This window comes from Sphingobacterium sp. 18053 (assembly GCF_902706145.1).
Lineage (GTDB): Bacteria > Bacteroidota > Bacteroidia > Sphingobacteriales > Sphingobacteriaceae > Sphingobacterium > Sphingobacterium paramultivorum.
Map to the genome: position 1 here is coordinate 1 of NZ_CACSJW010000011.1, position 57,671 is coordinate 57,671.

Genomic DNA, 57,671 nt, shown 5'->3' on the forward strand with positions numbered 1-57,671 from the left:
ACCAACCAACCAACCAACCAACCAACCAACCAACCAACCAACCAACCAACCAACCAACCAACCAACCAACCAACCAACCAACCAACCAACCAACCAACCAACCAACCAACCAACCAACCAACCAACCAACCAACCAACCAACCAACCCCAATATCGAAAGATCCACTAGTAACATTTCGTTTATAATTCACTAAATCATTTTAGTATACTTATATTCATATTCTGAAAAACCAAGAAGTATACCATGATAAAAACCAAAACCTCAATTTTTGTGCTGGCACTATCGCTCTTCGGTTGGCTTAATGCTTTGGCACAACAGCCACAGCTTTCAACCCCATGGACAGCAATAGCCAAGCAAACAGAAATTCCACTTTCCGAATATCCACGTCCCCAAATGGAAAGGAATGAATGGCTATGTCTCAACGGTAAATGGGATTATATAGGTGGAAAGGATGCTCCGAATGCGCTGAATCCTGCTGCCCCCATTTCCTTTGACCGCAGCCGAGAAAGCATTCTTGTCCCCTATTGTCCAGAGTCCTATTTATCCGGAATACAACGCAAACAAGAAATTAATCTGTGGTATCGTAAAAATTTCGAGCTACCTAATCATTGGAAAGGGAAAGATATTATACTCCATTTTGGTGCAGTGGATCACGATGCGACCATATTTGTAAATGGAAGAAAAGCCGGTACTCATTCAGGTGGCTACGACTCCTTTTGGATCAACATCACTGAGTTTTTAAAGGCCGGTCCAAATAAAATTGTCGTTGCAGCGCATGACAAGAACGACGGCAAGTATCCTTCGGGCAAAAATGGACCTCGAGGCGACTATACATTTTCTTCTGGCATATGGCAAACTGTGTGGATGGAACCAGTAAGCAAAAACCATATACAGGGAATCAAATTGCTGCCTCAAGTAGCAGAAAAACAACTAAAAATACAGGTCACTAGCACAGCGAAGGCAAAAGTTACGGCCATCGTTTCTTCAGAGGGAAAAGAAATTTCAAAAACGGTAATTCAGTCGGGCATGGAATTTAATATCCCGGTAGAAAATCCAAAACTTTGGTCTCCTGACTCCCCTTTTTTATACGATTTAAAATTAAGTATACATGGGAAGAATGGAGAAATCATCGACGAGGTTAAGAGCTATTTTGGTATGCGTGATATTAAACTTGGTAAGGTAAACGGAATTGTAAGGCCGCTATTGAATGACAAATGTGTGATGCAGCTCGGTCTCCTGGATCAGGGATACTGGCCCGATGGTATTCTAACAGCACCTACGGAAGAAGCTCTCAAATATGACATCGCGTTTACCAAAAAAGCTGGTTATAACCTCATTCGTAAGCATATGAAAACCGAACCCCAACGGTTCTATTATTGGGCAGATAAAATGGGACTGCTCGTGTGGCAAGATATGCCCTGCCTTTGGTATCCCGATGAAGATACTACGATTTATCGAAAAGCATTTCGTGATGAATACAAAGCCATCATTGACGACCACTACAACTCGCCATCCATTATCGCCTGGGTTCCTTTTAACGAAAACTGGGGCGCTTTCGATGTACGCAATATTACCGACTGGACCAAACAATATGACCCTTCACGTTTAGTGAACGGTAATTCGGGATTTAACAACAATCCATCTTACCAAAAAGCTTATGGTGATCCCGGAAATGGAGATTTTGTTGACACCCATATCTATGTTGGCCCCAAGGGTGCCTCAGAGCCTGATTCGAAACGGGCAGCTTCCCTTGGAGAGTTTGGTGGCGTAGGCTTATTTCTCCGCGGTCACATGTGGCCTGTCGAAAACAATGCCTATGCCTACGAACCCACTATAGAGGCACTCACAGACCGTTATATATTCCTAATGGATAATGTCGAGCAATTGCTCCGATACAAAGGACTCAGTGTTGCTATTTATACGCAAACTACAGACGTGGAACACGAAGTCAATGGACTATTGACTTACGACCGTAAAATACAAAAAATGGTTCTTGAAAGAATAAAAGCCGCTAACCAAGCCGTGATTAAAGCTGGAAATGAATTGAATTAGTGGATAAAGATGTTCGCTATTTCGCTCTCAAAGAATTTTCAAACGATTCAACTGAAACAGCTGTTCTTTTTGCAGAAGTGTTTAATAACAGATCAAGGTGTAACACTATTATGGCAAAATATTCAGAAAAAGCATCTGAGAAAGTTGAAAAGACGATGCACGAAATGAAAGAGGGAAAATTAAAATCTGGTAGCGGAAAAAAGGTAACATCAAGAAAACAGGCGATTGCCATTGGCCTCTCCGAAGCCAAAAAAGAAGGTGCCAAAGTACCCAAAAAAAAATCCTAGCAAGTAAACTTGCTAGGATTTTCTCTTTAGCCCAAATTATGCTTTTTCATGCGGCAATCTACAGTAGGGATTTTTTCTTGTCTGTACCATCATAAGGATCTGACAAAACATTTTGACTATCCTCTACATCTATAAAATTTTGATTTACATCTACAGGTGTATAAATATGAACACTGCTTCCATTTCTCTTTTTGAGATAATATTGAATCTTTGTTGTATCAATATTGGTCACATCTGAAGCTGTCCATAACATTTTATGACCTGCACCATCAATCGTTATTACTGTATCATTGCCACGAGCGATGATACGCTGCAGTCCCAATTCTCCTTTTCGATCACCTTCTCTTGTCAACAAATGTGTGTTCCCATCTTTATCAATCATCCTGATCTGTTGATTATTGTTGCATCCAACTAAAAGGATGAAACTAAACAGAAGAAATGGAAGGGTCGTTCGTATTATTTTCATATCGTTCGTGGTATAACTCAATATAGTTTAACGGAGATACAAAGATGCTGCCAAAATACAGATAATACTAATTTTTCAAACAGGATATGGGAATAGTTCATGTTATTAAGCTAAAATATGAATTTAATCGAACCTATTCATCCGGTCTTAAGCTTCGCTTCAAATGATAAAACTTAAGTAGAATATGGTCATACCATAAAGCAAACAAAAGCATAGTAGCGGGTAACAATAATGTTTTCAATTTAAAATATTGAAACATAAAACCACCAATAATTCCCCCGATAAAAAAACCACCAATAATCATCAACTTAAGAAAAATACTTTTGTGTAATTTCACTTTCTCAGCAATTTCTCTATAAAAAAGCAACTGTGAAAGTTCAATACCAAGATCAGTAAACAATCCGGTCAAATGCGTCGTTCTGACAACTGATTGTGACACCTTCGTTACCAGGGCATTCTGAAGTCCCATAGCAAAAAGAAGGGCAAATGAAATTATTGCTGGAAACGTTGGTCCTGCTTTAACGAAAGCAGGGAGCAGTCCTACATTAATTAAGATAATAGACTCGATACAAATTGGAATGATATAGGCATTATGTGATTTCTTTTTTGAGGCTAATTCTACGATAAAACCTGAAACGGATGCTCCCATTAAAAAGAAAGCAATGTATAACAGAAAAATCAAAGCCATCTTGTAATTCATTAAAATCAACTGTTCTGAAAAAAATGCAAAGTGACCTGTGACATTCGTTGTTAAAGTGCCAACGGCAAGAACACCTGTAATATTAACCAGGCCTGCAACACAAGACAAAATAGAGGCTAACTTCAAATTATGAGTATAATTCCTTCCTCTCCCTTGATGCCTAAACATTTGAATTAATCTTTATAAATTAGAGAAAATAAGATTCATTTAAGGTTTCAGTAAATCATATACCCTGACATAATCCACTTCCATCTCTGCAGGAAATGCGCTGGCATCGACGCCTTGCACACCACCCCAATCTCCACCAACAGCCAGATTCAATAGTAAATGAAATCTTTTATCAAATGGCCACACGCCATTGCCTTTTCCTTCATTCGGAAAACTATAGATCTGTACATCATCCACGAAACCCCGGATATACTCAGGGGTCCAGTCTATCCGATAATCATGAAACTCCGATGTTGCCTGATCAATTCGCTTCATCACTCCTTTTTGAGTTCCAATGGAATGATTATAGTCCTTTGTATGAACGGTAATATGTATTGCATTCTCGGCATAACCGACATGCTCCATGATATCTATTTCTCCCGAATGTGGCCATCCTCCGTAAACCCAATCTGTCGGCAACATCCAAGCGGCTGCCCACGTACCTTTCCCTTTCGGTACCTTGGCTCGGACTATAAATCGACCATACAGAAAATCGCCCTTGTTCTTACTGACCAGCCTAGCAGAAGTATAGTCCAACCCTTCATATTGTTCTTTTATTGCAGTAATACGTAAAACACCATTTGCCACACTTGCATTTTTCCTGTTTGCATCTGTATAGTATTGAAGTTCATGATTTCCCCAACCATTATGCAAGGAGCCTACATCATATCCCCATTTTTTTGCGTCTGGCAGACCATTGTAATCAAACTCATCACTCCAACTGGGCGTTTCAGCAAACTTATATTCTCCTGCATGCGTACTATCGGGACTTGCGGAAAGTATTGTGATCAAAGGAAGTATCCAAAGGCTCATTATGTTTATATTTTATACAACTATGTATAAAGCTAATGAAAAATACGAATACATTACTTCATATCGGAGAGGCGATTTAAATTTCAGTTAGCAATCATAAAATCACGGCTATTAACTTTAGTGCAATCATTTTCTACTTACTAAACCGTGTACAATTAACCAATGGATAGTAATAAAAAGGAGGAGATTACCGACAATTAATATAAATTACGCTTAAAAAAAGTAGGAACCGTCAGATTACGATAAATTGCTTTCGTAAGATTTCTGGAAAATATACTTTTGAAAAAACTTTTAGGACTGTACGACACAAGTAAAAGATCAATAGCTTCGATTTCTACCATGTAGTCGATGCAACGCGGTATAGGCATATTGTAATCTAAGCGATTGACCGCATTTTTTTCCACATAATCAATTTTATTAAACGAAAATTGGACAGATAGCTTTTGTTTCCAGTCTTCAATATCTTCTTGTTTTGGAGAGATATACTTTTGTGTTACGTGCAACAGGCTGAGATTAAATTTCTCCGGTACACGTAAGATGAAACTGTCGAGTAGATCATATTCGGACGCTTTAAAATTGCTCAGTAATCCGATATTTTGTAACCTAAATTTTTGGAAAGTGATCGGTACTGCCAAGACACCAATTGGACTCTTTTTTATCAGGGCGAAGGTATTGCTTCCCAAGACCGCTTTTTGTATCATACCTTTACCCTTAGCTCCCATAACGATAAAGCGATATTCCTTTTCTTGTAGTAAGTTTAGTACCGTTTTTTCCAAGTCGCCGGGCAAACTTACGGTTTTACAGCTGAGATCAGGAAATTCATCGTCGATACGTATCTGCCAGTCCTTGAGCATGCCTTCAGCCTCTTCCTTCTGAGGCGTCAAAAACATATTCTCCATTTTCGCATGGACACTGTCTTTTATTGGGATAGTATAAGTATGCAGAAGCTCTACTGTCCAATTAAATTTTTTAGCCAGATTCGCCGCATATCGAATAGCAGTCCATGAGTTTTCAGAAAAATCGGTGAGTACGAGAATTGTTTTGTCCATAAATATTTTGCAGATAAATCAGCGCGGATTATTAGTATTACAACAGTAAAGAAGGCAGAAGGTTTTTAATAAAAAATCAAAAGAGAGACTTTAAAAAAAAGGTTTTCAAACGGGGAGAATGAAAACCTTAAATAACCAATTATAAACCTAAATTATGATACAACAAAGATAAGCATCAAAAAGATAAAAACCAAAATAAACTACTAAAAAGATAGACTTTTTTTTACTAAGGAATCAGTACAGCCCTTCCTTTGATCTTACCGTTGCGCATTCGATCATAAACTTCGTTAGCCTGATCAAGCTTAAACTGCTCAATTTCAATATGAATCTTCCTTTGCCTAGCCAAACCTACAACTTCCATAAGCTCAACCCGCGAGCCCCAATATGGGTTTGTCATACTCACACCAAAAGGAAGCCCCGACATATTGTACTGGTAGTGTCCCCCACCTAATCCAACAATTGTCAGGTCACCATCCAAACCAACAACCTTTGTTCCTAGATCTATAGTCGATGTTGCGCCGACAAAATCAATCACAACTTTAGCTTTTTTAATTCCAGTAATCTTATTGATTTGTTCGGCTGCATTTGCATCTTTCGAATTAACCGCATAGGCTGCGCCCAGTTCTTTAGCAAAGGCTAGTTTTTCTTCGGTGACATCACAGGCGATAATTGAACTCGCGCTTACTTCATTTAGTATTTGCAAGGCAACATGGCCCAAACCTCCAACTCCGATCACAACCACATACTCATCTGCTGTCAATTTGCCTATCGAACGCTTTATCGCCGAATAAGGAGTAAGTGCCGCATCCGTTAATGGCGCAGCAATGACTGGATCTAAGTCATAAATTGGGACCAGTAAACGGGAAGAAGGGACAAGCATATATTCCGCCATCCCACCATCAAGGCCTAGCCCACCACCATAAGCCATTTCAGACTGGTGATCACAATAATTTTCCTTTGATTGCTGACAGGGTTTACAGTGCCCACAACCCCAAGGGCCATAGACCAGTACCGCGTCTCCTTTTTTATAGTCTTTTACATCCGATCCAACTTCTTCAATCCAGCCCGCATTTTCGTGTCCCAAGGTAAATACCGTACCTACAACGGTCCCCTCATCTATAATGTGGAGATCAGAATGACAAACACCTGCGCCACCAATTTTTAGTAACACTTCATCACCCTTAGGAACGGGCTTGACCATATCATTTACAACGCGGACATCTTTATGCCCAAAAAAACGTACTGCTTTCATATTGAAAAATTTTTGTTGACTAATAGAAAAACAAATAAGAACGATATATGTTTCAACGCATATGAAGACAGCGGCAACTTGTAAGTCTTATTTCAAGAAAAAGTACTGCAATCCCCTGATCGTATTACCTAACGGGCAAGTCAAAAGTATTCATGCAATAAAGGCCGGCAACCCGAGGATATTTATGTATTTTTATCGGGAATCAAATGATAAAATACATGCTAAAAAAAGGTGAACATATTGAAGGCGTCCCTATGGAACTCCAACAATTGTTGGATATGGACGAAAAAGCCAATGCTTTTTTTGAAACACTTTCCAAATCATACAAACAAGGCTATTGTGATTGGGTTGGATCAGCAAAACAGGAACAAACCCGAAAGACAAGAGCTGAAAAAGCAATACAAATGCTACGAAATAATCAGAAAACCCTTAAAACGGTCTAGAACAAGCCAATTGGGCATTACGCTTGCTACCTACTTATCAAAAAGTACCGTAAGCCATTTTTGCCCAATTGTAAGAATAGATCAGGGCCGCCTCAATAAACTAGATCAAGCGATAGCAAAGTACCCTATAAAAGAACAAGTCACTTTTCAATCAAGCAAACTTTTTTTAAAAAACTCATTCACAACAGCATAAAAGTAGGACAAACGCTTTCACCTATTAGAGAATAAAAAAAAGTGTAATTTCCACTTCCCCAGCTCATTCGAAAGAACATCAAACTAAAAAACAACGAAAATAAATTCGAAAAACACCTAAAAACATAACCCATTGAAGAAAACTAAAGCTATTTAGGTCATATTTTTTAAAAATATCACCTAAACACAATTTCAAAAACGGAATTTGAGCAATTTTTACACAATTAATCACTAAAACACCGTCAGTTTAAACACTTTGTAACAATATTACATAAACTTTAAAATTTCCATACCTAAATCACTTGTATCATTTTTAAAGTTTAATTACATTTGCTTTCAAGGATGCAAGGAAAATTCCATCAATATCTGTTCGGCGTGGTTTGCGCAATACTTATCAGTTTTGGCTGGTATCATGTGGCAACACCAAATAATATCCCCTCCTGCAATCTTCATGCTGTCAATCACTTCAACAAGCAAGTAAAAAGCGAAGGTTATGAGACCAAAGTTATTCGCAAAACTAAACGTCATCGGCATGAAAAACTAAGGGCTTATTTTTCAGAAAATGATAATGAAAACGACGACACGGGAAGTGATTCCAATAGCCCGAATTTATTCGCACTTACAGGAGATGGTTTTGGAAATCTAGCCGCCTATATCCATCCTCAATTTCACAATACACGCACAGCAGTTTCGCTTGCAAATTCCAACCAGCTTACTTCACGAAAAAACGCCCTATACATCCATTACAGTGTATTCAGGCTGTGATTTTTTAATAATTTCTTAAAAAAACATCAAAATAGCTTTCAAAATCACCTGGAAGCATGTCACACTATTGTTCAATTTTTCGAAAATTATTAAAAAACTATTATCATGGTCATGAGAAGCTTTATGTATATAAGCCTGTGCCTTATTATTCTATCTACAAGCTGTCAGTCAGAAAAAAAAGACAAAAAAGAAGCTGCAGTTTTCAACGTCACTACTCCTTTGGTCAAAGATACAATTGTCAATAAAGATTATGTCGCCCAAATCCGTTCGATCAACCATATTGAATTGCGTGCGCAAGAAAAAGGCTACATTCAATCGATATTTGTCGATGAAGGTCAATTTGTACAAAAAGGACAACCCCTCTTTAAAATCATGCCCAACCTCTATGAGTCCGATGTTAATCGTGCTAAAGCAGAGGTAAAATATGCTGAAATCGAATATCAGAACACCAAAAATCTGTCCGAAAAAGAGATTGTCGCTCCGCAGGAAACTGAAATGGCAAAAGCAAAATATGAAAAAGCCAAAGCTGAGCTAGCCGCTATGAATACGCATCTCAAATTTACTGACATCGTAGCACCGTTTTCCGGCATCGTTGGTAAGCTTCATGTCCGTAAAGGAAGTCTTGTCGATGAAGGCGAGTTGATCACAGAATTGTCCGATAACAGTAAAATGTGGGTTTACTTCAATGTCCCCGAAGTCGAATACCTCAATCAAATGGACGCAAAAAAAGACAATAGCCCGCTGCATGTACGGTTAAACATGGCCAATGGAAAAGAATTCGGTCATGAGGGTATTGTTGAAACAATTGAATCAGACTTCAATAATGAAACTGGAAATATTGCCTACAGAGCGACTTTTCCAAATCCAAAGGGATTATTGCGTTATGGCGAGACAGGTAATATCGTCATTACATCGCCCTATAATAATGCGCTTATGATACCGCAGAAAGCTACATTCGAGGAGCTTGAAAAAAAATATGTTTACGTTATTACAAAAGATAATAAAGTAAAAGCAAGAGAAATAAAAGTTGCTGCCGAACTGCCGCATATCTATGTTGTTTCTTCCGGATTGGGCAAGGACGAAAAGATTCTACTGAATGGACTTCGCATGGTACAGGAAAACCAGACTATTGAATCCAAATATCAGACTCCGGAGAAAGTCATGTCAAACTTAGATTTATATGCAGAGTAATTAAAAAAGCAGCATTATGTTTAAAAAAGTAATACACCGACCGGTATTTGCTATTGTTATATCGGTTGTAATCCTATTTATCGGAGGTTTGGCCATAAAGCAACTTCCTACAGAGCAATTTCCAAAAATCGCACCGACTACAGTTGCGGTCTCCATTGCCTATCCTGGTGCAAGTGCTGATGTACTTGTAAAATCCTCCCTGATTACACTGGAGAATGCAATCAATGGTGTACAGGGAATGCGCTATATCGCAACCGATGCGACCAGTGCCGGTGAAGCGACCGTAAACGTCGTATTTGACCCTGGAACAGACCCCAACGATGCCGTAGTACTGGTGAAAACCCGGGTGGATCAAGTTATGCCACTATTGCCTGAACTTGTTCAAAAGGAAGGAGTCGTCGTCAATCCAATTCAGCCCAGTATGCTGATGTACGTGAATCTTTACAGTACGAATAAAAGCATGGATGAAAAGTTCTTGTACAACTACGCAACTGTAAACATCATTCCTGAAATCAATCGTATTCATGGTATCGCCAAATCGCAAATCTTAGGTAGCCGTAGATATGCCATGCGCGTCTGGTTAAATCCCGACCGTATGCGCGCTTACAGCTTGTCAGTTGACGAAGTGATGAAAGCGATAGGAGAACAAAGTATCATCGGCCGTCCCGGTCGACTGGGGCAAAGCTCGGGTATTGCAGCGCAATCCCTCGAATATGTCCTAACCTATAAAGGGCAATACAATACACCTGAAGAATATGACAATATTATCGTTCGCGCAAACGGCGACGGTGAAAACATCAAGTTAAAAGACGTAGCTAAAGTCGAACTGGGAAGTGAATTCTTTGACATCTATTCCAATTTAGACGGGCATCCCTCGGCTTCGATTGTGTTGAAACAGAATTATGGTAGTAATGCCAATGACGTTATTAAAGATGTGAAGGCAAAGCTTGCGGAGATGAAAGGTAACTTTCCCCCAGGTATAGACTATAAAATCAGTTATGACGTATCCCAATTCTTGGATGCTTCTATCGAACAGGTGATGCATACCCTACGCGATGCTTTTATTTTAGTTGCCATTGTTGTGTTTATTTTCCTTGGCGACTGGCGTTCGACTTTGATTCCGATCATCGCCGTGCCCGTTTCGCTGATAGGTACATTCTTCGTCATCCAATGGTTCGGCATGTCGATCAACTTAGTGACCTTGTTTGCGTTGGTGCTTGCCATCGGGATTGTCGTAGACAATGCCATTGTGGTCATTGAAGCAGTACATGCCAAAATGGAAGAAAGTGCCATATCGCCGTACAGTGCTGTAAAAGAAGTCATGGCCGAAATCGCAGGTGCTATTATCGCTATTACAGCTGTTATGGTTGCCGTTTTTATCCCCATTTCATTTATGACAGGTCCTGTCGGAACATTTTACCGTCAGTTTTCAATTACCATGGCGAGTTCCATCGTGATATCTGCAATAGTCGCGCTAACTCTTACTCCTGTGCTTGCCGCGATGCTCCTGAAAAACAATCATGGTAAACCAAAAAAATCAAACGTATTCACTAAATCGCTCGATCTTTTTAACCGTACTTTTGATAAAATAACGGGCAAGTATGCCTCCTTACTTCGTAAAATTGCCAGCCGAAGAGTGATTACATGGGGTATCTTAATAGCATTCTGTGTCGGAATTTTCGTCATTAACAAAACGCTTCCAGGAGGTTTTATACCGAGTGAGGACCAAGGTACAATATATGCCATTATTCAGACTCCTCCGGGATCAACATTGGAACAGACCAATAAGCTTTCCAGAGAGCTCCAAAAGATCTGTCAAGGGGTAGATGGCGTAGAATCTGTCTCATCACTGGCGGGTTATGAAATCATGACCGAAGGTCGTGGATCGAATGCCGGAACCTGTCTTATCAACCTCAAAACCTGGGGTGAACGTGAACACTCCGTTAAAGAGATCATGGAAGAACTTGAAGAAAAATCAAAAAATCTAGGTGCAACGGTTGAATTCTTCGAACCTCCCGCTGTTCCGGGTTTTGGTTCTTCTGGAGGTTTCTCCATGCGCCTGCTGGACCTCAATAGGACCACCGATTACCAAGATTTCGATAAAGTAAATAAAGCGTTTATCGCTAATCTCAAGAAACGTAAGGAACTGACCGGAGTCTTTACATTCTTTGCCGCCAACTACCCACAATACGAATTGGTATTTGACAATAACGCCGCCATGCAAAAAGGCGTTTCCATTGGTAAAGCCATGGACAACCTCAATATCCTTATCGGTAGTACCTATGAGCAGGGTTTTATCCGTTTTGGTCAATTCTTCAAGGTCTATGTACAATCTTCACCAGAATTTAGAAGGCTACCTTCCGATATCATGAACCTTTACGTCAAAAACGATCATGACCAGATGGTTCCTTATTCGGCCTTTATGACCTTAAAAAAAACACAGGGACCAAACGAAATCACGCGCTACAACATGTACAATTCGGCTGCCATCCGTGGACTTCCGGCAAATGGGTATACAACGGCCGATGCTATTCAGGCAATCAACGAAACTGCACTTCAAACATTACCGCACGACTATAAAGTCGCCTGGGAGGGCTTGTCCTATGATGAGGCTCAACGTGGAAACGAAGCCGTTTATGTCTTTTTAGTCGTCTTAGTCTTCGTATATCTTGTACTTGCTGCGCAGTACGAAAGCTTCATCATTCCGTTTGCGGTATTGTTGTCGTTACCAGTTGGTGTATTTGGATCATTCTTCCTATTAAAAGCTATGGGACTTGAAAATGATATCTATGCACAGGTCGGACTGATCATGATTATTGGTTTATTGGGTAAAAATGCGGTGCTTATCGTAGAATTTGCCGTGAAAAGGCGCCAAGCTGGCGATAGCATATTGGAAGCAGCTATTGAGGGCTCACGAGCGCGTTTCAGACCGATCCTCATGACCTCATTTGCATTTATCGCTGGACTTGTACCACTTGTCTTTGCCAGTGGTGCCGGAGCTATCGGTAACCATACCATAGGTGCCTCAGCGCTGGGAGGTATGCTCGTCGGAACTATCTTTGGCGTTATTGTCATTCCCGGACTCTACTACATTTTTGCAAAATTGGCTGACGGAAGAAAAATGATCCAAGCCGAAGACGAATCACCATTAAGCGAAGACATGATACATTATGAATAAGAACAGATTATATCACTATACAGGTTTCGCACTTTTCTTGCTTAGTCTTGCAGCCTGCAAACCACTGGAAATAAAACAACGTGCCGAAAATAGAACCGTTCCTGGGAAATATAGCGATGCCGACAGCGACACCGTGAATACAGGAAAAATAAAATGGAACAGCTATTTCAGCGATCCCAATCTACAAGGACTGATCAGTCAGGCACTAGCAAACAACCAAGAGCTACATATTATGCTTCAGGAAATTGAAATAGCCAAAAATGAGGTAAGCGCCAAAAAAGGTGAATATCTACCTTCCGTAGGTGTAAAAGTTGGCGCCGGGGTCGACAAAGTTAGTCGTTACACAAACATTGGAGCGATGGAAAAGAATACGGAAATCGAACCCGGACGCGAAATGCCTGAACCGCTATTTGATTTTGGAGTTGGTCTACAGGCACAATGGGAAACAGATATCTGGGGTAAACTCCACAATGCGACCAAAGCGCAGCTGCAACGGTATTTTGCCAGCGTGGAAGGCAAAAACTTTATGGTAACTCACCTGATCGCTGAAATTGCAGATTCTTATTATGAACTCCTGGCGCTGGACAACGAACTCCTGGTTATCAATGAGAATGTAAAGATTCAAAACGATGCACTGGTCGTGGTAAATGACTTGAAGAAAAATGCGCGATCCAATAAACTTGCCGTCAAAAGATTTGAAGCCCAGATATTGAAAACCCAAGGTATGCAATATGATATCAAGCAGAAGATCACAGAAACAGAAAATAGAATAAACTACCTCGTTGGAAGATTCCCGCAGCCGGTTCAAAGGGATCAACAATCCTTTGATCAGCTTGTTCCACAAACCGTTTATGCGGGCATCCCGGCCGACCTCCTGGAAAACAGACCGGATATAAAGCAGGCCGAATATGAACTTGCAGCCTCCAAACTGGACATCAAATCGGCCAAAGCCCGCTTTTACCCTTCTCTGGACATTGCGGCGGGAGTAGGTTTTCAAGCTTTTGATCCGACTTATCTCATCAAACCGGAAGCCTTTCTCTCTTCCCTCGTTGGTGAACTCACCGCCCCTTTGATCAACAAACGGGCAATTAAAGCCGCGTATTATAGCGCAAATGCACGACAAGTTCAGGCTGTTTACCATTATGAGCAGACGATATTGGCTGCTTATATTGAAGTTGCAAACCAGCTCTCCAAAATTAAAAATCTGGAGAATGGCCTACAAATTAAGACCAAGGAAGTCGATGCATTAAATGAGTCTATCGGTATCTCCAACGACCTCTTTAAATACGCCCGCGCAGATTATATGGAGGTTCTGCTGACACAACGCGATGCCCTGGAATCCAAATTTGAGCTCGTTGAGAAAAAGGTCAACCAACTCAAAGCAAGCGTAGCGATATACAGATCCCTAGGTGGTGGATGGGATCATCAATAGCACAATTTAATTTTAGTTTTTATATGTTGGGGACTTATCATGTGATAAGTCCCTTTTTTTGTAAAAGCATATTTACTCCACCACGATTTCTTTCATTTTCTCGTTTCCATAGTATGTCGGGAAATACATTAATTCAGCCTTCGCGGGGTTGACAGTATACGTCCCGGTATAACGAGGTAAAAGTTCGATCTCAAAGGTATGCGTACCTTTCCCCAGTTTGTTGCAAAAAATGACAACACGATCTTTGAAATGCTCCCGGTGTGCCTCGGTTCTATAGTATCCATTGGTTTTGGTTTCATAAGAACATCCCGCCGGTATCGGAACTTCAATCTGCACATACTCAGCTTCACCAGTTAATGTTACGCTTGCTTCAAGTTTTACAGGCTTCCCTTCCTTGAGCGCCGCTACCGTAGCACCATTGTCCTTAAATCGCGTTGCAACAGCAAGTCCCTTTTCTTTTTCTATGACAGGGTTTGGATTCCAAAAATTTTGATAGGCTGTCACAAAAGCCGGCCCCGTCCCTTCTTTCCTCACTTTAATCTGTTCATCCGACTTAAAGCTTTGCGTATACGGAAATGTAGTGATGCGTTTGCCATTGATAACCATTACCGGGGCCTGGAAAGACTCACCCTCTTTCAGTAAATCAGGAAGAATACTTCGTATGATACGGGAAGATTCGTAGATATTATACCATTGGTTTTGCTGCCGCTGCGCGAAAAAGTAATTACGGATATTTTCTAAATCCGAATCATGACCACCAATTGATTTTAAGACACCGTAAGCCAACAGTGTATTCTCGGTATTGGTTTCCGTAGGTCGCATAAAAAATCCACCTTTCTGATCTGTTGTAATTCCCGAAGTCCAATAAAGCCCACCTAAGATAGCCTTTGAGGAGTATTTAAGAACGGTATCTGCAGCATGTGAATCCTTAAGACCCAGTTTTGAAATCAATAGATATTTCAACAGTTTATCCTTAATGGTTTTACTTTTCAGTTTTGTATCAATTTCGAAGAAATAATCTTTGTAATCGGTTTTCGGATCTAGCCGGAGCAGATATATCAGGGAGCCAAACAAATTCTCTTTGGCCCCGTGAAGCTTATCTTTATCCAATAGAAGATCCAGCGAAGCCAAGCTGCTTTTCAACATGGTCTTTTCACGTTCTGCATAGATCTCCGTATCAATCTCAACCTGGTATCCTGCTTCTCGGGCATCCAACAGTACCCCGATCACATAGTTGCTGATCCAGCTCACAGTTTCACTCTTGTTCCACCAGCCCCAGCCCTGATTAGAATTTTTGTTTTTCTGTAACTCCTTCAAAAGATCCCTTATTTTCTTATCCTCTGTAAAGGGCTTTCCGATCAATTTTGTAAGCTCTTTTTTAGAAAGTAACGCGCTCAATTTGGAAGCCATCTGTTCATTGCATAAAAATTTGTAACGATCGATCGATTCGATTTCCCGTTGTAAGAATTCCAGCGAATTTGCTTCGGCATGCATGGTGATTTCGCCTAGCGCAGGAGAAGTTTTTAGCAAATACTCTGCGGTACTGTTGAGCACTTTAAAATCTCCTTCATGTTGTTCAAGCCCCTTTTCAAAAATCGGAATGCTACGTTTTTCACCATCAAAATATCCATTTGACAATCCGATCGAATAAGCTAGTTGGATGCTGTCCCCCTTATCGGCAATAACCGTTATTGGATCCCGATAAGACTTTGCAATTTTCAATTTTGCTTCCTGCTTTGTTAGTCCATTGTTGATGGTACGCAAGAGTTGCAAGCTATCGCTAAGATAATTGACAACCCTTCCCATGGCTGTAAACTGATCACCTCTGATGGCAAATCGGGGACTCGACAAATGTGCCGAAACAGCTTTAAAAGATTTGACATTTAGCTCTTTCATGTCGGCGAAATTTTTATTTCCTTTAGCAATAAAGAATGTTCGCCAATTGGTAATATCATCCGGATAGGTCGCTTCAAAATTAGCTTTTCCCTGAGCATCGGTAGTTAGCTTTGGCTGCCAGAATGCATCATCGCGGAAGTTCACGCGCATCGTATTTCCAGATTCCAAATAGGGCATATCCACAGCACCTGTCGATGCCGCAGAAGCTCCAGCTTTCATCTGAACCATCACCACACCATTGGCGGCCCGAGCACCGTACAATCCAAGCATAGATTGATCTTTAATCACATTCAATGACGCGATAGTCGATGGATCAAGACTTGAAATATCACCTTCAAAGGGGACTCCGTCTACTAAAATCAATGGTTTTTCATTGGGGGCCGGACTAGCAGCGCCACGAATACGAATCCCTGCTACGGCACCCTGTAACATAACCGTAGTCACCCCATCCATCCTAGCATTGATCGATTTCACTGCCGCAGTCAATGATTGCCTTTTTTGGACGCCATACCCCACAACAACCACTTCATCCAATTGATTTTCGCTTGGCTTTAACTCCACGAAATAATCTTTGCCACTGGAGACTTTGACTGTAGCTGTATTGTACCCTAAAGCAGCAATCTCAAGTACCGTATTTTTGTCATCGGAGAGCTCAAGTTCCACACTTCCGTCAAAGCTTGTGAAATATCGATTTTTGGTATCCGAAACACTCACTTTAGCCCCAATTAATGGCGTATCACCATCATAAACTAAGATCCTGGCGACCTTATTATTCTTTCTTTTCGCTCTAAAATCTTCCCGGTCTATTTTTAAGAGCCGCGGATCAATCTCTTGTCCATGTCTTATAGAATCCTGCAATGGATTTTCCACGGTACGTACAATAATTTCATCGCGTACAAGTTTGTAAGCCAATCTCGCCGCTTGAGATGCATTGCTCCATTGAATAGAATCCAGTCTGAGATAATTCATCCCATTGGCTTTGAGCTTGATTGGCAAACTAAAAGAAGTTGAATCATCCTTTACAATATGCAAAGTAACATCGCCGACTGGAAGATCCCCAAAAGTTCGATGTCCACCGTAAAACAGTCGAAAGTACATTCTCTCCTCTACATTCGTCGGTTCAATAAAGATCAATGCAGGTCGAATGCCTTTTTGTGCAGCATCATTGCCCAGAGTTAAATTCAATTTAAAAATAGCGTCTTTTTTTCCTTTCTTCACCGTAGCAAATTGCGCAGGTCCCGTGCTATTTTGCATCGTCTCTTGGAAAGTACGTTCTACGTTTGCCTTGATATCCTCCAATGTCCATACCCTCTCCTGAAAATCTAAATTTGGCGTAAAATCATACAGATCAATCCGCATAGGATTGCCATCCCAACTTTTTTGCTTTTGGTAATTTTTATAGATGCTATATTGATAGCCCCCCTCAATTTCAAAACGTCCAATTTTCGCTGTGTCAACCATGAGGGTGCCTATTTTGGACACACCATTATACATTTCTGTCCTTGGAAATGGTCCCACCATCAGGGGTACGGGAACCTGTGTCCGCAACCGGTTATCGTAAACAGTTTTTCTTACGGGATTGAGGTAGTAGAGATCTCCCGCTGTCTGGATATATGCAGGCATCTCAATCAATGCATTATTATTGGGTAATTGCCAGGCTCCAAAATTGTTGGTTACTGTAATCAACTGGCGCTTCAATTCAGTCAATTCGTTAGTGTAGAGCTTACCACGTTCTTCTTTAGGTAATCGGTAAACCAAAATCTGGCCTTTGCTAAATGCTTTGTCGGGGTAGTTAAAACCAATCGTATCCTGTGAGGCATTAAAGGAAACAATGATCTTTTTCCCATTTTCAAGATAAAAGCCACTTACACGAATGTCGCGATCCTTGGTCCTAAATCTAAAATCATGCTGCCCCGGAGAAACTTCGAAAATAGTATTGTTATTTTGTTGGTCTTGTTTAGCATAAGTCAATACACCGTCTATCCAGACTAAATGTATCCCCTGCACCGCACCATTTACTACGACATAAGGGGAAATCTGGCTCTTGACCGCATCCAGAGGAAGAGACTCCTGATAATAATCTTTGGGATATAGAAACCGATAAAAAGCCATCGTATCCAACTGCATGTCTTTAGACCATTTTGCCCAATTTTGAAGAGCTCCCTGATGAACCTTCTCATCATCATCCAAACTAAAATTAAGATTTTGTGAGACTCTTGCCCTTCGCATCAGACCACCCATAGTAATATTTGGAGTGGTTGCTGACCTAAATTTTGAGGTAAAACCATAGGCCGTAATATCAATATCCTTCAACGGTTTACCATTCTTATCCGTAACCGAAAGTTCCACGTCAGCCTTCTGCCCCGGATAAACTGTCGTCGCCGTGTTGACTGCCAAATTTAAATTCTTCTCCACATAGGGTAATTCTTCCTGGATAACTTTTGATTTTCCTCCAAAAAGATAGGTGATTTCCATGCTATACCCGTCTTTTCCACGGGCTAAAAATTTACTATTTAACGTGGTATGATAACCCGAAGCAATCGTACGACCAGCACGATGGACACGATACCAAAATGGAATCATAGCGGGATTATTGACATGCAATATCACCGAATCCGCAGTTCGATAAAACCGATAATTCAGCTGTGCCTGCTCTTGATCCTCTAGATATACACTTTTACTCAATCCATTCGACTTGACAACAATTTCTTCAGCCTGCCAAGGTATAGAAACCAAATTAGGTAAACTCAAATTTTCAGTCTTCAGCACTTCACGATGTTCACCTAATATCATTAGCTGAGCAGTCGCTGGCATCGCAACACCTTTTTCGAAATACTTGATCTCTGCATGCCCGTCTTTTACAGCAATACGAATTTCTTTTTCGCTGTTGAGTATATTGAGGTCGAGACTTCGTTCAATTCTTTCATTATCTGAACTTAGATAGGTGCCAATAACCCGAAATGTAAGACCTATGTCAGCCGGAAAGATTGAATCAGGTAATACAATTTCCTTTTCCGCGACATCTGCGAGCGAAACGCTCGTTTGCCATAATGTATCTGGAATGAAATTGACCTTATTGGCTTTTACATCAAGCGTATAAAGTGGACTTGTCACAACACGCAAATCTACTTTCCCATCATATATGGGCATTTCATTTTCATTTAAAGCTTTTAGTTTCAGTCGCACACTGTCTCCTTTAGCATATTTCGTCTTTTCGGACGTCATATTAAAGCTTAGGCTTTTCAACTCATAGTCTTCATATCGGAAACGCTGTTGATGCAAGACGACTTTGGCTTTTGTAGATTCCAAAGAAATCCCATAATCTTTATCAAGGATAAGGCCAAGACCCTTCAAATCAAATGCAAAGTTGTACATTCCCGGACGATAAGGAGCAAGTCGGGCCAAAATGGTATCTTTAGCATATCCATATCCACCTGTCAGACGTACGGCAATAGAATCACGGTAAGGTTTCCATTTTTCTTCCTCAAGATAAGCTTTAAATTTAACCTGCTCATTTGGCTTATACATTGGCTTGTTAAAAACCATAAAGCTTTCTGTCTGTTCAGTTTCTTGTTTATAAAAGAACCTCTTAATCTTAAACTTTGCTCTAAGCCAGCTATTTTTGATTCCTCTCCATAATGGAACCTTTTCTTTGTAAGGCCAACTCCGTTCTACACTCAGGTAATGATAGACACCCTTATGTTCAATAGTGACGATATCGTCACTATTTGCATTGGCAGCTTTATAATAATGAAACTTCTTATCGAATAACATGCGACGTCCCTTCACTTTTACTTGCGCATCTTTTATAATCGTTCCCAGAGAATCGTATAGACAAATCGCAAAAATTTCTGCCGGAACAATCTTGACATATAGGTTATCACTAATCAATTCCTGATAAATGAGATCAGCTCCACTGGCGCGGACCTGAACATAATTACCAGGAGGTAAAGTCGGCTGTGGACTTCCGGCCTTATACTTAAGAAAAAAATCGCTGAGCATAGCTTCATCGAATTTCTTCTCTCCCAAGTGAATTTTTCTTAAAACTTCTGGGCTCAGTTTATAAATATAATAGTCAGAAGATCCACGCGGACTATTGAATAAGGTCGATTGCCCACAAAGGACCACAGAATACAGAACAGCTAAAAAGCAGACAACAATTGATTTCCATTTCATGTTTAAGATACTGGCTAAATTCTTTTAAAAATAGATAAATTTACCTAAAGCCAAGTACTAGATTTTTCCATCCGGCACTTCAACTTTCGTGCAGGGATGCGAAGAATATCAAAATTCCATAAACGGAGAAAAAAAAAATTACAATTTCAACCTACCTTTGATTGAATCTATAACTTCAGTGTCCGAGGGAAAGTCACCAGCTCCCGAACCGCTGGAACGATTGACCAAAGGCGGCTCCTCACCATATAGGGTATCGCGGGCGATGACTACCTTCTTGTCGAGATCTACATAGCTAATAATATAATTGCGCTGATAAGCTTTATCTTTTTGACCGATCTTGTTGACATACTCTCCTTTTTCCTGCATGTCCATCGCTATCATAACAATGCCTTTGACAGCATCACCGGGGTAATTATCTACTGTTCCCAATGCCTCGTTCCATTTTTCCTTATAAGTTATTCCCAAATCACCGGCACCGCCATTTTCAAGAATTAGACAGCTCTTCCCCCAGTCTACTGCGGACAATTGTACTGGATATTTATAAATAGTAGTATGATCGCCAAAACCAGCTAAAATTCGGGAAGATAATTGTTCTGTTTTTTCCTGATCCGCCTCCATATTTCCCAAAAGACGGTAAGCCCATATACCGATACCAAGTACTGCAACCAATACCAGGCCTACAAAAGTGAATATTGCTTTCTTATTTCCCATAGTTCTATTTTATTTAATTAATTACCAATCAAATATACTTAGTCTATATGCTCATTTTCACCCTTTTTACAATTCGCTTGACCTGCTTTATTATTTGCTGCGCTTGCTTAAATAAACGTTATAAAAACAAATATTCGAGCCTTCGCAGCCCTAGTTTTCAACAACATGAAATAACAGGAGCTGCCACTATTTTATTTTTATCATAAATGATGGTTCATCCAATTCATACTGACACATAACTGTCACATAGTGGTTATATCTTTGTTTAACCTTAGCAGGAAAACAAATACTAAACGAAAAAACAATTCCAGAGCAAAGGCTATTAGTAGGATAACTAATCGAATTTTAAATTATTACAGTAAAAAAACATGGAAACATTACCACAATTAAAAGAAGAATTAGCGAATGAGTATCAAATTACAAAAAACTTCATTGCACTTTTCCCTGAAGGCAAGAATGAATATGTCCCACATGAAAAAAGCATGAAAATGATGCGTCTGGCAACCCACTTAGTCGAAGTGTTCGAATGGCCAAGTACCATTTTAAAGACTTCAGAACTTGACTTTGCCAAAAGTGCTTATGTGCCAACAAGTCTATTGACTCGGGATGATCTCTTAAAAAAATTGGACGAAGATTACGAAGCCGGAAAAAATGCTTTAGAAACAGCTAAGGAAGAAGACTTGATTCCAAGCTGGACCATTAGAAATGATGGCCATGAACTGGCAAGCTGGAGCAAATACGGTGCTATTCGTCACTCATTAAACCAGATTACACATCACAGGGCACAGTTAGGTGTTTATTATAGACTCAATGATATTCCCCTTCCAGCAAGTTATGGCCCCTCTGCCGATTCACAGAATTTCTAAAATGCTAGCTGCTGGAATGAAAATACGACATCTATATGTCGTATTTTCATTCTACGCTGGACAATATGTATGTGCGACAACACCACCTGGAAAAACTTGCACATTCACGAGCTTTAGATCGAGAAATCTAGAAAGACCGTCGAATATAGGCAGCCCAGTACCCAATGCAATTGGATGTGTGATCAGATGATATTCATCAATTAATCCGGTTTCAATTAAACTTCGCATAAATTCAGCTCCTCCATGAGCCAATAGTGGCTTCCCTGACTCCGCTTTTAATTCTTTAATTCCTTCAATGAGACCTGCATCAAAAACCCGGGCATTCATCCAAGAGGAATGCGCAGGAAGCTTAGCATTGTGAGCAAAATCTTCTGTTTTGGGATGATAGCCCTTTTTTGTAAAGACAGCTTTAGGGATTTCATTCATTGCTGCCGCAAAAGGATTTGTTGAGGCAGGCCAATAGGAAGCCATTACTTCAAAGGTCTTTCGACCCATTAGATGAACGCCGGCAGATTCACAAATATTTAAAACCCATGCGCTAGAATGATCATCGCCACTTTTAAACATCCAATCAAGTTCACCGTGGATGCCCGCAACAAATCCATCGATGGAAACAGACATTTTCATTATTAATTTCCGCATAACAAAAAGTTTAATATTTAATAAAACAAATCCAATTCAAAACTGGGTTATTGTCTATCAAAAATAAACCATTTCAATCGACGTACAGCGGGGACAAACCGTCAATATACAAGGGCATTTACGACAGTTCTTTTTTCTGTCCTTTACCTTCCTCAAGGGTAAGCATAAAATTCAAATAGTGCTTTTTCTTCGCGAAATGCTGATCATCCAATAACTTTTTATAGGCCGATATCGCATTAAAAAGGATTTGAAGATTATCCTCGTTATAATGATCTACATTAAAATATATTAAATCCCTGTTGATATACGTGTCCAATGAAGTAAGCAACGTATCATTCAATTCATCCTTGCTTCCGGGAAGTGCCAAAAGCGTTGCCAGTTTCTTTTTTAATTCTCCTTCCCTACGTTTGACGTCTTGCAACCTTGCCTCAATATCAGCGAAGGGCAAAGTCTGAAATATAAACCGGGTATTCTCCGTCATGTGAGCATAAAGTTCTTGTGCCTCCTCATAATTCTTGTCGAAAAAAGCAAAATCATAATATCTTCGTTCAAACTCTTCACACATCCCCTGCGTATCAGCCAAGTGTGCAAAATAATAATGGATCTGCTGGTTGTAGTCGGTAATTTTATGCTCCGTAGCTGCAATAGTGTCTTCAATTTTTTTTAGTAATTCGATGGCGTCTGCAGCTCGATATTTTATACCGTCATAGTCAAAGGACTTTAATTTTAATTCTCCTTTGCTGATTGCTTCAACGACATATTTGTCATTTTTTAGACTATTAAGTTCATACAGTGTATCAACTCTACTATCGGCAAATAACTCATCAAAAGTCGGCTTTGACTGTCCCTGAAAAATTGGAGTTTCACCTTTTCGCACAGGATGATTGTAGTCATAGAAATCATTGAATCTTTGATCAACAGCATACTTGTTCATTCGACTTTCAAAATCATCACTGAAAGACGTTATTTCTAACAGTGATGGGGGCTGTTGATACTGTACCTCCGCAAACAACTTATCCGAAATTTGGTTTGCTACGGCAGCACGATTAGCTAGTATTTCAATAGCAGGTGCATTGTTGGCTTCTTGCTTGACAATATTAAGTTTCTGTAATGCTTTTACCCGATCTTCATCCGATGGATGGGACGACCATTGATCTTCAAGATTTAACTTCGATTTATCATATTTTTTTAAAGTCGCCAATTCGATCTGGGGAAAGCCATTTCACTTGATATCTATTGCGTTCCGCAAACAAGAGCATGACACAACGATGCTCTGGATAAATATTACGACTACGGATATTTTCAGAAAATTTGTTATCATAGAAAGTAAGTACATTATTTAGTGCATGGTTTGCAAACCCCAAACGTAAGAGCGAGTCAGCCAAAGCCTGGGAACCAGCAACATGTGCCGCAATTTCATCCGCATGAAATTCCATCTCTCTTGATAACGCCAAATAATTAGATTTACATATTCATAAACATGCTTCAAAATATGCTGAATCTGTTGAATAATAAACATCGATATACCAATAAAAATAGCAGAGTACCCACTGATGTTACTCCATTTACCAAACATATTATCCAGCGATTCATTCTTATACAGCATATTGTAGATAATCTGATTAACATGGTAAACATAGCTACCCACTTTCATGCTTTTTTGTGAGAAGTGGCCAAACTCGTGTGCAAGAATAGCCTTTAGTTCCTGTTGAGTAACTGCATTCACCATCCCCACACCAATCTGAAGATTTTTCTTAATGGGTAAAAACATGCTCCAAAAACTAGAGTCATAGAATACAGATGCATTGACATCATGCGATAGAAAAATTTTCTTTGGAAAGCTTGTGTCAACTTCCTTTACCACCTCATGAATAAGTGCGAATAACTGTGGTTCGTCGCTCTCATATATCTGTGTAAGATGCCCCGTATCAACTTTTGTTGACGCAAAAACAAATTTTAATAAAAAGAATAGTATAGTCAGACCTGTAGCGAGTAAGCCCAAACATAATACTGCGGTTAAAAACATGGGCTTGGCAGTGAATATCAATAGTCCCAATAAAGTAAAACCAACAGTAATACCTATTGCCAAGAGTAGCAGAATAACATAAGTAACCGCAAAAACAACAATAGATAAAATTGTTTTACGCGCGTGTTTTCTAAAGTTTGTAGATACTTGTACGTTCATAAACCGTTAATAAAGCAAGGATAATTGACTATATAAATCTAAAAAATAAAATCCATTTGCCTATAAGTTTACAAAAAATCAAAAACAAAAAACATACCCAATTTACACATCAGAGTACATTATCATTAGCCCCTTAAAGGGGATATTATCATTAATAACCTTTTTCCAAAGAAACTTCATTCAGTAAAGCCTCCCCCCGAATCATTCGTTTATAATTGTCTACTACCTGTAAAACCGACGAACTGATATTGGTTCGACTTGCTACATGCGGTGTTATAAAAATAGAAGAACAGGACCAAAATGGATGATCTTTTGGCAGCGGTTCCAGGTGAAAGACATCGAGGTAAGCTTGGGCAATCTGCCCCTTATCAATAGCCGCCAGCAGCTCATTTTCAACGAGATGACCACCTCTACCAACGTTTATGAGGACAGTTCCATTCGTACACAATTTAAAAAGGTTATGATCTAGAATTCCTCTTGTAGCATCGGTCAGGGGTAAAATATTGACAACCAAATCACTATTTTCCACAGCCGCCCTAAGTCCTTCCTGTCCCGAGAAAGAAACTACCCCTGGAAGCGCTTTAGGGGAATTGGACCATCCTTTTACTAGAAACCCCAACTGAACCAGCCTCTCGGCAACATAGCCTCCAATCTCACCTAAGCCTAAAACTGTGACACTGGTTTCACCAATGGATTTATATACTAATGGTTGCCAATGCTGTTGTTCCTTTGCTGTAGCATACATCGAAAAATTCTTCATTGCATGCATCAAACAGGTCAAAATATGCTCAAACATATCGCTTTTCAGCATTGGATCTATTATCCTACAGATATGGAGCGTTGAAGGAATCTCATTTGGGAATAAATGATCTATCCCCGCTCCTCCCGACTGAATAACTTTTAAATTAGGAAAATGAGTATAGTAATTAGCATCAGGCTTCCAACAAAGTGCAAATTCTACCGCATCATAATTTTCTATTTCGGGGTATATCTCCACCTTAACATCAGGTAAATGTTTAGTGATCTCGACCTTCCATTCTTCTGCCCTAGCAGTATTCAGTAGCAAAACTATGCTCATAATCTCTTTTTTTATACGAAAATAACATTTTAGAATAGACCAGCATTTGATTTCTTCACAGAAATCACCGATCCCCATAGATCCGCAGCAATAGATGATTATTAAAATGACTTAATTTGAATTTATTTTAATCGTAAATTGGCGGAAGACAACCATAATCAAACATTAGATGGCACTTAAACATCGACTTATCCTAATCGGTCTCATCCTGTTAAAAATCATCATTCAATATCAGTTGATTAGTCCGATCTACGAATTACAACGTGACGAATTTCTACATCTCGATCAAGCGAATCACTTGGCCTGGGGCTACCTCTCGGTTCCCCCTCTGACCTCCTGGACCTCCTATCTGATCAAAATAACCGGAAATTCCGAATTCTGGATCAAATTTTTCCCCGCATTGTACGGAGCCTTAACAATTCTAATTGTCTGGAAAACTATAGAAGCGTTGAAAGGAAACCTTTTTGCACTTGTATTTGGCAGTTGCTGCATCATGTTTTCCGTTCTCTTCCGTCTGAATGGCTTATATCAGCCAAATTCTTTGGATGTATTGTGCTGGACTTCCATATACTACCTCATCATACGATATTTAAACAGCCAACAATCGAAGTGGTTGATTTATATTGCTGTTGTATTTGCTATCGGTTTTTTGAATAAATATAATATCGTATTTCTTATTCTAGGTTTAGTTCCAGCCCTTGCACTCGTGCCGGAAAGGAAGATTTTTGCTGAACGAAAATTATACCGTTGTTTACTCATCGCTGTACTTATCATCTTACCGAATTTAATATGGCAGTATCAAAATAATTTCCCGGTATTCTCCCATTTTAAGGAACTTCAGGCCACGCAGCTCGTCCACGTCAATCGGTGGAGCTTTGTCCGCTCTCAATTTTTGTTCTTCTTCGGGACCTTTCCCGTTCTAATTTTCAGTTTATATGCCCTATTGAAATATCCCGCATTTAAACCTTATCGCCTATTCTTCTGGTCATTTTTTAGTACCATTGGTGTTTTCTTATTGCTAAGAGCCAAGGATTATTATGCTATTGGCATTTATCCAATCTATTTTGCTTTCGGTGCAATCTATATTTCCTCACTGCTGGAAAACAATACTGGTAAAATTCTAAAGCCTATCTTGATCACTTTAACAGTCATCCTGTTTCTTCCCATCTACGACATTGCTTTTCCCAACCGCAATCCAGCGTACTTTGTAGACCATCCGGAAAAATACAGGAAATATGGCATGTTAACCTGGGAAGACGGTGAAGAACACCCTCTTCCACAAGACTTCGCGGATATGCTAGGTTGGAAGGAGCTTGCTCGCAAAGTGGACAGTGTTTATCGTCAGATTCCTGACCGTCAAAATACACTCGTTCTTTGCGACAATTATGGGCAGGCAGGTGCTATAAATTACTACTCCAAACTGGGAATTAGAGCTGTTTCATTCAATGCCGATTATATCAATTGGTTTGATCTGAGTAAAAAATACCGCAATTTGATCCGTGTCAAGAACCGTTGGGAGCGTGAAACTGAACTAAAAACAACCAGTCCCTTATTTACACAGTCAATGGTAGCAGACTCCATCACAAATAGCTACGCCCGGGAACATGGAACAATGATCTTCTCTTTTATCAACGCTAAAATTAATATAAATGAACGGGTTTCAAATGAAGTAGAATCAGAAAAAAAGGAAAAGAATCTTCCTTTATAAATTGGCAACTTTTAAGCCTTTAAGGTTAACTGAGCGCTTTTTTTATATAAAATATTTATTATCTTTAATATACTTAGCCAAAGCTTCCCACCTAGTCATGCTCGCCGTAATACCGCCAGCACCGTAGCGACTACTGGGGCTTAATACCATATTAATAAGATATTTATGCGATTTTTGAATTTTTTGAAGGGACAGGGTAATCTGAAGCAAATTGATGTTAGCGAAGACGATGATTTTGTGGATTTACGATTGACAGTAACAAAATATTGGAAGGACGACGACGAACATCATATCGTTCAGGCAAAGGGGCTTTGGGGTAGAGAGACAGTAGGCCTAGCAATAGCCTTTCGACCCGATATGAAATTGGGAATTGTAGACACTGAGGTTGATAAAAAAAGATTTTACCGTGAAGGAGTTAACTTCTATTCGATAGGTAAAGTAAGCGACAATTTTACCAGGGCCTTACATAGCCTATTTCAAATAGATGGTACGCTAGGTAATATGCAAGATAGCGTCGGTTCCACCGCATTTATTGTCAGCGGACGACCAGAGCATTTTGATGAAGATTATATTAAAGCTAAAGTTTTCTTCGACGGTGCAAATGAAAAGAACCTTTACGCGGAATGGTATGTCAATGTGGATTTAAAAAACAAGATCCTGGAACTCCGCGAAAAAGACCCCGAATATAGAAAAAATATACTCACTATCTTGACAAATGTTTAAATTTGACCGTGCTTTCCAATCAACTAACCAGCGTTGAAACACAGGAAGCTTTTTGACAACAATGATCACTTAACAAGGGCGATCCTTTTTGAGACATTCAGTTGTTGGATCATCCAGTACATATCGATCATTAAGAAAAATGCAGCAAAAGAGTCACACTATACCACTAAATTCATTTCCGAATGATTTTAATTTAGGAATATTGATAAAAAAGAATGCTGTTAGAAATTTAGAGCTTGACCAAATAAGTCAAGCACATCGCGATGATTTCTATCTATTTTTTATACTCGAAGAGGGAAATGGAATATTTGAAATAGATTTTCAACAGCACAGATTAGGCCCCTCTTCCGTTATGATCATCCAGCCCTATCAGGTACACCGTGGAATAGCAATGGATTACAGTACGTTTAGTGTCCTGATGATCAGTGTAGAAAACCTAAATTCGGATTACATAAATGCATTAAAAGATATCGACACGATCGCTCCGATCAACATTGATCGAGAAACATGCACTATTTTATCGGAAACGGTAGATATCTGTCTCAAGCTCAACGAAAGAAAACACGAAAAACTGTATCCTGCGTTAATGAAAGACAGCTGTAATACGCTAGCTGCCCTAATTATTTCACAGTATTTAGTACAATCAAAAAAAAGTGATGCACAGTCCAGAGCAGAGCATATTACAAAACAGTTCAATGCATTGTTGGATAAAGATTTTATCATCAATAAACAGCCAAAAATATATGCCGAGAAATTGAAAATATCAACAGCTTATCTCAATGAATGCATAAAAAAAGCAACTGGAAAGCCCGTTACCTATCATATTCAACAACGTATCGTATTGGAAGCAAAACGGCTGCTATACCATTCAAGTAAATCCGTTAAGGAGGTTGCTACCGCACTTGGCTACGATGATTATCCTTATTTTTCGCGCTTATTTTCAAAAGTAACAGGCATGACGGCCCTTACATTCCGAAACAAAAACATCGAATAGTCCAATACTTACCACCTTTTATCTCTTTTAAACCCCACTGGATTAATATTTCTTTGTAATATAAAATACGGCGAGCTCCCGATCATTGGTTCTTCATTATAAAAAGGCACAAAATCCTTTTTGACGAATTACTGATCTCCGTTGGGATTAAACTCACTGTAATCAACTGAATTCTAAAAGGTAAAGCAATTAAAAGAGAAAACTAATGAGATATTTCATCGCCGAGCCTGCCGGGCAAGTAAAAAACGATTTATTTTTTGAGGTCGCCAATTTTCTTTGGGACAGCGGAAATGAGGTTTCCCTTGGAAAAAATATCATCTGCAATTGCCAAAAGATGCAACATGCAGATTACGACTATACCATCTCTCTCGTCCCGAACGATGAAGCTGTAGAATCACTTTTTAATACACATTATAAAATCATCAGCAAATATTTCGACAAAATTGACAGCGATGGTCCTATGCTTGTTTTAGCAAATACAGGCATCTATACCAATGCACTGCCCTATCCCCATAAGATTTACAATTTTGAAAAATTAGATACACAGGCTTTGTCCAGCTTCTTTGACTGGTGCAAAAGATTTAATTTATTTGTTAGAAAAAAATAAATTAAATCGAATTCTAAATATCGGAATATGCGGTAGGAAACAATAACACCTTTATACTTTTAGATACGTTATTCTGGTATTGAGGTAAATCCTGCATTGGTTTGTATAAAGGTCCAAAATCTTTCCAATGTGTATTCCTGTCTTCTATACTTTCGAATGCCGTCAAATACATCAGGTTGGGCATCGTACTACCGGCAATTACTTGTCCATAGAAAACAGCATTAAAATTTAGCTTATTAAAAATATCGATTTCACCATTGTTGAACATGTCTATCTTATTCATTGACAGTTTCTCCGTCGCAGCCTCATAACTGCGTAGTTCATAAATGCGTTTATTTTTTTCAGCAGATAATTTAGGAAGCGCTGATTTGGGCATTCCTTCAAATGCTTTCATCCATATTGTCTCCAACCTTTTGAAAGGAGGATTGCTATAACCTGCTTCAATATAAACCTTTCCAGCCTCCAGGTATTTTTGATCTTTGGCCAGCCGCTGATCCAAATTAACCAGCAAACTGAGATCAGCAGCACTGATGAACACATAAACCAATCTATCTTGGCCAACTGCATTTTCTAAGGGTTTAAATACACCGATTTCTTTAAATCCCAATTTATGCAATGCCGGTAAATAAGCCGACTCAAGATACTGGTCAATGACTTTCTCCTGCTCATCGTTCTCATAATGATATACTTTCAATTGAAAATACGCTTGTTTCGATTTCTCAAAAGCGAACAGACAATTTCCTGCCATGATAAATAATAGCGGAAATATGAAATGCCAATTGGGAACAAAAATGTATTTTTTCATTATAATTCAGGACAAAATTGGATATTAATTAGAAAATAAAGATAATATTAATTTTGAAAGTTCAAACTCAGACGATTCGTCTCATCACAAAACTATCTTCCATTAAGCCTAAAAATAGGGATTTCTACTTACTAGAATCGGTATTTTACCCATGCTTCCCCTAAGGCTTTTTAGTTAATTTAGCTCCACCTTTTTTTAAAACGAAAACATGCCAAATAAAACAATACTGATGTTGGACGATGATAAACATGTCCTTGAAATATGCACAATAATCCTTGAAACAAACGGCTATAATATGGCCGTTTCAGAAACCTCTCACGATATCATCGAAAAGGTTGAAGAGGTACGTCCAGATTTAATCTTGATGGACAATTGGATTCCAAAAATAGGTGGTGTAGAAGCCACTCGTCTGCTCAAAAAACATCCTTTATATCGAGACATCCCTGTTATCTACCTCTCCGCAAACACCGATATCGAAACATTAGCCCAACAAGCTGGAGCAGACAGCTATCTCGCCAAGCCTTTTGATCTAGAAGATTTAGAAAATAGAATAGCTGAACTACTGTAGTTCTATTCTTATATTTCAGCATCATTACGGAAATGCTACTCGCGAAACTTTATATTTTGATACCCTACTTGCGCATAAGGCCACATTGAAACGAATAGGATCATGTGTTGCTTTAATACAATTGTGGCTTACTCAATTGCAGGCATGTATCGTCATAGTTGTCGCGGCATAGTCATCTGGAATCAGCAATTTGGAATGAATGCAATACCACATTTGAAGTATAAATAATAATACATACTTTCGCATTATAGTATTAGAAATAATCATTAAGACAGCATTAATTACGCTATGTCAGAGTCCGTTTTAGCATTTCAATCAGGTTCATTCCATATCCGTCAGCTGACAGAGAGCGAATCCCCACTTTATAAAGCGATGCGTATCGAGTCAATTCAAACCGAACCTACACTTTTTCGACAGAGCACTCCTCCTGAAATAGAACTATCTGATAGGGATTGGGCAGAACGCATAAGATACCCACGTATTGTTTTTGGTCTTTTCGAAAATGAAAAAATGATTGGGATAACCAGTATGCTGTTGCTGAATAAAGAAGAAGCCTACTTTGGTCGGTCTTTCATACAGCCACAGTATAGAAAATTAGGTCTATCGAGTCTTTTGTATAAAATAAGAATGGTGTGGGCCATCGAGAATCAATTAAGAAAACTGACGATAAGCCATCGTGAAATAAATATGATTTCAAAAGCCGCTATCCGAAAAGCCGGTTTTCACTATAGCCATAAAGAACTTGTACAATGGCTCGACGGAACAAGTGGTTACTCCATGTATTATAGTCTACTCCTATAATCAGTAAGGCGAACTAACTTGACTGTTAATCAATCCCGAGAAATCAAGATAGGGTAAAATAATAGCTTTTCCATCCTGAATGCGTATATTGAATCGATTTATATTTCATTAAATGCTGTGTTTATACCAAATGAAAAAACTAATCTTGAGCATATTCTTTTTAACTAGTTTAGCCTTATATGGCCAGCAAAAGGCAACAAAAGACAGTTTTACAGCAAAAATTCAAGAACTAGAAGGCGATATAAATCATGATGGTTATCCGGATAAAATTGTTCTTGCCATGGACACTTCAAATACTGCAACACCAATTAAAACGCAGGTATTTCTGTCCAAGCCCAACGGAAAGCTACAGTTGGCCTTATCCTCAACGACGATGATCGAACCCCATTTTCCGCTGCCCGACTTCGCTATCGAAAATGGTCAGCTTCATATATTAGCCGATATCACAGATGGGCATGCCAACTATACATTTCGTTGCAGAAATGGAAATTTTGAATTGATCTACCTAGAAAAAGGAACCTGGGATGGCAAAAACACAACGACTGAAACCCAATTCAACTTATTAACTGGAATAAAAACTGAACAGGTAAAAGCGCTAGGGTCCGAAGAGAATCTACAAGAAAGAAAAACTACGATAAGAATTAATCCCTTACCGTTACTGCAGGAGCTCAATCAATTTGATGCCCCCTCATTTAGGCTCAATAAAACTCCTTAGACCAGCAAAAACAATCGATAGGATTCTAAAAGAGATACCCCACCAGCCATTTTATTGGCTTTCGAGACTTTCCATAAACGCAATGATATCTTTCATTTCCTTTTCGGTCAGATGCAAATTTTCATCTGACAATGTCTGATTGGGTAATTTGATCCCCAATCCTGCCCCACCCCCATTATTATAAAATTCCATGACCTCATCCAAGGTCTGATAGATCCCATTGTGCATATAGGGAGCAGTTTTCTTTACATTCCGGACAGAAGGTATTTTAAAGGCATATTTATACGAATCAACACCAATGATATCATAGTATCCTAAATCTGAATCCAGCACAGAATCTTTCAGGGATTTTGGTACCCCCAGGACTTCGACTTCGCTCTGTATAAATTTGGGTGGTGTAACACCGTTGAATAAAGGCAGGAAATGACAGGTCGCACATTTTCCCTTGCCCATAAATAAATTAAACCCATCCACTTCCGGTTTGGACAATGCGTTCTTATCCCCACGCATATAATCATCAAATCGGCTATTGATTTTGGTCAGGCCACGAATATAAGAAGCAAGTGCATTGCTTACCTGCTCAGCTGAGATCGGGCCATCCGTTGTATTGAATGCTTTATTAAATAATGATCGATAGATTTTATCCGAAGAAACGTATTGAACGATATCAGTTACCGAGCCGTCCATTTCCTGCTTATTACTAATGACATCGTGTATCTGATCTTCCAGCGTCAACGAACGCATATCATAGAAGTAGTTGGACTGTAAGGCCGCGTTAAGCAAAGTAGGCGTATTACGTTTGAGCAAACGTCCCGAACCATGAATGTCCACTTGCAAGTTCAACCCATCCGTAAATGCGCGATCAGGATGATGGCATGAAGCGCAACTTCTCGTATGTGTCCCTGACAAAGCAACATCATAAAATAATTTCTCGCCCAATACGGCCTTTTCATTACTGAAGTGAAATTTCGGCCCCGGGCTAAAGGCATCTACATTAAATGCATTCAGATCAAACATCGTATTGACGTCTTGCCGAAGCATCCGATTGTATCTGATTTTAGGGCCTGGAAGATTACGCTCCAACTGTGCTATCTCCGTGCTGATGTTGTTGGCAAATTGGGTAATGAATTGCGCCCTATCGAACGAGTCAAATTCCGCGTGTTGTTGCAAATATTTGATCGCCCCTGTAAGCATCAAAGCTAGCGTTTCTTTTCTACCTGCATATTGCAAAATAATTTGCTGTAGACTGCCTAATGCAATGGAAGACTCGATCATACTATTTCGAGAAAGTGCATTATCAAATCCGGTAATCCCCAAAGATATAATCCGAAATACTTCGAGTTTCGAAGCATCCAAAATGCGCCAATCGTCCAATTGATGATCCTCAAAATAGGAAATCAAATAATCCGTATTGGTTATCAAATGTTCGATTTCACGAATTAGCTTTTGCCTATTGCTATTATCGTAAGTGGGATAGATAAGCTCTTCAATCACCTGCAATCCAATAGGCTCCACTCCCCTGGCCAAAGAGGGATCCAACAAATCTGCATTTTCAACTTCCTCCACCGGAGGACCATTTAATCTTCTGGATAGATCTGCAGTAAAATATTCGGACGCCCATTCAAACTTTTTAAAAAGAAGCCTTGTCTTCAAAAAAGCTCTTCTCAGCCCAAGTGTATCCACTGTACCTTTCCGTGCTTCGGCATTCAGTGTATCCTTGATATATGTCCTAAAAGAAAGCATCTGACCCAGTACTTCTTTCTGAATCAGATGCTCACGGGCATTGCCCTCTTTTTGTTTTGTATAAACAGGCTGCCCTGTAGTAAATCCAAGGGTAAATACTATTGCAACCAATACGATAAAAACGACAACCTTTTTACACATTGTTCAATTTCTTATCTCTCGATATAAAAACCGTCTATTTGAAAACGAGCGCATTTCTAAAGGGATTTGCTTTTCTATCTCTTTCAGCAAGAGGCTCTATTCCCCAGCGTTTTTCTATAAATGAAAGGATGCTCACTGTTTCATACAGCGTATGATCCACTACACCACGCTTAGCAAATGGTCCAATGACAATTGCCGGGATACGGCTCCCAGGTCCCCAACGGTCAACGACGGGTGGGTTAACGTGGTCAAAAAAACCACCAAATTCATCGTAAGTCAAAATCACCAACGCGTCTTTTGCATTCGGTCCCTCCAATACAGCATTGATTAAGTTAACCGCAAGTTGTTCGGAGGAATAGACCGCCGAACTTCCGGGATGCTCATCATTGCCTCCACCCGGTTTAACAAAAGAGACACTAGGAAGCGTTCCTTCTTTTGCGGCTTTAATAAAATCGTTTTGATCCTTCATGTGTTTTCGCCCTTCCTTACCATCTTCATAATTAGCGAAATATAAAAAAGGCTCATGATTGTAGGCAAAATTATTTTTACGTTCGGCAACAGCGTCATCCCAGCCTTCTGAATACCAAGCCCAACTTACATTTTTCGCTGTCAGGCGATCGCCAATGGTCGGCATAGTCTGAGAAGGTAATAATTTGGAAGTATCAGATTTCGCGGGATAAGGTTTGTTGCGAGAAAGCACATGATTGATCGCATAACCGTCTGGCGTAACTACACCATCTTTAATCATCTTTCCATTTGCATCGAGTTTAGCAACCATTGAGCTTGGTGCATCAGGCCAAACAGGAATAGCTGCCGAAATCATATAAATATGATTTAAATAGGATCCGCCAAATACACTCTGAAAGAAATTATCACACAATGTATATGCTTTGGCAAACGGATACAAAGGTAGCTTCTCTGTATTGTAATAGCCCATCGCTAAACCTTTGGAATCATTATAGAGTGCAAATTTATCCATTTTTCCACCATTGATCTGCAATTGATTATGATAAAAACGGTGTGTAACATCGGGCGTCGCCTTATCCGAAGGTACATACTGGTCTATATTAAAAAATTGATTGGGTAGATTGGTTGGAAAGGAATTGTTACGTGGAATTTCGGGGAGGTATTGATAGGCTTTACCATTCTCGTCTACCTGTAAGAAATCCCCCTTTTTGACATTCGCTATGCCATTGGCTCCCTTGAATTCGCCATAAAGATTGTCAAAACTATGGTTTTCCATATAAATAACAACCACATGGTTAATTTTTTTGATCCCTTCATCAAAGGAAATCTCTTGGTGTCGGGCGTTTTTGGTAACTCCGCAACTGCTGATACTCAAAACTCCAAGAGACAAATAAAGTAAGTGTTGTAACCGCATCCTGTCTTCTTTTAGTAGGTTAGACTGTAATTTCTAGAACAAACTTACAATTATTATCGTTTTCATAACCTATAATCAAAGGGATTTGCTGCCAACGTATCAGGTTCTTTACAGGCATCCACCCTCTTACCACTAAAAACAAAGGCGTGTTTACATACTAGGTCGTAGCTTCCACTTCCTCATTCTTGGTATAAAGTTTACTCCTGTAGGTTATACCCCACTTGGTAATCTCATCGATGATTGGACCCAAAGTTTTTCCGCACTCGGTCAATTCATACTCTACCGTCAGGGGTTTGGTATTTAATACTGTTCTTCTGATCAGCTGGTTCATTTCTAAATCCTGCAGTTCTTTAGACAACATCTTCGCACCTATCCCATCAACTTCGCGCAGCAGTTCCATAAAGCGTAATTTTTCGACCAACAATAAGGTACCTATAATATGAAATTTCCATTTTCCGGCTAAAATCTCCATGGTATCGTTAATGGCCAACACGCGTGTTTTGCATGCACCTGACGACGTTAAAGTTGCTTCCTTTTTCATTTCACTATTTTTTATTCATGTATTGTCCACCCTCACAGGCTTCCTTATCCCGATACGATCAACGATAAATGAACACACAGGCAAAGCTTGGACCACTGACATGATTTCTTTATTCTTACAAAAATACGCATTTATAAAGTTACAGACCACTATCTTTTTGGAAAGTAGTTTCTTTAAGGAAACTGATACCAAAAATAAACTATCTATCATCTACCTTTGTATCGGCAACATCAGAAGGTGTAAATTGGCACAGTTGATGCTGCAAAATGTAAAGTGTAAATAACATATAAAAAATAAAACGATTAAAAATGAAAAAGCAATTAATCTCGGGTTTAGCCCTTATCTTGTTGTTAGCTTCTTGTCAAAACACAAATGGCGACAAAGCAACAACAACAACTGCTCAGGAAGTAACTGAACAAAAAGGACAGACTTACACTGTTGAAGCAGATAAAAGCTCATTAAAATGGACTGGTTACCATAAAGGCGGTTTAAACCCAAGATATGGTGTTTTGAAAAGCGAAGGAACACTTTCAGCTGAAAATAACGCAGTTACTGGTGGTACTTTCACAATCGATGTCAATTCTATTCTGACAGATACAGCTTCTGTAGATCCCGCAACATCCGGTGGCAAAAAATCATCAGATTTGGATGCACATTTAAAAAGTGCTGATTTCTTCGACGTAGCAAAATATCCAACTGCAAAATTCGAAATCACCAAAGTTGGTCCATTCGATGCAGCGCAAGGAAAAAGTGTTGTTGCTGATGCGACAAATACGGTCAGTGGTAACTTAACCATCAAAGATAAAACTGTGAATGTAACTTTCCCTGCAAAAATTACCTTCAATGGTGACGAAGTAACATTCTACTCTAAATTTACGATCCAAAGACAAGATTGGGGTCTTACTTACGGTACAGAAGGTAACCCACAAGATTGGATGATCGCACAAAACGTTGACATTGAACTTAATGTCACTGCAAAAAATGCGAAATAGATTTCAATAGCGTTTAGTCGCTCTTAGCAAATAGATTAATCGAGTAGACTCTACTTGATTAATCTATTTGATTTAAATAACCTCCAAATACGAGATCATCTTCATTCAGGACATGAAGACGTCAACTCAATATCCTTAATCTTCGATTTGCTCCAATTTTTTCTTCAATCGTTGTTTTGCCTTACGAACTGCTTCCACCGAAACACACAGCAGTTCGCTCATACTAGAATTACTTAAATCCAATTTGAGCAGTGCTAATATCTTGAGGTCATTCTCGGTAACCTTTGGATATGTTTGCCTCATTTGTGTCAGATAAGCTGGATAAACTTTGTTAAAAACATGTTTAAACTTTTGCCATCGCTCATCTGTCATAATGTGATATTGCAAAAGCGCATTTAAATTATCCGTAACTTGTGTCATGTGTGCCGGATCAGATTCAGAAATCTTGATCACTTCCTGTCTAAGTTGCTGGATGACGACATCATTTTGCCGGATGGTGTCTGTAAATTCAGTCAAGGAGTTTCGTAAAATCACAAGCTCCTGATCTAGCAATTGTTTTTCATAAGCAAGCGCAAGTTGGTCTCTTTCCAACAGTGTATTTCGCATCTTAATTTTAATTTTCGACTTATTGACCAACAATACAACTATGGCAAAAATCAAGATAAGAACAATGCCTATAAACTGATACATCCGTTTTGTCCGAATCCGTTTTTCTTCCGTCGCCTGGATAGTCCGATTGTATTTTTCAGATTCCCTTTGCCAGAGCATTTTCTGGATCTCCTTATCATTCATCCTTTTTTCCAACGAATCTTTCAACGTCAGATATAAATGCAATTGCTTAAGCTCCTCCCCCCCACGTCCCAAACCCCGCATGATGTGGGACTTGGATTTTGCCAATTCCATTTTATATTTTAAAAAATAGGGCTTATCTTCCATCAAACTTTCACAGGCCATTACATATTCCTCCGCCAATTTCCATTCTTTTCGTTCGATATACCAATTTGCTAAATTGAGATTTGCCCGCATCGCATCTCTACGCTCATTATAACGCATAGAAAGTTCAATATTTTTCTTAACCAACGCAATCGCTTTTTCCTTTTCACCTTTTCGCCATGCATGATCCGCTAGATTACCCGAAATTATACCGATCCAAACCGAATCTTTCGCCAATTTAGCCTCATCCATTGCGCGATTCAAATAGGTAAAAGCTTGGTGATTGAGCGAGTCCTTTGCCAGATATACAGCAATTGAATTGATCAGATCGATACGTTCTCGTGAAGCCGGCTTTGTAAAAGGTAGGGCTTCTTCTAAATAAACAACAGCATTAGCCTGATCACCTATATAACTGTAGAAACTCGCCATAAATTGGTAATGCTTGACTACCAAGGGAATTTTTTTGACATTAACTTTAGATTTTAAATCATTCGCTCGTAGAAAGAACGGAAATGCTTCTTTTACCCGTCTATAGATAAAATTGTAATACCCTTCACGCGCACAACCCAACATTTCTAATTCAGCGTCTGGATGTACACGTAGCAACTGCTCAGCCAAACGATAATACCGTTCAGATGATAAATTTATACGATCAAACGCAATAGAGAAACCATCGGCCATACGCATATAATAGACCCATTTTAAAGCAACACTCCTTTTTTTGTCTGCCAATTCCAAAATTGGGGCCAAGGCATTTTTCAACTTTATCGTATCACCGTCAAACCTAATGGGCAACTGAAGGGCAGCTTCTAGTTGGACAACAGGGTTTTCAATAGCAGATATTTCCGCTACAGATTGCCCACATACATGATTAAGGTTGCCTGACAACACCAAAGAAACGAGTACAAAAAAATAAAATAAAATGGTTTTCATGCTTAAAAAAGGTGAATTTCAGCGCTCCGTCTCCCCTATTGGCATAACCGACAAATTAATTTTCAATAATTCTTAAAAATTAACACGAAAAATACTCCAAGAAAATGGTTAATACTGACATATTGCCCGCAAATCGACACGTCTACTTGCGGTTATAAATATAATATTTATAACTTTAACATAATTACACGTTTTTATTAAAATTTCGCCTTCTTTTGACAACACTGCACCCCACTAGATTTGGCATATCAGGTCTTTTATTTAACACTTTTTCCAAAAGATGAACAAAATTCAAACAAAAACAATAGGATTAACTCTCCGAAAGGGAATATTGCAAGATCTACAAGAAATATTAATCCTATTTTCTGGAACGATTGAGACTGTGTGTGCAGATGATTATAATAACGAGCAAATTGTAGCATGGATATCATCCGTCAATAATCATGACCGTTGGCATCGGCTAATCGAAGATCAGTATTTTATTGTAGCTGTGCTCAATCAGAAGATTGTTGGTTTTGCCTCCTTAGCTCATGGAGATTATATTGACGTCTTGTATGTGCATAAAGATTTTCAACGACAAGGAATTGCACAACAGCTTTATAACGCACTGGAAACCGTAGCTAACGCACATAAAAAGACTATTTTAACCGCAGACGTAAGCAAAACAGCAAAACCTTTTTTTGAAGCCAATGGATTTAAAGTTACCGCTGAGCAGATCCAAATACGAACTGAAGTCGAAATACCAAACTATAACATGAAAAAAGATCTTTAGATTTACTTCCGAATTTTAGAAATGCTCCCCATAGTTGATTACTTCAGTTTTCAAAATCAGCTTACTTTCAGTATCATTCCTTAATGTCGCTGTTGCTATTTTAGTCTTTGTATCAACATTGAACTCCAGCACAGCCCCAATGTTCTTTTTGTCATTAAAAAATGAAGCAAAGTTTTTAAATGTATCAGTTTCATCAAACAAAAACCGGGCAGCACATCGGTTATTATGCTGATCATACCATTTGATGTAAACATCTTTGGGAATACCTCGAGACGCCATGTCCATATCCCGAAGACCCTCATCAAAGACAAAACGCTCTGCATTATAAAATTCAAAGTCTGCGTCGAATGTTTTAATATCGGCAGACATAACAAGTTTTGGCTGTAAAGGATACCGCGTGCGCAATTTATCCCAATAACCATAGGGAATAGGTTTATTTCCAATAGCTTGTTGAACATCCGAAGGAATAATCGATGTATCGGACAATACCTGTTCGCGCCATTTCTGATTAAAGATATTACCGTACGCTCCATTATCCTTGGATGTATCCGTAGCATGGATCACTACTTTTTCTGCTTGATAACGACCGATTTCGACCTGACGACGTCCTGTTCCAGTGGCCCATATCACAACTACACCCTCCGGAGCAAAGCCCAAAATAATCTTATTATAATGTTCATCAACAGTTTTCGTCGCCCCTTTTTCTTGGTATGGCGTACTGAATAACGTCCGCAATTTATCATAATCGATCGGACCGTTCATGCGATAAAAAACATCTTCAGCAAATGAATACCAAGTAATGTCCAATGCCTTAGGCAATGACATCACTTGCTCATATGTACCACCCCCAGCTTGCCCCCACACCGCATTATAGTTCACGATATTACCCTCACTAAATGTAAATTCATAATCTTCATCTTTCGGAAAGATAAAGCGGCCTTTATACAACTGAACGGGATAAGCTGTTGGATTACTCATCGCACAGAACCATTTATAGCGTCCTTCCCTGATATTATCTTCTTGTGTCAGGCGTTCTTCCCTGAGTTCATTAAACTCACGTATTGTCGTTGAGAACGCGAATATAATCGGTAGCAAAATAAGGTATCCAAGCAAAGTCGGACCCAAATATTTCCAGGATTTTACGGCCCATGTTATGATCACGCTACTAAAGAATGTCAGGAAAATACTGAGTGTTAAAATCAAGGGAAACATTTCCTTAATCACTCCCCCTAGATCCGCATAAAGTCGATGCTCGTATTCATCATCCAAAGTCGATAAAAAAAGTAATACCGGAAGCAATAAAGAAAATAAGCAATAAAAAAGAAAACCATAGCCAAGTTCAAAAGCGAACTTTGATTTCTCTAAGACCTTTAATTTCTTTCGAAAGAAATTAAAATGGAAATAAACCAAGGCGATAACAATAAAATAAGGCGAACAGCAAAATGCAGCATAAACCAAATTTAAATCTGCATTATGTACAAGTAGGGTCGCGATTAGGCTGATGATAGCAACCAAAAAAGCAGAAACTGTAGCTCTTAAAATCATTGTAATTTGTTTTTAATCAAAAAAATTCTGTTGATTTCGCCTAACCAACAACAGGTATCAAAAATAACAAGAAATGTTTTAGGAATATAAGCCGATCGATATTCAACTACATTGATCAAATATTCGACACAAAGTAGACAATATATTTTTTTCACAAGAATGTATTTAATTAACTTTTATCTATTTTCGTCAGGATCGATATCCTGAGCCATTTCAAACACAGTCTATAAAGGTCCAGCTTCCCCCCTCTCCAGCAAGAGATCGCTCGTTATCGTAAAATTTCTTCGAAAACACTCCAATCAAAGGTCCTCTAAGGAAAGTCGATCAAGTTTACTAACTTCGTTTTTATTCTTCAAATCATGGATATACATAATAAAATTAGAAAAGCCAAAGAAAGTGATTCGCATGTTGTACCTGAAATTATGCTCCAGGCGATGGGAGACATTATATTTCGTTTTATTCAAAAAGAAGATCCAACTGAGGCAGTACTTTTTCTAACCCAGCTTTTTAGGCAAAAAGGTAATCTCTATAGTTATGAGAATACATTTGTCGCAATCGACGATAATGAACGTATTGTAGGTTCTTTAACCGGGTACGATGCTGATCAGTTTGTTGAATTAAGACAGCCTATTTTGGATCACATGAAGGAGCAGTACAACAATAATTTGATTCCAGAAGCCGAAACAGCTGGTGGCGAATTTTATATCGATTCAATTGCGGTTGCTCCCATTGCACGGGGCAAAGGTATCGGAACAGAACTTTTACAGTATGCGATTACACATGCCAAGCAACATGGTTTTAAGAAAGTTGGTCTGCTCGTTGACCTAAAGAATCCCAATGCGCAAAAGCTCTATGAAAGGATTGGTTTTAAGCTTGGTAAAAAAACACCTTTCGCAGGAGGCGAATATTACCACATGTATATTTCTCTGGATTAAATACAGTGTTTAGCTTATTTATCGCCATTCAGGCCTTATAATCAGTCCACTTAAAACAAAATTCCGAATTAGGAAATGCAGCAATCCGTGCGGTCAAAGATGTACCTCTTGACAGAAGACCTGAAGAGTATTACGCTTATAATGAAGATTGGGACGATTAACAACATGATCAAACTTTTTACGTTTATTTAGAATAATTACTGATAATACTGTATTTTTGCGCTGTTCATCCTATTGGCAGCGCATCTATGACAAATAAAAGAGCTAAACAAAATATTCTAAAAAATATACTTGGAAAACTCCATCTTTATTTCGGCTTATTATTTGGTGTAATCTTTTTTGCTGTTTGCGTTACAGGAATGTTATTGAGTTTTGAAAAAGAGCTTACCCCACTTTTATGGCCGAAAGAACAGAAGGTAACCGTACAAACCAATCGTCTTTCTCTTGCACATATTTCCCAAAAAGCCGAAGTCATATTTCCGGACAAAAAGTTGTTTCGCATCGAAATTCCAGCAGATCCTTCCCGCAGTGTCCGCATACAGTATGGACAAAAAAAGACCGGATACTGGTATGCATATATGAATCCTTATACTGGAGAACTATTATCCAAAGGTCGGCAGAGTGACCGTTTTTTTCAAAAGACTTTAGATATCCATCGTTTTCTCCTCGTCGAAAAAATCGGAAGTACCCTAACGGGAATCTCAGCTCTAGCGGCTCTCTTTCTTGCCCTAAGTGGTATTTACCTTTGGTGGCCCAAAAATAAATCCATGCTCAGACAACGTGTAACGATGAAAATGGCAGCCTCTCTCAAAAGAAAGGTCTGGGATTTTCACGCAGTGGGCGGTTTCTACGCATCTTTGTTTTTAATTATTTTTACCTTAACAGGATTGACCTGGAGTTTCGATTGGTACAATAAACAATTCTATAAAGTATTGGGTTCAACCCAAAAATCAACAAAAGAGAAGATCAGCAACACCAACAAACTGGCTTTTTCAGATTACCTCGTGCTGGATACGATCTATCAGCAGCTAAACAACCTATACCCTACCTCGGGAAATATAATTGTCACGTTTCCTGAAAAGAAGGATTTAGCTTTTGCCCTAACCAAGGAAAATTTTTCAAATTCAATATTACAGATCAACCAAGCGTTCTTTGACAGCAAATCCGGACAACTGCTTAAAAATAACCCCTTAGAAAAGTTACCATTGGCACAGCAGGTTCAACGCATGATGAAACCCATCCATATGGGATCGATATTTGGACTACCCTCTAAAATTATTGCATTCTTAGCCGTTACCCTAGCAGCGTCTCTCCCCATCACAGGGATATGGATATGGCTGAACAAAAGAAAGAAGAAGAAACCGTCAAAAAGCCAAAAGAAGAAATCAATTCAACTTCAAACCATAGCATAGCCTACCATGCGTATTATCCTTATTTTTCTCATCTTTCTGATAAGTCGAGCAGAAAGCCAAGCCAGTGCCTTCTGGATGGAGGTGATACCACCTGCTAAAAACAGTTCATTGGTAACTGTCCGCGTGTGTTACGGTTATATTGATGACCTTAGTGTAAGACATCGTACAAGTGGCACCGAATTCGAGTCCATAAAATTGTTTGACTTCAAAACACGAGCAACCTCAGGCCAAGAATCACCATTGTTATTGGTAAAAAAAGCGGATTGCTGGGAGGGGACATTTTCCGCCAAAGCAAACACATTTTATCAGGTTATTGGAATCAATACCAAGTTACCCGTCATCGTTAGAAATGCAAAGGATTCCAGTAAAAACATCCGTTCCATTGAATATCTTTACGGTGAATATGGACGCTCCAGCACGCCGGGTACCTTACCTATCATAGCGGAAGGTCCATATATCCAACTCATACCACAAAAAGATTCTTATCAGATATTACCTTACATCTATGGTAAACGCCCGACGAAAGAGTCTACTATCCGAATCTTTAACCCGGAGAATTGGGAGAAAAATATTCCAGTTGACACCGCTGCAAATATAGTTTTTCGGGCAACTCAAAAAGGTATGTATATGATCCGGCTAGATTGGTATGAAAATAGCCCCGGCGAGGATCAGGGCATTCCCTTTATGAGAATCAGACATCGATGCAATTATTGTCTCAATCTGTAAATAGATAAAAAAAAGAGAAGGCTAAGCCTTCTCTTTTTTTTATCTATTTTATCGTTGTTGTCTTCCACTAAAATTTTAGTGTAAAGTTAGCCAAAACACGCGCTGGGCTCTGTGGCGTAAGCCTTACCGACCAAGCTTTCTCACTTGTCAAATTATCTACTTTTATTCCGACCCTAAATTTAGGTTGATCATAATAAACAGTTGCGTCAAATAGCTGATAGGAAGGAATAATAACCTTCGCTGTCTGTGTATTTGTCTGATAAGAGGAACTTCCCATATTTCCTCCAAATCCGGCGCCCAGTCCTTGATATTTTCCAGCTGGTATACGATAACTCAACCAAAAATTCAACATACGCTGTGGCCCCGAAAGCGCAGGTCTCAAACCATTTACCGATGGATCGGAATTACTATATTTACTCTCATTATAAGCATATCCAGCTACAATATTCATTCCGTTAAAAGGATTCGCGGTCAATTCCACTTCAACACCTTTACTTAACTGTGTACCGTCCTGGATGGAATAATTACTATCATCTGGATTCGTGCGTAAAACATTATCCACGCGAATATCGTAATAACTTACAGTTCCAGCCAAGCGGTGGTTGAATAGATCCCCTTTTACACCAAACTCCATCTGATTGGCATATTCGGGTTTGAAAGGATTGCTATTGATATCCACACCACTGATGTTATTAAAACCATTCATATAGTTTCCAAATACCGATAGCTTATCTTTGAGCGCTTCATATACCACACCAAATTTGGGTGACAATGCTGTTTGCCCAAATGGTCCTTTTTGGATCCCCCCAGCACCTATTCCGCCCGTAGTTTCCCCTGTCGTAATATTGTAGACCCCATGATATTGAAAGCGGTCCACACGCAAACTCGCCATAACCATCAATTGATCGGTCAAATTAAATACATCAGAAACATAGGCCGCATAAGTATCGTCACTATTTTTCTCCTTACGATAAGCGGATTTTGCGGTTAAAGAATCAACAATAAAATGATTGATACGATAATCTGCCGGTGGATTTATAAAATTGATTGTCCGGGTGTTGGTATGGTAGCGATCAAAATAATTGGAATTATTATAGTAGTCCAAGCCTATAACCATCCGGTTGCGGAATTTTCCGATATGAAAATCACCGATAAAATTCTGTTGCAGATCCGTCGCGATAAAGGACGTGGTTCCCACCATAACCTGTGCATTCAACGTCGAATCAGATTTACCATTCAGCGCTGAGATATACCCATTGATAGTTGAATTTGCCCTAGAAATGATAGTCTGTGAAGTCCATTCTTCTGAAATTTTATAGTTCATCTGCGCAAAAATATTGAACATCTGCGTTTGATAGGCTAAATCATTGCTTAGAAAAGTCTTCTTGTAAGGGAATTTCATATCACTGATGGAATGCACTTTGTTGCTTCCAGTGTATGGGTTGAAACGTACCACAGATGTACCTTTGGCCTGTCCGTACTCAAGATCCAAGAGTAATGAAAGCCGGTCTGTAATCTGGTACGAGAAACTTGGTGCCAAGGCAAAGCTATTGGTAAATCCCAGGTCCTGAAAACTTTTTTCGATCGTTCCAGCGGCATTGATTCTGAAAAGAGCTGTCCGGTCCGCATTTATCGGCGTATTGAGATCCAAAGCGACACGGTTATAATTCCAGCTTCCACCTACATAACCAACTTCGCCCCCAAAATCGTTATAAGGCTTTTTGGTAACACGGTTATAAACGCCACCGTAGCTGCTCGATACACTTTTTCCAAACAAGGTAGCTGATGGTCCTTTTATGGCTTCAATGCGCTCCAGATTGACTGGATCGATAAAAGAAAAAGCAGCTCCAGCGACACCATTACGCGCATTTGGCTCAGTTTCAAATCCTCTCGAACGAAACGTTACCCGGCCTTGGTTAGCAATCATTGGTATGCCAGCACCGGGAACATTTTTAGAAATGCTACCGAGGTCCACAGCGATTTGCTCCTGAAAAAGAGCTTTGGGAACTGCATTATACACCTGCGGGTTCTCCAAATTTTTTAAGGGTAAGCGTGCCACGTACACACTTTCTTTTTGAACAAACCTGTTGTTTTTACCGTGCACAACAACTTCCTGCAAAGCAAGTACATTCTCGTCCGACATCTGATAATTCGCTTCCACATGAATAAGAGGAGCACCGATGTGAACCGGAATCTTGATTTCCTTTGCCCCTAATAATTGTACACGAATGGTATAATTACCTGTATCTAACCCTTTGAATACGTATTTTCCATCCTCATCTGTAAGGGTCGTTCGCTGAAGTTCTAGCAATGAAATAGCCTTGGAAGCCATAGGTTCACCATCCACCATTGTTAAGCGCCCGCGAACGCTGCCCTTGCTCTCCTGCGACAGCAGATTGTGTGAAAGATGTAAAAGGCTAATGATAAAGACAGTGCGTAAAATTGAACGCATTGATAAAATATATGTTTTCATTTAGACAAAAGAATTTGTAGATGATATTGTCTCTTTGTAGGAGCGCAATGAATAATGGCCCAAAGATATGCTATTTTTAATAATTCTAAATAAAAGAATTATTAAAAATAAATCGATGACGCAAGGACACAAATTGCTAGGGAAATATCCCTTTCACTCTTCACATTTTTTTCGATATTAGCAGCTATGACAGACCGCAAAGAAAATTCGACGAATGCAATCAATGAAAAAACATTACAACAGTTCTGTAACGCCTCAAAAACGTTGGCATTATTCAGTGGTCGATGGAAACTTTCGATTCTATTCAAACTCCTCGAGCAGGACACAAACTATTCGGAATTCAAAATTCTTCTGCCCCAAGTAAGCGATCGTACACTTGCGAAACAATTGAAAGAATTGCAGCTGGATGGACTCATTCAAAAAGACCGAAGTAAAACAGCATCTGTCTATTCACTAACCGACAAAAGTCATCAGCTAAAACCCCTATTGGCAGCCCTTTCTGGGTTTAACAACGACCATCCTTAACTAAAATCAACCCGCTCCAAAAATTCAATCACCTCTCCATTTGGACTATAAACGAGGCTGTTGCGTACAAAAACATCTTTTTTACCTTGACTGAGCCTGAGTTCAAAAACACCGGCACTCAAATCCTCTGCGCCATGGGCGAGAGCCTGTATTCGGGCATCTTCGGCATCTTCTACCGTAAAACACAAATGAAGTAGCGCATTCTCGACATACTCCTCCCCTTCTATACGCCTTCTTCCCTGCGTTGGAATAGCAGCATTCTTATCACAAATTTCCAAATAATAGCCAATAGAGGCATTAAAAAGCATGGCGCAGCGTTCTAAATTGAACTCGGGTAACGACCATTCATGCACGACAATAAAACCAAGATTTCCATAAAATCCAATCGTCTTATCAAAATCCTGAGCCTTAATCGACAGGTGATGAAAACCCACAATATTATCTTTCAATTCCATAGCGTATAATTTTTGAACAAAACTAATGTGTTTTTCCGGAGACTGGAACAACTTACAAAATTGTAAGTTGCACTGGTCGGATCGAAAACCAACAGATCCACGTTGCGCGCCGCAATGGAACCAATTTTATCAAACTAACATCCACTTACTTATAGCATAAAATGATCCTGAAAGATCGGACAGAAAACTATCCACCAATCCCATTGGACGAGAAAAGAGTATACGTTAAAACTAGCGGTATCAAAAGGGAGATTTTAAATTACAGGAGATAGATCTTATTATTTTAGTGTACTTTTGCCCGGTAAATTTTTCGATCTGAACAAGAGCCAAAAGCTTTGTAACTACCATGAGTCTATAAAAATGGAGCATTCCTTAGACATCATCTCGATGGACTTTGCTGCCAAAGTATCGTGACATCCAGCATAAGAAATCGAATGTTATAAATTCTTCAAAAATCAAGATAGAATGCGCAAAGTTTAAAGCCCTTGGTCTACATATATTTGCAAATAAAATGAAACAGCATCTTCACAGACAATTACGGATCTATAGATATGTGATCTATAGAGAGACATTAGTCGATCCTTGGGAACATTTTTGGTCATTTATTGGTGCATTTGTTGGGATATTTATTATCGCCTATATCCAATCACTTCATTTACCTTCGCTGGAAAATATCTTTTTGATAGGTTCTTTCGGAGCTTCCTCGGTTTTGGTTTATGGGGCCATACAAAGTCCACTTGCACAGCCACGCAATTTAATCGGCGGCCACGTTGTTTCTGCAATCGCCGGGGTTACCGTTGCACAGCTCCTTCCCGATATTATCTGGCTGACAGCTCCCTTTGCGGTTGCCCTGTCCATTGTTTGTATGCAGCATACTCGCACACTGCATCCTCCTGGTGGAGCAACTGCACTCATTGCAGTCAGCAGCGGAACAAAGATCTCTTCAATGGGATATTGGTACGTATTAAGTCCAGTACTATCAGGTTGCATAATTTTATTCCTGGTGGCTCTAATCTTTAACAATATCACGAAAAAGAGACATTATCCTGTAAAAAAATCACGTTTACGCCGTTCAAGAAGGCAGCATCTAAAAACCCGTTTTGATCGCGCCAAGAGCCCGTCAAACCTATAAAGTGCTGGAATCCCTCATTCTATCCAAATCTATCGGATAGAATGGGTACTTGATTCATACCCAAGCAAAATTCGCCGAAGATTAAGCTAGAATGATCTATTTTGAGACTAGAAAGCCGCTATAGTCCATAAAATTATTTTTTCCTTTAAATTAAGTAAATTCTCAAAATTAACTTGCATAAATTTTAACAATTATCTAATTTCACAAACGAAATACATATTATTACACAAAAAGTATTTCTATAATAATAATTATTTAACAAATAATCACTTAAATCAAAACCATTATTTAAAAAACACGTTAACTATCTTATTAATTACATTTAATTATATACTAACAACGTAAACCAATCATGACCAGATTTACTCAAACAGTACTGTTGATTCTGTTAATCTTCACAAGTCAACTTGTCGTTAATTGTTCCTCGGATAAGGATCCAATCGATGATATTGAAAATTCGACCAGTTGGATGGACGACCTCGAAAAATCTTTAGGAACAGGCACCAAAGCCAAATTAAACAATTGGATAGCAAAAGGTTTGGACCAAACCAAACTCAAAGAGACATTTTCTAAGTCCAAGGATAAGGCTGCTCTGCTGAATAACCTAGAAACAGCACAAAGTATTTATCATCAAAGAGTATATATTGAAGACTGGAACAATATCCCTGGAATAGAAAAATCTGATTATGTACCGAATGGCTTAGCCAATGGAAAAAACAGCCCATGGAATAACCCCGATTTAGATTTACCTGCTGTTGAAGCAGCCAACTTTGTGGACGCTACAGCGACAGAACTACCCGCAGGCACCAAAATATATCGTGTCACTGGCGGAAATCCTGCTGGCGGCTACTGGACCAAAGAGATTCCAAAATCCGTTGGCGACGTAATCGGCGGTACTGCCGTTCAACCGGCATGGAACAACTTCAGTAAATTCTACCGGTATGAAGTTCCACAAGCAAAAACACTAAAAGTATGGCAGGGCGCCACCGCAAGACAACCTATTGCCACAGGTATAATCAACCCCCATCTGCCTGGTAAAGCAATTCAGCTATTTATACCTGCTGCTGTCAGAGATGATGCCTTTAAGAATTCAGTCCAAGAAATTCAATTGCCATGGTAAATATCGAACTCATAAAAGAACATTATTTGCAGCTGTTGACTCTACTGAAACAGGAAGTTCCACTCAACCAGTCCGCTCAGGCATTTTTAGACTATGTTCTTCTTTATAAGAATAAATTCTCAAGCACATCCACTATAGACAATGTACAACAGCTTCGGGAGTTTTTGAGAGGAGCAAACCGATTTGCAGATGAGTTTTCATTTTCAGATCAGAACGGTAGCCAAATACGGGACTTGATCAAAAGTCTCTATGACCTATTGAATACCGCTATTTAACAACTTATAAATGAGCGTTTTTGGCTTGTAAACCAAAAACGCTCATTTATAAGTTATTCCTCGCATCCTCTAAAACGGATGTCATGGCCCGATAGATTCCATACAATAAGAATAGTAGACTTGTAATTGTAAGCCCCAGATACTCCACCACCCACGCAATAAATATAGCCACAAGGTGAATTTTACCATTCTCCGGTTTAAATGCCGCTCCCGAATAAACGTAGTAAGCGATGGAACCAAATAACACCAACCATATCACCGCATAAACATAATGAAGTGGGTTTTTGCTGAGCTTTTTATTTTTAAACATGTGTCAAGTTTTATGATTTGTTAGCCATTCGCTTATCTAAACAGCAAACGGATATGTTGTCAAATGTAAGCCCTAGCCCAGCTTTTCGCAAGGCACAACTATAATTCGCATCCGATGGTTTAATATTCGCAGTACCGCTAAAAAAATCGGCATCAGCAATGGTCGGCATTCAGCTACTTCGCTACCTTAACAACAAAAGAAAAAGTCCCTTACATTACTGCAAGGGACTTTACGATAACCGATTATTCCGATATGATTTCTATGCCGTTGGAAATTTGCTCATATCCATATAAAATATCTCCCAAGTATGACCGTCAAAATCTTCAATACTTCGCTGTTGCATAAAACCGTAGTCTTTCATTGGCGTTGGTTCAATGCCTCCGGCTTTCAATCCATTATCAACAATTTCGTTCACACGATCCAAACCAGGAACAGAAAGTGAAAATAGTGCTGCAATCTGTTTTTTTGTATCTGCAAGCGGTTTTTCTGTAAATGTTTTAAATTTATCCGGAGATAAAAGCATCACAAAAATATGCTCACTCCAAACCATACATTTGCCTTTTTCGTCGGAAAACTGAGGATTATTCGTAAAGCCCAATTGTGTATAAAAATCCATTGACTTATTCACATCGGCTACGACGAGATTAATAAATATCTGTTTCATCATTTTAAAGTTTAATTGCTATTGATCATGCAAAGTTGAAAATTTTCATCCAAAAAAAACTTGACCTATGCGAAGATTTTTATGCAGCATCAATGAATAGGCAGCGGAATGGTCATACCTTATATGGATAGCTCGTTATATGGATCGCTTGTTATTTAGAGAGCTCATTCAATTCGGCCTGTGAAAACACATGATCACCTTTGAGATAACTATTTGCTTCTTTTAAATACGTATAGATCACTTCTCGCCCCTTAGGATTGGGCAATTTATGTAAGTTGTGCACCAAATATTCCTTGTCCCGCAATCGATCTTTACTATAGCTTAAAAAAGAGGGTGCATGTGTCTGCACGCTCCAACGAATAAAACGTAAATCGATATTATCGGGATATTTCATGATCATTTCCTCCAAAAGCTTTTTCCCTTTCTTGAATTGACCTAGTTTTGTAAACGGATTGCCCATATGTTTCGCCCATAATATTTCATAAGCAGCGAGGTATCCCTTCTCCGTTGCGGAATTGGCAGCTCCCTCCAATAATTTCAGATTCGCTTCACAGAGTTTCTTATTTTGAACAGCAGTAGCGTACTCGGCTCGCATTTTATCAACATCAACTTGACCAAAACAACATATCGCACATAATACCAAAGAGACACAGACAAAAAATCGTATAACCATTTTCAATTCAATTAAAGTAAAAAATAGAACGCTGTTCTAGTAATATAACAACATCGACAAGCTTTGAGTTTTCTTATTTTTTAATCCGTTGAGAATGCCGTTTGTTTTGCCATTTTCCCAATACGATCAATAATGCACCAATTGCAACGAAAACCAAGGTTACTCCAAAGCTGTTCAAAAGAACCCTGTCCATTCCCAATTCGGAAACATTGACAAAAGGATACGGATAAAACCCAGAAAATGAACCATGCCACAACGTATAAAAAAGATAGACTAATGGGAAGATCAACCAGTAAAAAATATGACTCCAACGGATTATTGCCTTGTCCAAAAAACGCCACCAAAAAAGGAAAAAACTCAAAGGAGTGACCACATGCAATAATTCGTCAACTACCATTGATAAACCCTGTGGATGCGACAGAAAGCGGAGTAGGGTATTATAGATAATTCCGACAATAAGAATGTATATTGTTACGGCAGTAATTGTTTCGGGTTTAGTAAAAAATAGGCCCACTCGACTTTTTGACCAGAAAACAGTAAAAAAACAACATAGCAGAACCATTACATTACCTAGAATCGTAAAATAACTAAAAAACTGAACAATATAGTCGATGCGGCCAAGCTTAGAGACGAGAGCACTTAATACAAATTGCCCAACGACTGCAAACAAGGTAATCAAACCAATGCTACCAGCAAAAACCGATTTTAATGACTTTTGAGCTTCCATATTACGAGTGGTCTATACAATACTAAATATAAAAATTTCAATCGCTATTTGGAATTTTAAATGATCAAATCCAATTCACCTCTGCTCGAACCTTAAATCCAGATTGTAAATTATTGCAACGAATTGTAAATGGATTTAATTTCCTTACTTACAATTATTATTTTTATACGCTATAAAGTATTGATAAATGATTAGAGTAGCCATTATCGAGGATGAACCCGCCGTACGCAAAGAAATCAGCTATTTGGTCCAACAGCAAACTGACGTTGAACTTGTTGGCTGGAGCGATACGGTGACAAATGCTGTAAAATTGATTGAAGAGAAACAACCAGACGTTATACTCATGGATATTCAGCTCCGTGATGGTACAGCATTTGACATCCTAAAAAAGCTAACCGTTATTCCACAGAATATTATTTTCATTACGGCCTACAATCATTTTGCAATCAAAGCCATCAAATACGGTGCTTTGGATTATCTCTTGAAACCGGTCGATCAAACCGAACTAAACGAAGCCTTAGAACGTTACCGGCGTAAAAGCGAAAATAATCCCCAATGGATGCAACGTTTATCAATGGCACAAGAAGCTTTACATGCCAGCGAACTTCCCGAAAGCATTGCCTTGTCTTCCATACACCATGTACGTATCGTCCCTGTTCACAACATCGTATACTGCAAAGGAGACGGTCCCTATACTTTTTTCTTTTTAAATGATGGTACTAAAGAGTTAATCTCTAAACCGCTCAAATATTATGAAGAATTATTGCCACAGCCTTATTTCTTACGCACCCATCAATCGTATCTTGTTAATAGGTCGCATATTTCTGGTGTCAATCGTTCCGAATATATTGTCTTAAAGAACAAAGAGGAAATTCCAATTTCATCACGCAGAAAAAACTCGATCTTAAATCAGCTTTTCCCAGAAAAATGAGCGCACTGAACCGCATTTTCACTTGGCTACTACTGCCTTTGTTTTTTATCGCTTGCGCTCAAAAGAAAGACGGATTATCGCCCGACCATGATGCTATTGCTGCACAGATTAAAACGCTCGAAGACCAAAAATTAACTGCAGCAAATGGGGATTCCATCAAACAGGCCTGGTTAACGTTAGACCAGAATTCCATCGTAAAAAAAGACACGGTACTTGCTGCCCGTGTAAAATATTACCTGGCACGACTCTATGCTATGAGCGGTCAAGATTCGGCTCTTTTTTTTGTTCAACAGGCGCTCGAACTCATTGAACCCACCACTGGAAACGCAAAATACAAAGCGCTTATTTACAATGGTATAGGAAATATCCGTAGCATAGAAGCAAAACAACGCGAAGCGGGCTATTATTATAACAAAGCCGCCACGATTGTTTTATCGGACACCGCTGCAGGACTGTCAACCGAAGCAAAATCAGCGATATTATTGTCCGCTGCCCAAAATAACTTGAGCTCTTTCCAATATAACCTTGCAGAAAAAATGAATCGTTCGGTACTCCCGCTAATTGATTCACTGCCAGAAGGACATATTAACCGGCAACGCGTTTTGGTACAAATGATACAGACGCTGAACACCTTACAACGACCTGCAAAAGATATTGTCCCCTTCCTTCATCAACTCGAAGACTTACACACTAAAAATCCAGACAAATACAACATTAGTTTTCTATACGATTCGAAGATCCAATACTATGAAACGGCTAAGAAACCGGATTCCATTTTACATTATGAATTACTAAAAATAGCAATAGATGAACGTTTGCACCAACAGACAGCATCCTCTATATTGATGAACAATTTATTCGTAGACTACAGTAATGTAGCCGCAATCTATGTTTCATTAAATAAACCGGTATTGGGAGAAAAATTCATCCAAAAAGCAGGCAAACTTAAAGCGCAGTTTCCCAAATTAATCTTTCCCAACAACGAAATTACATTTCAGAATAGTCTCGCAGCCGTCTATCGCCTGCAAGGAAAAGATAAAGCAGCTATAGACGTATTGAATCACCTTGTGCAATTACAAAGAGGTATTTACCAATCGGAGAATACACAAGCGATCGCAGAAATGAATGCCCTTTATCAACTCCAGGCGAAAGATCAGTCTATTCGTATACTGAACGAAAATATCAAGATCAATAAACTTCAACTACAACAAAATCGTTTAGGACTGATCATTTCCTCGTTAGCAGTAATTTTACTGATCATCGTACTTTTCTTCCTATACTACAGTTTTCGCCAGCGCCGTTCCATACAAGAGAAAGAAAAGGTCTTATTGCAGCAGCAGTTGTTGCGCACACAGATGGAACCGCACTTTATTTTCAATACCCTTTCCGCTGTACAGAGCTTCATGCGCCTGGATAAGAAGGAAAATGCCATCAAATATTTGAACCGTTTCAGCCGACTATTACGTAGTAATCTCGAATTAAGCCGTGAAAACCTCGTTCCATTAAATGAGGAACTTGAAACCTTAGAAAACTATTTGATCTTACAGCAAATGCGTTTTGAAGATGCTTTTCATTACCACATCACACAACCTGAAGATCAAGATTTAAGTGCGGTCATGCTACCGCCAATGCTGATACAACCCTATGTTGAAAATGCAATTCTACATGGTATAGATCTCGAAACAGGCAATAGCCGTATCGACATCCAATTTGAACTGTCAGCAGATATCCTAAGAGTGAGCATTCAAGATAGCGGCAAAGTCAATCCAGACATTCCTGAAATATCCCATCGTTCACTCTCGGGGACGATCAGTCGTGAACGCATGCAGCTGTTGGGTAAGAAAGCAAGTGTACAGATCACCAAAAACCCAACTGCAGGCACCACGGTCATCCTTCATATACCAGTGGCATATTAATGGCAAACAAAGGGATATTTAACATCCTTCCTAGGTTCTACCGTAGTGAAAATTTCGGGAAAACAATACAGAACTTGCATGACAATACGCATTTTCAACAGAAATCAGAAAAAAGAATCATGTTGAGCCAAATTTCGATACCGTAAAATACTAGATATTGAAACGCATAACCCAATAAACAAACGGCGAGCAATCCTATAATTGCCCGCCGTCTTATTAACTAAACACAAACTAAATTTCATTGCAGGTTCTCCCCCTGCTCATTGACATTATTTATTTTTGTTTCATTATATCCGCTAAAAGTTTCATGTAAAAACCTCCAACAACAGTACGCGCCTTAAAGTTTTCACGGATCCCCGTAGTCGAATCATAAAAATCATTTAATGGGACACGGGATTCCGTTTGAATCGCATGATTATAGACTGGTTTCACCAAAGCTTCAAATGCTTCTTTTGATGGAGCAAATGATGCTGTCCAAAGAATCCAGTCATTTTTGGTGTAGGCCTTACGACTATCCAATGGTATGCCAAATCTATTTTGCTTGGTCAGGTAATACTTAATTTCCGTATCATACACTTTTTGAGGAAACAGATTCAATCCCAACACTTTGTCCCAGATCAAATTATATTTTTGACTCCAGGTATTTTTATCGTCAAATGTCAGCGCGTAATGGTCGCCCGCATCTGCCATTTCCATCCATTTCGGAACCATTTCCTCCGCAATTGCACGGTATTTTTTTGCGATTGCAGTTTCACCAATGGCCTCCGCTAGCTGCGCATAACAGGCAATGCCCACAATAGCTTTAACAGATAAATTGGCATTTCGTGCAAGATGACCAGCAAAATCGTCTGTACAGAGCTGCGTTTTAGGGTCAAAGCCATCTTTAACGAGATAATCTACCCAAGTTGTCAATGTTTTCCAATGCTTCCTTGCATAGTCCCCATTCCCTTGCACTTTCGCGATTGCCGCAGTTAAAATAATCATATTGCCCGATTCCTCCACAGGCATAGGTTCACCATAGGTTTGACCATTGGCCAATGGATACGTACCCAAATCGTGAGCCGCCCAAGGATATGGATATTTACCGCTCTCGCTAAAATAAAATATTCCAGTTAGCATCCCTTTCAACAACTCCGGATTATAGATCAAATACAATGGTGCTGAAGGATAAGTGACATCCACCGTATTGATAAAACCACCACTATTATTTTCTTTGGAAAGCCATAACAGTTCATTTTGTGGACTTTTTACCAAGGTATGTGCGGCTATACTTTGGCGATAAGCTAGCACACTAAGATGTGCATATTCTTTTCCACCCGATTTTAGCGCATCCGCATAAACCGCTTTGTCGAATGCCACACACTTATCGAGCACATTACGATACTCATCTGCAGCCAAAGTCAGCTGATTTTCCATCGTTTCTTTGCCCGAATTGTTCCACCATGGTCGCAGATTATTTTTGAAATACTGAATCGCATAAATTTCATCGTAGCCTACCTCAACAAAACGTTCCTCCGCTTTCGCGCCCACATTGCCAAATGGAATGAACGTGTTCAGCGCAAGTGAGGTACCCTTAACAGTTTTTGCAGCAGTCGTTGTTCCCTTTCTAAAGGCGTCGACGGCTCCGCCCCTCGGACTAATAAACTGTTGCGTTTTATCCTGCTTTGGTGAAGCAACATAAAAATAACCCCAGTCTATCCGCATATCATCGGCACCTTTCTGCAAAATAGGCTGTTCGACCGTTCCCGCTTTTAGTACCGACAATTTTGCCGTTTCATATTTTTCGGCGGTTACTTCCTGTGAAGGCTTATACACCGCAATATTTGTGGATGCACTTAGAAAAACTTTAACAGCATGTTGCTTGCCATCGTTTGCTTTTACGTTATACGTGATATAGCTCACCGGTCGAGCCA

General features: G+C 39.3%; 50 protein-coding genes and 3 pseudogenes (1 of these 53 running past the window's edge). 29 read left to right on the plus strand and 24 right to left on the minus strand.

What is annotated here, in order from left to right; genetic code table 11:
* The 5 genes and pseudogenes from GVK91_RS27805 to GVK91_RS23460 all read left to right on the plus strand — a co-directional run.
* A pseudogene (locus tag GVK91_RS27805) lies at positions 1 to 79 on the plus strand (PT domain-containing protein); the annotation flags it as partial.
* Positions 55 to 111: pseudogene (locus GVK91_RS27810) on the plus strand (PT domain-containing protein); the annotation flags it as partial. The pseudogenes GVK91_RS27805 and GVK91_RS27810, both read left to right, overlap by 25 nt.
* Positions 87 to 194, plus strand: a pseudogene (locus GVK91_RS27815) (PT domain-containing protein); the annotation flags it as partial. The pseudogenes GVK91_RS27810 and GVK91_RS27815, both read left to right, overlap by 25 nt.
* Before the next feature lie 50 nt (positions 195 to 244).
* Positions 245 to 2,053 (plus strand): glycoside hydrolase family 2 protein, encoded by a 1,809-nt coding sequence (locus tag GVK91_RS23455; protein ID WP_159731532.1) that lies wholly within the window; start codon positions 245 to 247, stop codon positions 2,051 to 2,053.
* A complete protein-coding gene (locus tag GVK91_RS23460; RefSeq protein ID WP_159731534.1) occupies positions 2,053 to 2,340 on the plus strand; it encodes a DUF6496 domain-containing protein in 288 nt (95 codons plus the stop codon). The genes GVK91_RS23455 and GVK91_RS23460 overlap by 1 nt, the downstream gene beginning before the upstream one ends.
* A gap of 58 nt (positions 2,341 to 2,398) precedes the next feature.
* Here GVK91_RS23460 and GVK91_RS23465 read toward each other — a convergent pair whose 3' ends face one another.
* The 5 genes from GVK91_RS23465 to GVK91_RS23485 form a co-directional block, all read right to left on the minus strand.
* The gene (locus GVK91_RS23465) at positions 2,399 to 2,806 is read right to left on the minus strand and encodes a hypothetical protein (RefSeq protein ID WP_159731536.1); all 408 of its coding nucleotides are present in this window, start codon (positions 2,804 to 2,806) and stop codon (positions 2,399 to 2,401) included.
* A 133-nt stretch (positions 2,807 to 2,939) separates the two neighbouring features.
* Positions 2,940 to 3,674: a YoaK family protein gene (locus GVK91_RS23470; protein WP_159731538.1), complete on the minus strand. Its 735-nt coding sequence runs from the start codon at positions 3,672 to 3,674 to the stop codon at positions 2,940 to 2,942.
* Between the two features lie 39 nt (positions 3,675 to 3,713).
* Positions 3,714 to 4,526 carry a family 16 glycosylhydrolase gene (locus GVK91_RS23475; protein ID WP_159731540.1) on the minus strand — a complete coding sequence of 271 codons (813 nt, stop codon included), beginning with the start codon at positions 4,524 to 4,526 and terminating at the stop codon, positions 3,714 to 3,716.
* 197 nt (positions 4,527 to 4,723) lie between these two features.
* Complete coding sequence (locus GVK91_RS23480; protein ID WP_159731542.1) at positions 4,724 to 5,575, minus strand: universal stress protein; 852 nt, start codon at positions 5,573 to 5,575, stop codon at positions 4,724 to 4,726.
* 226 nt (positions 5,576 to 5,801) lie between these two features.
* Positions 5,802 to 6,827 carry an NAD(P)-dependent alcohol dehydrogenase gene (locus GVK91_RS23485; protein WP_159731544.1) on the minus strand — a complete coding sequence of 342 codons (1,026 nt, stop codon included), beginning with the start codon at positions 6,825 to 6,827 and terminating at the stop codon, positions 5,802 to 5,804.
* A gap of 218 nt (positions 6,828 to 7,045) precedes the next feature.
* On the opposite strand from GVK91_RS23485, the gene GVK91_RS23490 reads away from it, so the two are divergent.
* The 5 genes from GVK91_RS23490 (at position 7,046) to GVK91_RS23510 (ending at position 14,028) form a co-directional block, all read left to right on the plus strand.
* Positions 7,046 to 7,270, plus strand: a complete 225-nt coding sequence (locus tag GVK91_RS23490) for a YdeI/OmpD-associated family protein (RefSeq protein WP_159731546.1) — start codon at positions 7,046 to 7,048, stop codon at positions 7,268 to 7,270.
* Positions 7,271 to 7,804: 534 nt separating this feature from the next.
* Positions 7,805 to 8,227: a hypothetical protein gene (locus tag GVK91_RS23495; protein WP_159731548.1), complete on the plus strand. Its 423-nt coding sequence runs from the start codon at positions 7,805 to 7,807 to the stop codon at positions 8,225 to 8,227.
* 105 nt (positions 8,228 to 8,332) lie between these two features.
* Positions 8,333 to 9,418, plus strand: a complete 1,086-nt coding sequence (locus tag GVK91_RS23500) for an efflux RND transporter periplasmic adaptor subunit (RefSeq protein WP_159731550.1) — start codon at positions 8,333 to 8,335, stop codon at positions 9,416 to 9,418.
* 16 nt (positions 9,419 to 9,434) lie between these two features.
* Positions 9,435 to 12,596 (plus strand): efflux RND transporter permease subunit, encoded by a 3,162-nt coding sequence (locus GVK91_RS23505; RefSeq protein WP_159731552.1) that lies wholly within the window; start codon positions 9,435 to 9,437, stop codon positions 12,594 to 12,596.
* Positions 12,589 to 14,028, plus strand: a complete 1,440-nt coding sequence (locus GVK91_RS23510) for a TolC family protein (protein WP_159731554.1) — start codon at positions 12,589 to 12,591, stop codon at positions 14,026 to 14,028. The genes GVK91_RS23505 and GVK91_RS23510 overlap by 8 nt, the downstream gene beginning before the upstream one ends.
* A 72-nt stretch (positions 14,029 to 14,100) precedes the next feature.
* On the opposite strand, the gene GVK91_RS23515 is transcribed toward GVK91_RS23510, so the two are convergent.
* Both GVK91_RS23515 and GVK91_RS23520 read right to left on the minus strand, forming a co-directional pair.
* Positions 14,101 to 20,100: an alpha-2-macroglobulin family protein gene (locus GVK91_RS23515; protein ID WP_159731556.1), complete on the minus strand. Its 6,000-nt coding sequence runs from the start codon at positions 20,098 to 20,100 to the stop codon at positions 14,101 to 14,103.
* Positions 20,101 to 20,238: 138 nt separating this feature from the next.
* Entirely contained in the window at positions 20,239 to 20,811 is a 573-nt protein-coding gene (locus GVK91_RS23520; protein WP_088162533.1) for a hypothetical protein, read from the minus strand.
* Between the two features lie 368 nt (positions 20,812 to 21,179).
* On the opposite strand from GVK91_RS23520, the gene GVK91_RS23525 reads away from it, so the two are divergent.
* A complete protein-coding gene (locus GVK91_RS23525) occupies positions 21,180 to 21,677 on the plus strand; it encodes a DinB family protein (protein WP_159731558.1) in 498 nt (165 codons plus the stop codon).
* A gap of 51 nt (positions 21,678 to 21,728) precedes the next feature.
* Here the strand turns inward: GVK91_RS23525 and GVK91_RS23530 are convergent, their stop codons facing one another.
* The 4 genes from GVK91_RS23530 to GVK91_RS23545 form a co-directional block, all read right to left on the minus strand.
* Entirely contained in the window at positions 21,729 to 22,319 is a 591-nt protein-coding gene (locus GVK91_RS23530) for a dihydrofolate reductase family protein (RefSeq protein WP_088162534.1), read from the minus strand.
* A gap of 118 nt (positions 22,320 to 22,437) precedes the next feature.
* On the minus strand, positions 22,438 to 23,520 hold the full coding sequence (locus tag GVK91_RS23535) for a hypothetical protein (RefSeq protein WP_088162535.1): 1,083 nt from the start codon (positions 23,518 to 23,520) through the stop codon (positions 22,438 to 22,440).
* Between the two features lie 138 nt (positions 23,521 to 23,658).
* Complete coding sequence (locus GVK91_RS23540; RefSeq protein WP_088162536.1) at positions 23,659 to 24,504, minus strand: M48 family metallopeptidase; 846 nt, start codon at positions 24,502 to 24,504, stop codon at positions 23,659 to 23,661.
* A gap of 151 nt (positions 24,505 to 24,655) precedes the next feature.
* A complete protein-coding gene (locus GVK91_RS23545; protein ID WP_088163719.1) occupies positions 24,656 to 25,582 on the minus strand; it encodes a glyoxylate/hydroxypyruvate reductase A in 927 nt (308 codons plus the stop codon).
* 169 nt (positions 25,583 to 25,751) lie between these two features.
* On the opposite strand from GVK91_RS23545, the gene GVK91_RS23550 reads away from it, so the two are divergent.
* From GVK91_RS23550 to GVK91_RS23565, 4 genes are all read left to right on the plus strand, one after another.
* Positions 25,752 to 27,290, plus strand: a complete 1,539-nt coding sequence (locus GVK91_RS23550; RefSeq protein WP_088162537.1) for a glycosyltransferase family 39 protein — start codon at positions 25,752 to 25,754, stop codon at positions 27,288 to 27,290.
* A gap of 165 nt (positions 27,291 to 27,455) precedes the next feature.
* Positions 27,456 to 28,013 (plus strand): hypothetical protein, encoded by a 558-nt coding sequence (locus GVK91_RS23555; protein WP_088162538.1) that lies wholly within the window; start codon positions 27,456 to 27,458, stop codon positions 28,011 to 28,013.
* Positions 28,014 to 28,152: 139 nt separating this feature from the next.
* Complete coding sequence (locus GVK91_RS23560; RefSeq protein ID WP_088162539.1) at positions 28,153 to 29,007, plus strand: helix-turn-helix transcriptional regulator; 855 nt, start codon at positions 28,153 to 28,155, stop codon at positions 29,005 to 29,007.
* A gap of 205 nt (positions 29,008 to 29,212) precedes the next feature.
* Positions 29,213 to 29,614, plus strand: coding sequence for a hypothetical protein (locus tag GVK91_RS23565; RefSeq protein WP_153845251.1), 402 nt, complete (start codon positions 29,213 to 29,215; stop codon positions 29,612 to 29,614).
* A gap of 13 nt (positions 29,615 to 29,627) precedes the next feature.
* Here GVK91_RS23565 and GVK91_RS23570 read toward each other — a convergent pair whose 3' ends face one another.
* The gene (locus tag GVK91_RS23570; protein ID WP_200845691.1) at positions 29,628 to 30,419 is read right to left on the minus strand and encodes an NIPSNAP family protein; all 792 of its coding nucleotides are present in this window, start codon (positions 30,417 to 30,419) and stop codon (positions 29,628 to 29,630) included.
* A gap of 208 nt (positions 30,420 to 30,627) precedes the next feature.
* Here GVK91_RS23570 and GVK91_RS23575 point away from each other — a divergent pair, with 208 nt between their 5' ends.
* The 3 genes from GVK91_RS23575 (at position 30,628) to GVK91_RS23585 (ending at position 32,503) form a co-directional block, all read left to right on the plus strand.
* The gene (locus GVK91_RS23575; RefSeq protein WP_088162542.1) at positions 30,628 to 30,987 is read left to right on the plus strand and encodes a response regulator; all 360 of its coding nucleotides are present in this window, start codon (positions 30,628 to 30,630) and stop codon (positions 30,985 to 30,987) included.
* Between the two features lie 288 nt (positions 30,988 to 31,275).
* Complete coding sequence (locus GVK91_RS23580) at positions 31,276 to 31,788, plus strand: GNAT family N-acetyltransferase (RefSeq protein WP_159731560.1); 513 nt, start codon at positions 31,276 to 31,278, stop codon at positions 31,786 to 31,788.
* A gap of 130 nt (positions 31,789 to 31,918) precedes the next feature.
* The gene (locus GVK91_RS23585; protein ID WP_153845249.1) at positions 31,919 to 32,503 is read left to right on the plus strand and encodes a hypothetical protein; all 585 of its coding nucleotides are present in this window, start codon (positions 31,919 to 31,921) and stop codon (positions 32,501 to 32,503) included.
* A 51-nt stretch (positions 32,504 to 32,554) separates the two neighbouring features.
* Here GVK91_RS23585 and GVK91_RS23590 read toward each other — a convergent pair whose 3' ends face one another.
* From GVK91_RS23590 to GVK91_RS23600, 3 genes are all read right to left on the minus strand, one after another.
* Positions 32,555 to 34,387: a cytochrome-c peroxidase gene (locus tag GVK91_RS23590; protein ID WP_159731562.1), complete on the minus strand. Its 1,833-nt coding sequence runs from the start codon at positions 34,385 to 34,387 to the stop codon at positions 32,555 to 32,557.
* 34 nt (positions 34,388 to 34,421) lie between these two features.
* Entirely contained in the window at positions 34,422 to 35,768 is a 1,347-nt protein-coding gene (acpA, locus tag GVK91_RS23595; RefSeq protein WP_088162546.1) for an acid phosphatase, read from the minus strand.
* 157 nt (positions 35,769 to 35,925) lie between these two features.
* Positions 35,926 to 36,309: a helix-turn-helix domain-containing protein gene (locus GVK91_RS23600; RefSeq protein WP_088162547.1), complete on the minus strand. Its 384-nt coding sequence runs from the start codon at positions 36,307 to 36,309 to the stop codon at positions 35,926 to 35,928.
* A 308-nt stretch (positions 36,310 to 36,617) separates the two neighbouring features.
* Between GVK91_RS23600 and GVK91_RS23605 the strand changes: the two genes are divergently transcribed.
* Positions 36,618 to 37,301, plus strand: coding sequence for a YceI family protein (locus GVK91_RS23605; RefSeq protein WP_070566941.1), 684 nt, complete (start codon positions 36,618 to 36,620; stop codon positions 37,299 to 37,301).
* Positions 37,302 to 37,436: 135 nt separating this feature from the next.
* Here the strand turns inward: GVK91_RS23605 and GVK91_RS23610 are convergent, their stop codons facing one another.
* Positions 37,437 to 39,167, minus strand: a complete 1,731-nt coding sequence (locus tag GVK91_RS23610) for a hypothetical protein (protein WP_159731564.1) — start codon at positions 39,165 to 39,167, stop codon at positions 37,437 to 37,439.
* Positions 39,168 to 39,447: 280 nt separating this feature from the next.
* Between GVK91_RS23610 and GVK91_RS23615 the strand changes: the two genes are divergently transcribed.
* The gene (locus GVK91_RS23615) at positions 39,448 to 39,939 is read left to right on the plus strand and encodes a GNAT family N-acetyltransferase (protein WP_159731566.1); all 492 of its coding nucleotides are present in this window, start codon (positions 39,448 to 39,450) and stop codon (positions 39,937 to 39,939) included.
* 15 nt (positions 39,940 to 39,954) lie between these two features.
* Here the strand turns inward: GVK91_RS23615 and GVK91_RS23620 are convergent, their stop codons facing one another.
* A complete protein-coding gene (locus tag GVK91_RS23620) occupies positions 39,955 to 41,484 on the minus strand; it encodes a DUF2931 family protein (RefSeq protein ID WP_159731568.1) in 1,530 nt (509 codons plus the stop codon).
* Between the two features lie 359 nt (positions 41,485 to 41,843).
* On the opposite strand from GVK91_RS23620, the gene GVK91_RS23625 reads away from it, so the two are divergent.
* From GVK91_RS23625 to GVK91_RS23635, 3 genes are all read left to right on the plus strand, one after another.
* Positions 41,844 to 42,419: a GNAT family N-acetyltransferase gene (locus GVK91_RS23625; RefSeq protein WP_198385973.1), complete on the plus strand. Its 576-nt coding sequence runs from the start codon at positions 41,844 to 41,846 to the stop codon at positions 42,417 to 42,419.
* 248 nt (positions 42,420 to 42,667) lie between these two features.
* Entirely contained in the window at positions 42,668 to 43,831 is a 1,164-nt protein-coding gene (locus GVK91_RS23630; RefSeq protein WP_088162551.1) for a PepSY domain-containing protein, read from the plus strand.
* A 6-nt stretch (positions 43,832 to 43,837) separates the two neighbouring features.
* Positions 43,838 to 44,557, plus strand: a complete 720-nt coding sequence (locus GVK91_RS23635) for a hypothetical protein (protein WP_159731570.1) — start codon at positions 43,838 to 43,840, stop codon at positions 44,555 to 44,557.
* Positions 44,558 to 44,624: 67 nt separating this feature from the next.
* On the opposite strand, the gene GVK91_RS23640 is transcribed toward GVK91_RS23635, so the two are convergent.
* Positions 44,625 to 47,009, minus strand: a complete 2,385-nt coding sequence (locus GVK91_RS23640) for a TonB-dependent receptor (protein ID WP_235032981.1) — start codon at positions 47,007 to 47,009, stop codon at positions 44,625 to 44,627.
* Between the two features lie 207 nt (positions 47,010 to 47,216).
* On the opposite strand from GVK91_RS23640, the gene GVK91_RS23645 reads away from it, so the two are divergent.
* Positions 47,217 to 47,555, plus strand: coding sequence for a helix-turn-helix domain-containing protein (locus tag GVK91_RS23645; protein ID WP_115050077.1), 339 nt, complete (start codon positions 47,217 to 47,219; stop codon positions 47,553 to 47,555).
* Here GVK91_RS23645 and GVK91_RS23650 read toward each other — a convergent pair.
* Positions 47,552 to 48,010 (minus strand): VOC family protein, encoded by a 459-nt coding sequence (locus GVK91_RS23650; RefSeq protein WP_153845243.1) that lies wholly within the window; start codon positions 48,008 to 48,010, stop codon positions 47,552 to 47,554. The two genes, GVK91_RS23645 and GVK91_RS23650, sit on opposite strands and share 4 nt — an antisense overlap.
* Positions 48,011 to 48,521: 511 nt before the next feature.
* Between GVK91_RS23650 and GVK91_RS23655 the strand changes: the two genes are divergently transcribed.
* From GVK91_RS23655 to GVK91_RS23665, 3 genes are all read left to right on the plus strand, one after another.
* The gene (locus GVK91_RS23655; protein WP_088162556.1) at positions 48,522 to 49,142 is read left to right on the plus strand and encodes an HPP family protein; all 621 of its coding nucleotides are present in this window, start codon (positions 48,522 to 48,524) and stop codon (positions 49,140 to 49,142) included.
* Positions 49,143 to 49,494: 352 nt separating this feature from the next.
* Positions 49,495 to 50,262, plus strand: coding sequence for a hypothetical protein (locus GVK91_RS23660; RefSeq protein WP_159731574.1), 768 nt, complete (start codon positions 49,495 to 49,497; stop codon positions 50,260 to 50,262).
* Complete coding sequence (locus GVK91_RS23665; protein WP_159731576.1) at positions 50,256 to 50,537, plus strand: hypothetical protein; 282 nt, start codon at positions 50,256 to 50,258, stop codon at positions 50,535 to 50,537. The genes GVK91_RS23660 and GVK91_RS23665 overlap by 7 nt, the downstream gene beginning before the upstream one ends.
* A gap of 46 nt (positions 50,538 to 50,583) precedes the next feature.
* Here the strand turns inward: GVK91_RS23665 and GVK91_RS23670 are convergent, their stop codons facing one another.
* The 4 genes from GVK91_RS23670 to GVK91_RS23685 all read right to left on the minus strand — a co-directional run bounded on the left by GVK91_RS23670 (position 50,584) and on the right by GVK91_RS23685 (position 52,911).
* Positions 50,584 to 50,847 (minus strand): hypothetical protein, encoded by a 264-nt coding sequence (locus GVK91_RS23670; protein WP_159731578.1) that lies wholly within the window; start codon positions 50,845 to 50,847, stop codon positions 50,584 to 50,586.
* A 259-nt stretch (positions 50,848 to 51,106) separates the two neighbouring features.
* Positions 51,107 to 51,514 carry a VOC family protein gene (locus GVK91_RS23675; protein WP_159731580.1) on the minus strand — a complete coding sequence of 136 codons (408 nt, stop codon included), beginning with the start codon at positions 51,512 to 51,514 and terminating at the stop codon, positions 51,107 to 51,109.
* A gap of 148 nt (positions 51,515 to 51,662) precedes the next feature.
* The gene (locus tag GVK91_RS23680) at positions 51,663 to 52,184 is read right to left on the minus strand and encodes a hypothetical protein (protein ID WP_153845241.1); all 522 of its coding nucleotides are present in this window, start codon (positions 52,182 to 52,184) and stop codon (positions 51,663 to 51,665) included.
* A 73-nt stretch (positions 52,185 to 52,257) separates the two neighbouring features.
* On the minus strand, positions 52,258 to 52,911 hold the full coding sequence (locus tag GVK91_RS23685; protein ID WP_159731582.1) for a Pr6Pr family membrane protein: 654 nt from the start codon (positions 52,909 to 52,911) through the stop codon (positions 52,258 to 52,260).
* 187 nt (positions 52,912 to 53,098) lie between these two features.
* Here GVK91_RS23685 and GVK91_RS23690 point away from each other — a divergent pair, with 187 nt between their 5' ends.
* Positions 53,099 to 53,842, plus strand: coding sequence for a LytTR family DNA-binding domain-containing protein (locus tag GVK91_RS23690; RefSeq protein ID WP_159731584.1), 744 nt, complete (start codon positions 53,099 to 53,101; stop codon positions 53,840 to 53,842).
* On the plus strand, positions 53,839 to 55,758 hold the full coding sequence (locus GVK91_RS23695; RefSeq protein ID WP_159731587.1) for a sensor histidine kinase: 1,920 nt from the start codon (positions 53,839 to 53,841) through the stop codon (positions 55,756 to 55,758). The genes GVK91_RS23690 and GVK91_RS23695 overlap by 4 nt, the downstream gene beginning before the upstream one ends.
* A 273-nt stretch (positions 55,759 to 56,031) precedes the next feature.
* Here GVK91_RS23695 and GVK91_RS23700 read toward each other — a convergent pair whose 3' ends face one another.
* Positions 56,032 to 57,671: the 3' portion of a glutaminase family protein gene (locus GVK91_RS23700; RefSeq protein WP_235032982.1), read on the minus strand. Its footprint extends 862 nt past the window's final position; 1,640 of the gene's 2,502 nt are visible here — the last part of the coding sequence; its start codon lies beyond the right edge, outside the window; it ends in the stop codon at positions 56,032 to 56,034.

Bases quoted from the DNA above. Each gene is read 5' to 3' on its own strand.
- GVK91_RS23455 (WP_159731532.1), top strand. From the start codon at position 245: ATGATAAAAACCAAAACCTCAATTTTTGTGCTGGCACTATCGCTCTTC.
- GVK91_RS23465 (WP_159731536.1), bottom strand. From the start codon at position 2,806: ATGAAAATAATACGAACGACCCTTCCATTTCTTCTGTTTAGTTTCATC.
- GVK91_RS23470 (WP_159731538.1), bottom strand. From the start codon at position 3,674: ATGTTTAGGCATCAAGGGAGAGGAAGGAATTATACTCATAATTTGAAG.
- GVK91_RS23475 (WP_159731540.1), bottom strand. From the start codon at position 4,526: ATGAGCCTTTGGATACTTCCTTTGATCACAATACTTTCCGCAAGTCCC.
- GVK91_RS23480 (WP_159731542.1), bottom strand. From the start codon at position 5,575: ATGGACAAAACAATTCTCGTACTCACCGATTTTTCTGAAAACTCATGG.
- GVK91_RS23485 (WP_159731544.1), bottom strand. From the start codon at position 6,827: ATGAAAGCAGTACGTTTTTTTGGGCATAAAGATGTCCGCGTTGTAAAT.
- GVK91_RS23490 (WP_159731546.1), top strand. From the start codon at position 7,046: ATGCTAAAAAAAGGTGAACATATTGAAGGCGTCCCTATGGAACTCCAA.
- GVK91_RS23495 (WP_159731548.1), top strand. From the start codon at position 7,805: ATGCAAGGAAAATTCCATCAATATCTGTTCGGCGTGGTTTGCGCAATA.
- GVK91_RS23500 (WP_159731550.1), top strand. From the start codon at position 8,333: ATGGTCATGAGAAGCTTTATGTATATAAGCCTGTGCCTTATTATTCTA.
- GVK91_RS23505 (WP_159731552.1), top strand. From the start codon at position 9,435: ATGTTTAAAAAAGTAATACACCGACCGGTATTTGCTATTGTTATATCG.
- GVK91_RS23510 (WP_159731554.1), top strand. From the start codon at position 12,589: ATGAATAAGAACAGATTATATCACTATACAGGTTTCGCACTTTTCTTG.
- GVK91_RS23515 (WP_159731556.1), bottom strand. From the start codon at position 20,100: ATGAAATGGAAATCAATTGTTGTCTGCTTTTTAGCTGTTCTGTATTCT.
- GVK91_RS23520 (WP_088162533.1), bottom strand. From the start codon at position 20,811: ATGGGAAATAAGAAAGCAATATTCACTTTTGTAGGCCTGGTATTGGTT.
- GVK91_RS23525 (WP_159731558.1), top strand. From the start codon at position 21,180: ATGGAAACATTACCACAATTAAAAGAAGAATTAGCGAATGAGTATCAA.
- GVK91_RS23530 (WP_088162534.1), bottom strand. From the start codon at position 22,319: ATGCGGAAATTAATAATGAAAATGTCTGTTTCCATCGATGGATTTGTT.
- GVK91_RS23540 (WP_088162536.1), bottom strand. From the start codon at position 24,504: ATGAACGTACAAGTATCTACAAACTTTAGAAAACACGCGCGTAAAACA.
- GVK91_RS23545 (WP_088163719.1), bottom strand. From the start codon at position 25,582: ATGAGCATAGTTTTGCTACTGAATACTGCTAGGGCAGAAGAATGGAAG.
- GVK91_RS23550 (WP_088162537.1), top strand. From the start codon at position 25,752: ATGGCACTTAAACATCGACTTATCCTAATCGGTCTCATCCTGTTAAAA.
- GVK91_RS23555 (WP_088162538.1), top strand. From the start codon at position 27,456: ATGCGATTTTTGAATTTTTTGAAGGGACAGGGTAATCTGAAGCAAATT.
- GVK91_RS23560 (WP_088162539.1), top strand. From the start codon at position 28,153: ATGCAGCAAAAGAGTCACACTATACCACTAAATTCATTTCCGAATGAT.
- GVK91_RS23565 (WP_153845251.1), top strand. From the start codon at position 29,213: ATGAGATATTTCATCGCCGAGCCTGCCGGGCAAGTAAAAAACGATTTA.
- GVK91_RS23570 (WP_200845691.1), bottom strand. From the start codon at position 30,419: ATGAAAAAATACATTTTTGTTCCCAATTGGCATTTCATATTTCCGCTA.
- GVK91_RS23575 (WP_088162542.1), top strand. From the start codon at position 30,628: ATGCCAAATAAAACAATACTGATGTTGGACGATGATAAACATGTCCTT.
- GVK91_RS23580 (WP_159731560.1), top strand. From the start codon at position 31,276: ATGTCAGAGTCCGTTTTAGCATTTCAATCAGGTTCATTCCATATCCGT.
- GVK91_RS23585 (WP_153845249.1), top strand. From the start codon at position 31,919: ATGAAAAAACTAATCTTGAGCATATTCTTTTTAACTAGTTTAGCCTTA.
- GVK91_RS23590 (WP_159731562.1), bottom strand. From the start codon at position 34,387: ATGTGTAAAAAGGTTGTCGTTTTTATCGTATTGGTTGCAATAGTATTT.
- acpA (WP_088162546.1), bottom strand. From the start codon at position 35,768: ATGCGGTTACAACACTTACTTTATTTGTCTCTTGGAGTTTTGAGTATC.
- GVK91_RS23600 (WP_088162547.1), bottom strand. From the start codon at position 36,309: ATGAAAAAGGAAGCAACTTTAACGTCGTCAGGTGCATGCAAAACACGC.
- GVK91_RS23605 (WP_070566941.1), top strand. From the start codon at position 36,618: ATGAAAAAGCAATTAATCTCGGGTTTAGCCCTTATCTTGTTGTTAGCT.
- GVK91_RS23610 (WP_159731564.1), bottom strand. From the start codon at position 39,167: ATGAAAACCATTTTATTTTATTTTTTTGTACTCGTTTCTTTGGTGTTG.
- GVK91_RS23615 (WP_159731566.1), top strand. From the start codon at position 39,448: ATGAACAAAATTCAAACAAAAACAATAGGATTAACTCTCCGAAAGGGA.
- GVK91_RS23620 (WP_159731568.1), bottom strand. From the start codon at position 41,484: ATGATTTTAAGAGCTACAGTTTCTGCTTTTTTGGTTGCTATCATCAGC.
- GVK91_RS23625 (WP_198385973.1), top strand. From the start codon at position 41,844: ATGGATATACATAATAAAATTAGAAAAGCCAAAGAAAGTGATTCGCAT.
- GVK91_RS23630 (WP_088162551.1), top strand. From the start codon at position 42,668: ATGACAAATAAAAGAGCTAAACAAAATATTCTAAAAAATATACTTGGA.
- GVK91_RS23635 (WP_159731570.1), top strand. From the start codon at position 43,838: ATGCGTATTATCCTTATTTTTCTCATCTTTCTGATAAGTCGAGCAGAA.
- GVK91_RS23640 (WP_235032981.1), bottom strand. From the start codon at position 47,009: ATGCGTTCAATTTTACGCACTGTCTTTATCATTAGCCTTTTACATCTT.
- GVK91_RS23645 (WP_115050077.1), top strand. From the start codon at position 47,217: ATGACAGACCGCAAAGAAAATTCGACGAATGCAATCAATGAAAAAACA.
- GVK91_RS23650 (WP_153845243.1), bottom strand. From the start codon at position 48,010: ATGGAATTGAAAGATAATATTGTGGGTTTTCATCACCTGTCGATTAAG.
- GVK91_RS23655 (WP_088162556.1), top strand. From the start codon at position 48,522: ATGAAACAGCATCTTCACAGACAATTACGGATCTATAGATATGTGATC.
- GVK91_RS23660 (WP_159731574.1), top strand. From the start codon at position 49,495: ATGACCAGATTTACTCAAACAGTACTGTTGATTCTGTTAATCTTCACA.
- GVK91_RS23665 (WP_159731576.1), top strand. From the start codon at position 50,256: ATGGTAAATATCGAACTCATAAAAGAACATTATTTGCAGCTGTTGACT.
- GVK91_RS23670 (WP_159731578.1), bottom strand. From the start codon at position 50,847: ATGTTTAAAAATAAAAAGCTCAGCAAAAACCCACTTCATTATGTTTAT.
- GVK91_RS23675 (WP_159731580.1), bottom strand. From the start codon at position 51,514: ATGATGAAACAGATATTTATTAATCTCGTCGTAGCCGATGTGAATAAG.
- GVK91_RS23680 (WP_153845241.1), bottom strand. From the start codon at position 52,184: ATGGTTATACGATTTTTTGTCTGTGTCTCTTTGGTATTATGTGCGATA.
- GVK91_RS23685 (WP_159731582.1), bottom strand. From the start codon at position 52,911: ATGGAAGCTCAAAAGTCATTAAAATCGGTTTTTGCTGGTAGCATTGGT.
- GVK91_RS23690 (WP_159731584.1), top strand. From the start codon at position 53,099: ATGATTAGAGTAGCCATTATCGAGGATGAACCCGCCGTACGCAAAGAA.
- GVK91_RS23695 (WP_159731587.1), top strand. From the start codon at position 53,839: ATGAGCGCACTGAACCGCATTTTCACTTGGCTACTACTGCCTTTGTTT.